The organism is Comamonas sp. UBA7840, assembly GCF_002501455.1.
Taxonomy (GTDB): Bacteria; Pseudomonadota; Gammaproteobacteria; order Burkholderiales; family Burkholderiaceae_C; genus Comamonas; species Comamonas jiangduensis.
Genome location: NZ_DLTI01000015.1, coordinates 1 through 56665, shown reverse-complemented (window position 1 = coordinate 56665; position 56665 = coordinate 1). Strand labels below are relative to the sequence as shown.

At 60.9% G+C, this 56665-nt stretch carries 53 protein-coding genes; 21 read left to right on the top strand and 32 right to left on the bottom strand.

Annotated elements, in window-relative coordinates; genetic code table 11:
• Positions 1-9: 9 nt before the first annotated feature.
• The 5 genes from rpsN to B3R00_RS04020 all read right to left on the bottom strand — a co-directional run bounded on the left by rpsN (position 10) and on the right by B3R00_RS04020 (position 3559).
• Positions 10-315 (bottom strand): 30S ribosomal protein S14, encoded by a 306-nt coding sequence (gene rpsN, locus B3R00_RS04040; RefSeq protein WP_042417459.1) that lies wholly within the window; start codon positions 313-315, stop codon positions 10-12.
• 8 nt (positions 316-323) lie between these two features.
• Complete coding sequence (rplE, locus tag B3R00_RS04035; protein ID WP_003050507.1) at positions 324-863, bottom strand: 50S ribosomal protein L5; 540 nt, start codon at positions 861-863, stop codon at positions 324-326.
• 10 nt (positions 864-873) lie between these two features.
• Complete coding sequence (gene rplX / locus B3R00_RS04030; RefSeq protein ID WP_174862324.1) at positions 874-1191, bottom strand: 50S ribosomal protein L24; 318 nt, start codon at positions 1189-1191, stop codon at positions 874-876.
• A gap of 9 nt (positions 1192-1200) precedes the next feature.
• Positions 1201-1569 carry a 50S ribosomal protein L14 gene (gene rplN, locus B3R00_RS04025; RefSeq protein ID WP_042417471.1) on the bottom strand — a complete coding sequence of 123 codons (369 nt, stop codon included), beginning with the start codon at positions 1567-1569 and terminating at the stop codon, positions 1201-1203.
• A gap of 391 nt (positions 1570-1960) precedes the next feature.
• A complete protein-coding gene (locus B3R00_RS04020) occupies positions 1961-3559 on the bottom strand; it encodes a glycerol-3-phosphate dehydrogenase/oxidase (protein ID WP_286997595.1) in 1599 nt (532 codons plus the stop codon).
• Between the two features lie 213 nt (positions 3560-3772).
• Between B3R00_RS04020 and B3R00_RS04015 the strand changes: the two genes are divergently transcribed.
• The 3 genes from B3R00_RS04015 to proC all read left to right on the top strand — a co-directional run bounded on the left by B3R00_RS04015 (position 3773) and on the right by proC (position 7050).
• The gene (locus B3R00_RS04015) at positions 3773-4543 is read left to right on the top strand and encodes a DeoR/GlpR family DNA-binding transcription regulator (protein WP_219163038.1); all 771 of its coding nucleotides are present in this window, start codon (positions 3773-3775) and stop codon (positions 4541-4543) included.
• 65 nt (positions 4544-4608) lie between these two features.
• Positions 4609-6105 (top strand): glycerol kinase GlpK, encoded by a 1497-nt coding sequence (glpK, locus tag B3R00_RS04010; RefSeq protein WP_286997594.1) that lies wholly within the window; start codon positions 4609-4611, stop codon positions 6103-6105.
• Between the two features lie 120 nt (positions 6106-6225).
• Complete coding sequence (gene proC, locus B3R00_RS04005) at positions 6226-7050, top strand: pyrroline-5-carboxylate reductase (RefSeq protein ID WP_286997593.1); 825 nt, start codon at positions 6226-6228, stop codon at positions 7048-7050.
• A 96-nt stretch (positions 7051-7146) separates the two neighbouring features.
• Here proC and ygiD read toward each other — a convergent pair whose 3' ends face one another.
• The 5 genes from ygiD to recG all read right to left on the bottom strand — a co-directional run bounded on the left by ygiD (position 7147) and on the right by recG (position 13009).
• On the bottom strand, positions 7147-8022 hold the full coding sequence (gene ygiD, locus B3R00_RS04000; RefSeq protein WP_286997708.1) for a 4,5-DOPA dioxygenase extradiol: 876 nt from the start codon (positions 8020-8022) through the stop codon (positions 7147-7149).
• 122 nt (positions 8023-8144) lie between these two features.
• Complete coding sequence (gene ubiA, locus B3R00_RS03995; protein WP_286997592.1) at positions 8145-9041, bottom strand: 4-hydroxybenzoate octaprenyltransferase; 897 nt, start codon at positions 9039-9041, stop codon at positions 8145-8147.
• 104 nt (positions 9042-9145) lie between these two features.
• Positions 9146-9673, bottom strand: a complete 528-nt coding sequence (locus tag B3R00_RS03990) for a Dps family protein (RefSeq protein WP_286997591.1) — start codon at positions 9671-9673, stop codon at positions 9146-9148.
• Between the two features lie 137 nt (positions 9674-9810).
• Positions 9811-10773 (bottom strand): LysR substrate-binding domain-containing protein, encoded by a 963-nt coding sequence (locus tag B3R00_RS03985; protein ID WP_219163042.1) that lies wholly within the window; start codon positions 10771-10773, stop codon positions 9811-9813.
• A gap of 112 nt (positions 10774-10885) precedes the next feature.
• Positions 10886-13009 carry an ATP-dependent DNA helicase RecG gene (recG, locus tag B3R00_RS03980; protein WP_286997589.1) on the bottom strand — a complete coding sequence of 708 codons (2124 nt, stop codon included), beginning with the start codon at positions 13007-13009 and terminating at the stop codon, positions 10886-10888.
• A gap of 95 nt (positions 13010-13104) precedes the next feature.
• Between recG and B3R00_RS03975 the strand changes: the two genes are divergently transcribed.
• Positions 13105-14301 carry an HD-GYP domain-containing protein gene (locus B3R00_RS03975; RefSeq protein WP_286997587.1) on the top strand — a complete coding sequence of 399 codons (1197 nt, stop codon included), beginning with the start codon at positions 13105-13107 and terminating at the stop codon, positions 14299-14301.
• 51 nt (positions 14302-14352) lie between these two features.
• On the opposite strand, the gene B3R00_RS03970 is transcribed toward B3R00_RS03975, so the two are convergent.
• Positions 14353-15498 carry a sensor domain-containing diguanylate cyclase gene (locus B3R00_RS03970; RefSeq protein ID WP_286997586.1) on the bottom strand — a complete coding sequence of 382 codons (1146 nt, stop codon included), beginning with the start codon at positions 15496-15498 and terminating at the stop codon, positions 14353-14355.
• 236 nt (positions 15499-15734) lie between these two features.
• Between B3R00_RS03970 and queA the strand changes: the two genes are divergently transcribed.
• Positions 15735-16823, top strand: coding sequence for a tRNA preQ1(34) S-adenosylmethionine ribosyltransferase-isomerase QueA (queA, locus tag B3R00_RS03965; protein ID WP_286997585.1), 1089 nt, complete (start codon positions 15735-15737; stop codon positions 16821-16823).
• A gap of 139 nt (positions 16824-16962) precedes the next feature.
• On the opposite strand, the gene B3R00_RS03960 is transcribed toward queA, so the two are convergent.
• Genes B3R00_RS03960 through B3R00_RS03945 form a run of 4 tightly spaced genes read right to left on the bottom strand, consistent with a single transcriptional unit; the run spans position 16963 to position 20646 of the window.
• A complete protein-coding gene (locus B3R00_RS03960; protein WP_286997584.1) occupies positions 16963-17721 on the bottom strand; it encodes an ABC transporter ATP-binding protein in 759 nt (252 codons plus the stop codon).
• Positions 17718-18704, bottom strand: a complete 987-nt coding sequence (locus tag B3R00_RS03955) for an iron chelate uptake ABC transporter family permease subunit (protein WP_286997583.1) — start codon at positions 18702-18704, stop codon at positions 17718-17720. Before B3R00_RS03955 ends, B3R00_RS03960 begins: the two co-directional genes overlap by 4 nt.
• 27 nt (positions 18705-18731) lie before the next feature.
• Complete coding sequence (locus B3R00_RS03950; protein ID WP_286997582.1) at positions 18732-19733, bottom strand: ABC transporter permease; 1002 nt, start codon at positions 19731-19733, stop codon at positions 18732-18734.
• Positions 19717-20646: a siderophore ABC transporter substrate-binding protein gene (locus tag B3R00_RS03945; protein ID WP_286997581.1), complete on the bottom strand. Its 930-nt coding sequence runs from the start codon at positions 20644-20646 to the stop codon at positions 19717-19719. The genes B3R00_RS03950 and B3R00_RS03945 overlap by 17 nt, the downstream gene beginning before the upstream one ends.
• Positions 20647-20947: 301 nt before the next feature.
• On the opposite strand from B3R00_RS03945, the gene B3R00_RS03940 reads away from it, so the two are divergent.
• Positions 20948-21853 carry a DMT family transporter gene (locus B3R00_RS03940; RefSeq protein ID WP_286997580.1) on the top strand — a complete coding sequence of 302 codons (906 nt, stop codon included), beginning with the start codon at positions 20948-20950 and terminating at the stop codon, positions 21851-21853.
• A 31-nt stretch (positions 21854-21884) separates the two neighbouring features.
• A complete protein-coding gene (locus B3R00_RS03935) occupies positions 21885-22760 on the top strand; it encodes a hypothetical protein (protein ID WP_286997578.1) in 876 nt (291 codons plus the stop codon).
• A 343-nt stretch (positions 22761-23103) separates the two neighbouring features.
• Here B3R00_RS03935 and B3R00_RS03930 read toward each other — a convergent pair whose 3' ends face one another.
• From B3R00_RS03930 to trpE, 8 genes are all read right to left on the bottom strand, one after another.
• On the bottom strand, positions 23104-23373 hold the full coding sequence (locus B3R00_RS03930) for a DUF2798 domain-containing protein (RefSeq protein WP_286997577.1): 270 nt from the start codon (positions 23371-23373) through the stop codon (positions 23104-23106).
• 14 nt (positions 23374-23387) lie between these two features.
• Positions 23388-24107, bottom strand: coding sequence for a uracil-DNA glycosylase (locus B3R00_RS03925; RefSeq protein ID WP_286997575.1), 720 nt, complete (start codon positions 24105-24107; stop codon positions 23388-23390).
• A 127-nt stretch (positions 24108-24234) separates the two neighbouring features.
• A complete protein-coding gene (gene trpC / locus B3R00_RS03920) occupies positions 24235-25035 on the bottom strand; it encodes an indole-3-glycerol phosphate synthase TrpC (protein ID WP_286997573.1) in 801 nt (266 codons plus the stop codon).
• A complete protein-coding gene (locus B3R00_RS03915) occupies positions 25028-25189 on the bottom strand; it encodes a hypothetical protein (RefSeq protein WP_286997571.1) in 162 nt (53 codons plus the stop codon). The genes trpC and B3R00_RS03915 overlap by 8 nt, the downstream gene beginning before the upstream one ends.
• Positions 25186-26226 (bottom strand): anthranilate phosphoribosyltransferase, encoded by a 1041-nt coding sequence (gene trpD, locus B3R00_RS03910; RefSeq protein ID WP_286997570.1) that lies wholly within the window; start codon positions 26224-26226, stop codon positions 25186-25188. Before trpD ends, B3R00_RS03915 begins: the two co-directional genes overlap by 4 nt.
• A gap of 148 nt (positions 26227-26374) precedes the next feature.
• On the bottom strand, positions 26375-26956 hold the full coding sequence (locus tag B3R00_RS03905) for an anthranilate synthase component II (RefSeq protein WP_286997568.1): 582 nt from the start codon (positions 26954-26956) through the stop codon (positions 26375-26377).
• The gene (locus tag B3R00_RS03900; RefSeq protein ID WP_286997567.1) at positions 26953-27303 is read right to left on the bottom strand and encodes a chorismate mutase; all 351 of its coding nucleotides are present in this window, start codon (positions 27301-27303) and stop codon (positions 26953-26955) included. The genes B3R00_RS03905 and B3R00_RS03900 overlap by 4 nt, the downstream gene beginning before the upstream one ends.
• A complete protein-coding gene (trpE, locus tag B3R00_RS03895; protein ID WP_286997565.1) occupies positions 27300-28799 on the bottom strand; it encodes an anthranilate synthase component I in 1500 nt (499 codons plus the stop codon). The genes B3R00_RS03900 and trpE overlap by 4 nt, the downstream gene beginning before the upstream one ends.
• A gap of 411 nt (positions 28800-29210) precedes the next feature.
• On the opposite strand from trpE, the gene B3R00_RS03890 reads away from it, so the two are divergent.
• Both B3R00_RS03890 and B3R00_RS03885 read left to right on the top strand, forming a co-directional pair.
• Positions 29211-29837: a chalcone isomerase family protein gene (locus B3R00_RS03890; RefSeq protein ID WP_286997563.1), complete on the top strand. Its 627-nt coding sequence runs from the start codon at positions 29211-29213 to the stop codon at positions 29835-29837.
• A 185-nt stretch (positions 29838-30022) separates the two neighbouring features.
• Positions 30023-31720, top strand: a complete 1698-nt coding sequence (locus B3R00_RS03885) for a methyl-accepting chemotaxis protein (protein WP_286997562.1) — start codon at positions 30023-30025, stop codon at positions 31718-31720.
• Between the two features lie 69 nt (positions 31721-31789).
• Here the strand turns inward: B3R00_RS03885 and speE are convergent, their stop codons facing one another.
• The 3 genes from speE to rpe form a co-directional block, all read right to left on the bottom strand.
• Entirely contained in the window at positions 31790-33031 is a 1242-nt protein-coding gene (gene speE / locus B3R00_RS03880; protein WP_286997561.1) for a polyamine aminopropyltransferase, read from the bottom strand.
• Between the two features lie 259 nt (positions 33032-33290).
• Positions 33291-34019 carry a phosphoglycolate phosphatase gene (locus tag B3R00_RS03875; RefSeq protein ID WP_286997559.1) on the bottom strand — a complete coding sequence of 243 codons (729 nt, stop codon included), beginning with the start codon at positions 34017-34019 and terminating at the stop codon, positions 33291-33293.
• 268 nt (positions 34020-34287) lie between these two features.
• Positions 34288-34971, bottom strand: a complete 684-nt coding sequence (gene rpe, locus B3R00_RS03870; protein WP_286997558.1) for a ribulose-phosphate 3-epimerase — start codon at positions 34969-34971, stop codon at positions 34288-34290.
• Positions 34972-35002: 31 nt separating this feature from the next.
• Here rpe and apaG point away from each other — a divergent pair, with 31 nt between their 5' ends.
• The 9 genes from apaG (at position 35003) to B3R00_RS03825 (ending at position 44836) form a co-directional block, all read left to right on the top strand.
• Entirely contained in the window at positions 35003-35419 is a 417-nt protein-coding gene (gene apaG, locus B3R00_RS03865) for a Co2+/Mg2+ efflux protein ApaG (RefSeq protein WP_219163066.1), read from the top strand.
• Positions 35420-37384 carry a site-specific recombinase gene (locus B3R00_RS03860; RefSeq protein ID WP_284213802.1) on the top strand — a complete coding sequence of 655 codons (1965 nt, stop codon included), beginning with the start codon at positions 35420-35422 and terminating at the stop codon, positions 37382-37384.
• A 69-nt stretch (positions 37385-37453) separates the two neighbouring features.
• Positions 37454-38704 carry a cation:proton antiporter gene (locus B3R00_RS03855; RefSeq protein WP_286997556.1) on the top strand — a complete coding sequence of 417 codons (1251 nt, stop codon included), beginning with the start codon at positions 37454-37456 and terminating at the stop codon, positions 38702-38704.
• A 2-nt stretch (positions 38705-38706) separates the two neighbouring features.
• Entirely contained in the window at positions 38707-39831 is a 1125-nt protein-coding gene (locus B3R00_RS03850) for a YbdK family carboxylate-amine ligase (RefSeq protein WP_284213803.1), read from the top strand.
• A 104-nt stretch (positions 39832-39935) separates the two neighbouring features.
• On the top strand, positions 39936-40904 hold the full coding sequence (thiL, locus tag B3R00_RS03845) for a thiamine-phosphate kinase (protein ID WP_286997554.1): 969 nt from the start codon (positions 39936-39938) through the stop codon (positions 40902-40904).
• 170 nt (positions 40905-41074) lie between these two features.
• Positions 41075-41551 carry a phosphatidylglycerophosphatase A family protein gene (locus B3R00_RS03840; RefSeq protein WP_286997706.1) on the top strand — a complete coding sequence of 159 codons (477 nt, stop codon included), beginning with the start codon at positions 41075-41077 and terminating at the stop codon, positions 41549-41551.
• A 16-nt stretch (positions 41552-41567) separates the two neighbouring features.
• Positions 41568-42068: a CinA family protein gene (locus B3R00_RS03835; RefSeq protein ID WP_286997704.1), complete on the top strand. Its 501-nt coding sequence runs from the start codon at positions 41568-41570 to the stop codon at positions 42066-42068.
• A 429-nt stretch (positions 42069-42497) separates the two neighbouring features.
• Positions 42498-43604: a YybH family protein gene (locus B3R00_RS03830; RefSeq protein ID WP_286997553.1), complete on the top strand. Its 1107-nt coding sequence runs from the start codon at positions 42498-42500 to the stop codon at positions 43602-43604.
• Positions 43604-44836 carry a L,D-transpeptidase family protein gene (locus B3R00_RS03825; RefSeq protein ID WP_286997552.1) on the top strand — a complete coding sequence of 411 codons (1233 nt, stop codon included), beginning with the start codon at positions 43604-43606 and terminating at the stop codon, positions 44834-44836. The genes B3R00_RS03830 and B3R00_RS03825 overlap by 1 nt, the downstream gene beginning before the upstream one ends.
• A 115-nt stretch (positions 44837-44951) precedes the next feature.
• Here the strand turns inward: B3R00_RS03825 and B3R00_RS03820 are convergent, their stop codons facing one another.
• Both B3R00_RS03820 and B3R00_RS03815 read right to left on the bottom strand, forming a co-directional pair.
• The gene (locus tag B3R00_RS03820; protein ID WP_286997550.1) at positions 44952-46430 is read right to left on the bottom strand and encodes a SulP family inorganic anion transporter; all 1479 of its coding nucleotides are present in this window, start codon (positions 46428-46430) and stop codon (positions 44952-44954) included.
• 238 nt (positions 46431-46668) lie between these two features.
• Positions 46669-47493 (bottom strand): UPF0149 family protein, encoded by an 825-nt coding sequence (locus B3R00_RS03815; protein ID WP_286997549.1) that lies wholly within the window; start codon positions 47491-47493, stop codon positions 46669-46671.
• Positions 47494-47952: 459 nt separating this feature from the next.
• Here B3R00_RS03815 and B3R00_RS03810 point away from each other — a divergent pair, with 459 nt between their 5' ends.
• Entirely contained in the window at positions 47953-48765 is an 813-nt protein-coding gene (locus B3R00_RS03810) for a hypothetical protein (RefSeq protein WP_286997548.1), read from the top strand.
• A 145-nt stretch (positions 48766-48910) separates the two neighbouring features.
• Here the strand turns inward: B3R00_RS03810 and B3R00_RS03805 are convergent, their stop codons facing one another.
• Positions 48911-50227, bottom strand: coding sequence for a dicarboxylate/amino acid:cation symporter (locus tag B3R00_RS03805; protein ID WP_286997547.1), 1317 nt, complete (start codon positions 50225-50227; stop codon positions 48911-48913).
• A 218-nt stretch (positions 50228-50445) separates the two neighbouring features.
• Between B3R00_RS03805 and B3R00_RS03800 the strand changes: the two genes are divergently transcribed.
• Positions 50446-53094, top strand: coding sequence for a hybrid sensor histidine kinase/response regulator (locus tag B3R00_RS03800; protein ID WP_286997546.1), 2649 nt, complete (start codon positions 50446-50448; stop codon positions 53092-53094).
• Between the two features lie 411 nt (positions 53095-53505).
• Positions 53506-54612, top strand: a complete 1107-nt coding sequence (locus B3R00_RS03795) for an acyltransferase family protein (protein WP_286997545.1) — start codon at positions 53506-53508, stop codon at positions 54610-54612.
• A gap of 240 nt (positions 54613-54852) precedes the next feature.
• Here the strand turns inward: B3R00_RS03795 and B3R00_RS03790 are convergent, their stop codons facing one another.
• The 3 genes from B3R00_RS03790 to B3R00_RS03780 form a co-directional block, all read right to left on the bottom strand.
• Complete coding sequence (locus B3R00_RS03790) at positions 54853-55491, bottom strand: response regulator (protein ID WP_284213811.1); 639 nt, start codon at positions 55489-55491, stop codon at positions 54853-54855.
• Positions 55492-55642: 151 nt separating this feature from the next.
• Entirely contained in the window at positions 55643-55771 is a 129-nt protein-coding gene (locus tag B3R00_RS03785; RefSeq protein WP_257469127.1) for a hypothetical protein, read from the bottom strand.
• Positions 55772-55885: 114 nt separating this feature from the next.
• Positions 55886-56251, bottom strand: coding sequence for a hypothetical protein (locus tag B3R00_RS03780; protein WP_286997542.1), 366 nt, complete (start codon positions 56249-56251; stop codon positions 55886-55888).
• Positions 56252-56665: the final 414 nt, after the last annotated feature.

Below are 56665 nucleotides of genomic sequence, written 5' to 3'. Positions count from 1 at the left end.
CCTGCTTGCTTACCAGCTAGCCTTGGTAACACCGGGGATGTCACCAGCAAAGGCCAATTCACGGATCTTTGCGCGACCCAGACCGAATTGACGGAATGTGCCACGTGGACGACCTGTGATTTCGCAACGGTTACGTTGGCGAGTGGGGTTGGCATTACGGGGCAGCTTTTGCAGACCCAGACGGGCTGCATCACGCTCTTCGTCGGAACGCTTAGCGTCACCGGCGATTGCCTTCAATTCAGCGTACTTGGCAGCGTACTTCGCGGCCAGTTTTTCGCGCTTCAGTTCGCGCTCGATCAAAGCTTTCTTAGCCATGCGCTACCTCAGTTCTTGAAGGGGAATTTGAACGCTGCGAGCAGTGCCTTGCACTCTTCGTCGTTCTTCGCCGTTGTCGTGATGCTGATGTTCAGACCACGCAGAGCATCCACTTTGTCGTATTCGATTTCAGGGAAGATGATCTGTTCTTTAACGCCAACGTTGTAGTTGCCGCGGCCGTCGAACGAACGACCCGAAATACCACGGAAGTCACGCACGCGGGGCAGAGCCACGGTGACGAAACGATCCAGGAATTCGTACATTTGAACGCCACGCAGGGTCACCATGCAGCCAATTGCTTGACCTTCACGGATCTTGAAACCAGCGATAGCCTTCTTGGCCTTGGTCACCACGGGCTTTTGACCAGCAATCTTGGTCAGGTCAGCCACAGCGTTGTCCATCACCTTCTTGTCAGCCACGGCTTCGCTCACACCCATATTCAGGGTGATCTTGGTCAGACGGGGCACTTCCATAGCGGAGGTGTAGCCGAACTTTTCTTTCAGTTCTGCCGCGATTTTTTCGCGATACAGTTTTTGCAAACGTGCCATGTGTTACTCCTTAGGCGGTGATTTCAGCGCCATTGGACTTGAACACGCGAACACGTGTACCGTCGGCGTTCACCTTGATGCCCACGCGATCAGCCTTGCCAGTCGCTGCATTGAAGATAGCCACGTTGGATTGATGGATAGGCATAGCCTTTTCCACGATACCGCCGGTGGTGCCCTTCATGGGGTTTGGCTTGACGTGCTTCTTCACCAGGTTCACGCCTTCGATCACCAGGTGCGAATCGTCCTTGCGCGAAGCAACTACGCCTTGCTTACCCTTGTCACGGCCGGTCAGCACGATGACTTTGTCGCCCTTGCGAATCTTGTTCATAGTGCTTCCTTAGAGAACTTCAGGTGCCAGGGACACGATCTTCATGAACTTTTCAGTACGCAGTTCACGTGTCACAGGGCCAAAAATACGAGTGCCGATAGGCTCCAGCTTGGCGTTCAGCAGAACGGCAGCGTTGCCATCGAACTTCACCAAAGAACCGTCGCCACGGCGGATGCCCTTGGCTGTACGAACTACCACTGCGCTGTAAACCTCGCCTTTTTTGACGCGGCCACGGGGAGCGGCTTCTTTGATGCTCACTTTGATGATGTCGCCAACGCTCGCGTAGCGACGATGAGAACCGCCCAGCACCTTAATGCACTGAACAGACTTCGCGCCCGTGTTATCGGCAACCTCTAAACGAGATTCTGTTTGGATCATTTCAATATTCCCAACTTGCTCCAGCAGACCCAGACAGCCCCAGAGAACTTCTCAAGGGCCGAACAAGCAGCCGGTCAGTCTTGGGCCCGTCGTCCACCTTCTGGACCATTCCAAAAGGCTTCCCGCTGGGCAGATAGTTCCACGCTTTTACACGTGAAGAGGGAGATTATCGCAATAATTTCCTTGCGCGTCAACTGCTTAGCCCACAAAAACCACCACACCTCGCAAGGGATGCGTCAAAGCCTTCACGGACATCTAAAAGGATAGCTACTTACGCAGGCTACACCTTGATTTCAAACAATTTTTTATTTAAATGCACTATTAAACAAGCGCTGACAGCTTCTTTTTTCGAAGTGTCTAGCGCTTGTTCGCTGCACCCATGCCCTCGAATTTAGGCGGGAGTCAGCAGATATTGCTGCGCCAGCGCCAAGAAGTCGGGCAGTTTGACATCGACGCCGGGCAGCTCTTGCGCCAGGATTTCTGCCACACGAGGTGCCACGCTGGCGGCCAAGCGCGCATCCAAAAATAGCAGGCGGCTGCGGCGTGCCAGCACATCTTCTACCGTGCGTGCATATTCATAGCGCGCTGCAAAGCGCACCATGGCCTCGCTCAAGCCTTCGGCCAACAGCTTGTCGGACCCGGGCAGGCTGTGCACCGCCGCAGCTTCGGTGCCGTAGATGTGCTCGCCCTGCACGGCGTTCAGGCGGTGCTTGACCTGCGCAGGCTTGGGCGCCCCCACCAGCGGCATGTGCACGGTCACGCCCCCTGCGCGCGCGGGCAGCAGACGCTGCTCAAAGCACTCTTGCAGCACATCTTCGGCCATGGCGCGGTAAGTGGTCCACTTGCCGCCCGTGACGGTGACGAGGCCAGACTTGCTGGTCATCACCGTGTGTTCACGGCTGATTTTCTTGGTGTTCTCGCCATCATCGTCTTGGGGCTTGACCAGGGGGCGCATGCCCACCCAGATGCTGCGCACATCGGCGCGTGTGGGGCGGCGGCACAGGTAGTTGCCCGCTTCCTTGAGAATGAATTCAATCTCTTCCTCAAACGCCTGGGGTTCGCGCGCCAGGTCGTGACGGGGGGTGTCTGTGGTGCCGAGAATGACTTTACCCAGCCATGGCACAGCAAACAGCACGCGGCCATCGGCTGTCTTGGGCACCAGCAGCGCATGGTCAGTGGGCAGAAACTCACGATCCACCACCACGTGCACACCCTGACTGGGCGCCACCATGGGCTTGACGGGCTTGCCCAGCAATTGCGCGTCTTGCTGGCGGAACAAGTCCACCCAAGGGCCCGTAGCGTTGACGACACACTTGGCATGGACTTCGTAGCGGGTGCCGGTTTCTGCGTCTTCGCAGACCACGCCAGAGACTTTGCCATCGGTATGCAGCAACTGCTTGGCAGGGCAGTAGTTGACCAGCAGCGCGCCCTTGGCCGCTGCGGTGCGCGCCAGCACCAAGGCCAAACGGGCATCGTCAAACTGTCCGTCCCAGTACTTCACGCCACCCTTGAGGTGGTCGGTACGCACCGTCGGCAGCAGGCGCAAAGTCTTGTCCTTGCTCAGAAATTCGGTGCGTCCCAGGCCATCTTTACCGGCCAGCGCGTCGTACATCTTCAGGCCCGCGCCATAAAAAGGCGTGTCCAGCAGTTTGTACGACGGCATCACAAAAGCCAGCGGCTGCGCCAGGTGCGGCGCGTTGTTCAGCAGCGTGGTGCGCTCATGCAGCGCTTCGCGCACCAACGCGACGTTGCCCTGCGCCAGATAACGCACACCACCGTGCACCAGTTTGGTGGCGCGCGAGGAAGTGCCCTTGGCAAAGTCATGCGACTCCAGCACGCACACCTTGAAGCCGCGTGCGACTGCATCCACTGCGGTGCCCAAACCGGTGGCTCCACCGCCGATAATGAGCAGGTCGTAAGTTTCAGACTGGGACAAACGGGCCAACAACTCGGCGCGGTCTGTGGTCAAAGGCGTAGTGGCAATCGTCATAGTGCTTCAGGACAGGGCAAGTGTCTGAGGGTAGTCAATAGTTGGCACAGTGCGCGTCAGCGCAAGGCTATGCCGTGTTGCCAGCAAGCGAGTGCCAGCACTAGCATATATTGTCACCTTTTTTGTTCGTTTGTGATTGGTTTTTTTCGATTTCCATTGTTTTGATTTCGGTTTTACGATCATTCACCTTCTCTTTTTCACTCTGGGCACTCTGTGAATAGCAACAACAACCCCCGCCAGCTGCAATTACTGGAAGAAGTACGCAATTTGCAATCGGCCACTGTGGAGCAACTGGCAGACACCTTGGGGGTGACGCTGCAAACCGTGCGCCGCGATGTACAAAAGCTCGCCGCAGCGGGCTTGCTGGTGCGTTTTCATGGCGGCGTGCGCGTCCCCAGTGCCACGGTAGAGAATCTCGCGCACACACGCCGCGAAACGCTCAACGCTGACGGCAAAGCGCGCATTGCCAAAGCCGTGGCCCAAGCCATTCCGAATGGCTGCTCGCTAATTTTGAACATTGGCACCACCACCGAGGCCATCGCCAAAGCCCTGTTGCACCACCGTGGCCTGCGCGTTATCACCAACAACCTGAACGTGGCTGCGATTTTGAGCAGCAATGCCGACTGCGAAGTCATTGTGGCGGGCGGCGTGGTGCGCACGCGCGACCGCGGCATCATCGGCGAAGCGGCCGTGGACTTTATGCGCCAGTTCAAGGTCGACATTGCCATCATTGGCATCTCGGCGATTGAGTCCGATGGCACCTTGCGCGACTACGACCTGCGCGAAGTGAAAGTGGCTCAAACCATCATTCAGCAGTCCCGTGAAGTCTGGCTGGCCGCTGACCACAGCAAATTCAGCCGCCAAGCCATGGTGGAGCTGGCCAGTCTTGCGCAGATTGACCGCCTGTTTACGGACACACCCCCTCCCGAGCCTTTTGCCCATCTGCTGCAAGAGGCCGAAGTGCAGTGCGTGGTGGCCGAGTAAACCCCTGCTGCGCGCCAAGCCACCGACACGCTTTGTCTTGAATTTGTGATTGCACAAGACCTCCTATGACCACCTACCTGCTTGCCTTGGACCAAGGCACCTCCAGTTCCCGTGCCATCGTGTTTGACACGCAGGGCCGCATCGTCGCTTCCGCCCAGCAGGAGCTGCCCCAGATCTACCCTCGCCCCGGCTGGGTAGAGCACGACCCCCACGAAATCTGGCGCACGCAGCTGGGCACGGCGCGCGACGCACTGGCCAAGGCTGGGCTCAAGGCGAGCGACATCCGCAGCGTGGGCATCACCAACCAGCGCGAAACCACCATCGTCTGGAACCGCAAGACGGGCCAGCCCATCCACCACGGCATCGTCTGGCAAGACCGCCGCGCCGAACCCACCTGCCAGCAGCTGCGCGAAGCCGGCCACAGCGATGCCATCCTGCAAAAAACCGGCTTGCGCATTGACGCCTACTTCTCGGGCACGAAGTTGCAATGGCTGCTGGACCACGTGCCCGGCGCGCGTGAAGCCGCCGAGCGCGGCGAGCTAGCCTTTGGCACGGTGGACAGCTGGCTGATCTGGCAGCTCACCGGCGGCCAGCGCCACGTCACCGACGTCAGCAACGCCAGCCGCACCATGCTGTTCAACGTGCACACCAACCAGTGGGATGCCGACCTGCTGGCCCTGCTGCACATACCCGCCAGCCTAATGCCCGAGGTGCTGCCTTCGGCCGCCAACTTTGGCCGCACGGCTGAAGACGTGCTGGGCGGCCCCATCACCATCGGCGGCGTGGCGGGCGACCAGCAAAGCGCGCTGTTTGGTCAGGCCTGCTTCAAAGCCGGCATGGCCAAGAACACCTACGGCACCGGCTGCTTTATGCTGATGCACACCGGCGGCCAATTCCAGACCTCGGCCAACGGTCTGCTGACCACCAGCGCCGCCCAGCCCAGCGCCACGCCCCAGTTTGCGCTGGAAGGCAGCGTGTTCGTCGGCGGCGCCGTGGTGCAGTGGCTGCGCGACGGCCTGCAGGCGATTGAACACAGCGGCCAGGTGCAGCAACTGGCCGAGAGCGTGCCTGACAGCGGTGGCGTCATGCTGGTGCCAGCCTTCACCGGTCTGGGCGCGCCGTATTGGGAGCCCGATGCACGGGGTTCCATCACCGGCCTGACGCGCGGCACCACCCTGGCGCACATTGCACGTGCGGCGCTGGAGTCGATCGCCTACCAGAGCGCTGCCCTGCTGCTGGCCATGAGCCGCGATGCGGTCGCCAACGGCGGTGCCGCCGTGAGCGAGCTGCGCGTGGACGGCGGCGCCTGCGTGAACAACCTGCTGATGCAGTTCCAGGCCGATTTGCTGGGCATCCCCGTGGTGCGTCCGGCCTGCGTGGAGACCACCGCTCTGGGCGCAGCCTACCTGGCCGGCTTGTCCAGCGGCGTCTACCAGAGCACGGAAGAACTGTCGTCGCTGTGGAAGGCTGAGCGCCGCTTTGTGCCCACCATGGACAAAGCCCGCGCCGATGAGTTGATGGCGCGCTGGGAGCGTGCCGTGCGCCAGACCACCGCGCCATAAGCCCAACCACTCCCCTAAAAAGAGCTGCCAGCGCTAGATCTCAAAGCGTTTCAGATAGAAAACACGTTGAAATTCTTACCAATTAAGCGCTAGCAGCTCTTATTTTTAGAAAGCATTTGTATGAGCCAAGCACCTTCACCCCGCATCGCTTTCATTGGCGGCGGCAATATGGCCAGCGCCATCATCGGCGGCCTGATTGCCAGCAGCCTGCCCACCGACCGCATCACCGTGGTCGAACCATTTGACGCCGCGCGCGATGCCCTCAAGGCCAAGTTCGGCATTAACGCCCTGCCCGCCGCCAGCGCCGCACTGGCGGGTCACGATCTGGTGGTCTGGGCCGTCAAACCCCAGATCTTCAAAGAAGCGGCCGCTGCTGCAGCGCCCCACACCGCCAGCGCCTTGCACCTGAGCGTGGCCGCCGGCATCACCACCGACAGCATTGCCCAGTGGTTGGGCACGGGCCGCATCGTGCGTGCCATGCCCAACACGCCAGCGCTCGTGGGCAAAGGCATGACGGGGCTGTTTGCCCGCTCTGAGGTTGACGCTGCAGGCCAAGCCCTGATCGAGCGCGTGATTGGCACCACGGGCCAGATGGTGTGGGTGGACGCCGAAGACAAACTAGACGCGGTGACCGCGCTGTCCGGCTCTGGCCCGGCCTATGTGTTTTTGTTCCTGGAAGCCATGACGCAAGCCGGTGTCGACATGGGGCTGACCGCTGCGCAGTCCTACCAGTTGGCGATTGCCACTTTCCAGGGCGCCTCGGAGCTGGCGGCACGCTCGGACGAACCTGCCAGCGTGCTGCGCGAGCGCGTCACCAGCAAGGGCGGCACCACCTACGCCGCCATCACCCACATGCAGCAGGCCGGGCTGCCCCAGCACTTCATCGCCGCGCTGCGCAAGGCCGAAACCCGCGCCAAGGAACTGGCCGCAGAGTTTGGCAAGTAAGCCATCTGCCGCATCACAAAAGCCCCGCCAGCAAACGCTGCGGGGCTTTTTCATGACCGTGGCCAGCACCTTGGTACAGGCCTGCGGGGAATGGGCTCAAGCGCCCCAGAGCATCGAACGCATCGAAATGGCCGCCATCTGAAAGTCAGCGTTGAAATGCTGCGCGCGCTCATCCTTGCCCACCGCGCCTGCGGCATACAGCAGCGGCAAATAATGGTCGTACGTGGGATGGGCCATTTGCGCCACCGCCCCCATCTGCTGAAAGTCACTCAGCCCCGCCAAGTTCCCCTGGTCCACATGTGCCGCCACCATCTGGTCAAACTCGATGGCCCAGTCATACGCCTGCAACGGTGACTGGGTGCGCTGCAAGGCGCGCAGGTTATGGACCACGTTGCCACTGCCCACAATCAACACGCCACGCTCGCGCAGCGTGTGCAGCTGCTGCCCCAGCGCGAAGTGTTCGGCAGGCGGGCGGCTGTAGTCGATACTCAGTTGCACCACGGGGATGCTGGCATCGGGAAACATGGGCTTGAGCACGCTCCAAGTGCCATGATCCAGCCCCCACTCGTCTGTGTCCACTCCCAGTGGCTGCTGGTTATGCGGGTGGCGCAGCTCGGCCGCCAGTTGCCGGGCCACGGCGGGCGCGCCCGGTGCAGGGTATTGCTGGTCGAACAGCGCTTGCGGAAAACCGCCAAAGTCATGGATGGTTCTGGGCTGCGCCATCCCGGTCAGCCATGCGCCCTTGCCTTGCGTGATCCAGTGCGCAGAAATGCACAGCACCAGCTGCGGACGCTCCACCTGGGTCAGCAACTTCTGGCCCAACTGCTGCCAGCTTTGACGGTAAGCGTTGTCCTCTATCGCATTCATGGGGCTGCCATGCCCCACAAACAGCACCGGCATGCGGCTCGAAGGCCTGAGCTCCGTAATACCCGCTTGCACGGCCGCGCTATCCCATGTCTGACTGATGGTCATGCTGGCTCCTGTGGCCGCCAACGCTGTGGCCCCTGCCGCTGCGCCCAGCCAATGTCTGCGTTGCATCGTCCTGCGTTCCTAAAAAATGCACCACTGCACTAAGGCACCATCGCTGCAGCGCCTCAGCGCAGAGCAAAACCCAGGGCGATTCCGGAAAAAATCGTCATACCAATGTAGTGACTTTTGCTGAAGGCCACAAAGCAGCCTTCGCGGGTACGCGCCTTGATCAACGTGAAGTGCCACACCACCTGCGCCGCCGCCAGGGCCATGCCCAGCCAAAAAGGCCAGCCCAGGCCATAGGGCAAGACGGCCAAAATGGTCAGCCCCAGACACAGCACAAAAAAGGCCATGATGCCCAGCACATCAAAACGGCCCAGCGTGATGGCGGAAGTTTTCATGCCAATTTTCAAATCGTCATCGCGGTCTACCATCGCGTATTCGGTGTCATATGCCAGCACCAAGAACATATTGGCCAGCCACAGCACCCACGCCGTAACCCCCACATCGCCCGTCACTGCGGCAAAAGCAATCACGATGCCAAAGTTAAACGCAATGCCCAAAAAGGCCTGCGGCATGGCAAAAAACCGCTTGGTAAACGGGTAGAGGATGGTGAACAGCACTGCAGGCACCGACCAGGCCACGGCCTCCCAACGCGTGGTCAGCACCAGCACAAACGCCACCAAGGTCAGCACCAGCCCCACCAGTGCAGCTTCTTTCACGCTGATTTGCCCGCTGGTGATGGGCCGCTGCGTGGTGCGCTTGACATGTTTGTCAAACTCACGGTCTGCAATGTCGTTGATGGTGCAGCCCGCACTGCGCATCAGCACCGTGCCCGCCACAAACACCAGCAGCAAATGCCAGCCCGGAAAACCTTCAGCCGCCACCCACAGCGCCGCCAGCGTTGGCCACACCAACACCAGCCAGCCAGCAGGACGATTCCAGCGGATGAGGTCCAGGTAGAGCGCGAGCTTGGAGCGAGGTGCAGCGCTGGCTGCGGAATGGGTGGTCGAAGTGGTCATGGGTAAATTGTCGCGCGAAATGCACAACGCCCGCTGGCGGCGGGCGTTGTGGTGGGTGGCTAAGCTGCCCGCGCCTTCACAGAGCGCGCGGCACAGTCGGCTGCTTATTCTTCCAGCAGGGAGCGCAGCATCCAGGCGTTTTGCTCGTGCACGGTCAGGCGCTGGGTCAACAGGTCGGCCGTAGGCTGGTCGTTGGCCTTGTCGGCCAGCGGGAACAGCTCACGCGCCGTGCGTGCCACGGCTTCGTTACCTTCGACCAAGATGCGGATCATCTCGTTGGCCTTGGGCGGCGTTGCGGGCACATCGGGCAGGCTGGTCAGCTTGCCGAACTGGCCGTACGAGCCGGGCGCGAAGTGGCCCAGCGAGCGAATACGCTCGGCCACAGGATCGACGGCGTTCCACAGTTCGGTGTACTGCCCCATGAACATGGTGTGCAGCGTGTTGAACATCGGGCCAGTCACGTTCCAGTGGAAGTTGTGCGTGGTCAGATAGAGCGTGTACGTGTCTGCCAGCAGATGCGACAGACCTTCCGCAATCAGCTCTCGGTCTTTGGCGCTGATGCCAATTTTGATAGGCATGGCCGCTGCTGCGGGTGCAATTTTGACCGTTTGCTTTTTCGCTTCTTTCGCCATAGTACTTCTCCTCAGTCATACAAACCGATGCAGCCACACAAGTTGGCGCACCACACGGTTAAGCCGTAATAACTAATGTAGCGCATGCCCCCTGCGTGCAACCTGCTGCCGGCCTGAGGCAACCAAAGTGCGCTGAATCAGGTGAGCAGTTGCACCCCAGTCAGCTCGCAGGCATAAACGGCATTGCGCAATGCAGCAATCGCTTCATAGCGCGTAAAACTGCGACGCCAGGCCAGCACCACGCGACGGCTGGGTGTGGGCACGCCATCTTCGCTGCGAATTGGCAAATAACGGATGTGCGGGTCATCCGAGGTGCGGCGGCGCTGGGTGGTCAATGCATCCGCAGGCACCGACAGGCGCGGCACCAACGTCACACCCATGCCCGCTGCCACCATGTGTTTGATGGTTTCCAGCGACGAGCCTTCAAATGTGCGACGAATGCCTTCGGCGTTGCTCGCGTAGCGGGCGAACTCGGGACAGACTTCCAGCACATGGTCGCGAAAGCAGTGCCCTGCACCCAGCAGCAGCATGGTTTCGTTTTTCAGCTCAGTGGTTGTCACCGACTCCTGCTGCGCCAGAGGATGGGTGTTGGGCACCGCCGCCATGAAGGGCTCGTCGTACAGCGGTGCCATCGCCAATCCCGTATCAGGGAATGGCTCAGCCAGGATGGCGCAGTCAATTTCACCGGTGCGCAGCATTTCGAGCAGTTTGACCGTGAAGTTCTCTTGCAACATCAGCGGCATTTGGGGCGTCATCTTGATAGAGTGGCGCACCAGCTCGGGCAGCAAATAGGGGCCAATCGTGTAGATCACACCCAAGGTCAGCACGCCGGACAATGGGTCCTTGCCGCGCTTGGCAATTTCTTTGATTTCCGCAGCCTGCTCCAGCACGCTTTGCGCCTGACGCACGATGGATTCGCCCAAAGGCGTCACCGACACCTCCCCGGCACTGCGCTCAAAAATCTTGACGTCCAGTTCCTCTTCGAGCTTCTTGATGGCCACCGACAGCGTGGGTTGCGAGACATAACAAGCCTCTGCGGCACGCCCAAAGTGCTTTTCGCGCGCGACGGCGACAATGTATTTCAGTTCAGTGAGCGTCATGGATTTTGAATATGTCTACCGGTGAACAACAAGCTATTTTGCATCGGTGTAATCGAATGTACAGAATCCGCGGCATGCACATGCGGGGCCATGGGTCATTTCCGCGCTTGTCCTACGCTTTGAGGAACTCTGCTTTGGTCCCCATCCAGCGCTGGATGTGCTGCTGGGCCAAATGGGGATAGCGCTGGAGCATGTGGGGCGCCAGCGCTTTGGCCCATTCCAGCAGAGCAATGTCTTTGTCCAAATCCGCAAATCGCAGCAAAGCGTCGCCCGATTGACGCGCCCCCAAAAACTCTCCGGGGCCACGGATTTCCAGGTCACGCCGCGCGATTTCAAAGCCATCGTTGGTCTCGGCCATGGCGCGCAGGCGCTCCTTGCCGGTATCCGACAAGCGCCCGTTGTCGTTGACGGAATACAGCAGCACGCAGGCCGATGCGGCAGCCCCACGCCCTACCCGCCCACGCAGCTGGTGCAACTGGCTCAGGCCAAAGCGCTCGGCGTGCTCAATCACCATGAGTGAAGCATTGGGCACATCCACACCCACCTCAATCACCGTGGTTGACACCAGCACGCCCATGATGCCGGCCGTGAACAGTTCCATCACGGCCTTTTTCTCAGCCTGTGGCATGCGTGAGTGCAGCAGGCCCACCGTCACACCGGGCAGTGCTTCGCTCAGATCGGTGTGCGTGGCCGTGGCATTCGACAAGTCCAGCGTCTCGCTCTCTTCGATCAGCGGACACACCCAGTACACCTGCCGCCCGGCGGCCACCTGCGCACCGATGCGGGCAATAACTTCGTCTTTGCGGCTGTCGGAGATCACCTTGGTGACGATGGGCGTGCGGCCCGGCGGCAGCTCGTCGATCACCGAGACATCCAAATCAGCGTAATAGCTCATGGCCAGCGTGCGGGGAATGGGCGTGGCGCTCATCATCAGCAAATGCGGCTCCAGCCCCTGATGCGCCAGCTTCTGGCGCAAGGCCAGGCGCTGCGCCACACCAAAGCGGTGCTGCTCATCAATCACGGCCAGCGCCAGGTTGTGAAACCGCACCTGCTCCTGGATGACGGCGTGCGTGCCCACCACCAAGGCGGCTTCACCACAGGCCACCAGCTCCAGCATGGCCGCACGCTCTTTCTTTTTTTGTGCCCCCGACAGCCACGCCACTTTTTTGCCCAAAGGCTCCAGCAGCGGCTCCAGCCAGCCCACCAGTTTGGCGAAGTGCTGCTCCGCCAGAATTTCGGTGGGCGCCATCAAGGCACACTGCCAGCCCGAGGCAATGCACACCATGGCCGACATGGCCGCCACCACGGTTTTGCCCGAGCCCACATCGCCTTGCAGCAAGCGGTGCATGGGCATGGGGCGTGCCATGTCCAGAGCAATTTCCCGGCACACACGCTGCTGCGCGCCCGTCAATCCAAACGGCAGTTGCTGCAAAAACTGCTCCACCAGTGTCGAATGGCCCGCCTCTGCCACAGGCACCTGCAACACGGGAGCCCGCAATGCCGCGCGCTCTTGCCGGGCCTGATATTGCGACAACTGCTGTGCCAGCAGCTCCTCGGCCTTGAGCCGCTGCCACGCGGGGTGGGAATGGTCTTCCAGGGTCGCCAAAGCCACATCGGGTGTTGGATGATGCAAGAAAGCGAGCGCCTGGCGCAATCCCATCAAGGGCTGGAGCCCATTTTCACCCCAATAATTCATCACCGGCGGCGGGGTATCAGGTGGCAAGGTTTCTGGCAGTTGCAGACGCTGCATGGCGCTGGCAATAGCACGGCGCAAGTACGGCTGCGGCAACCCTGCCGCTGTGGGGTAGACCGGCGTCAAGGCCTGGGGCAGTTCGCCACCCGCCACTTTGAAGGCCGGGTGCATCATCTGCCGCCCCCAGAAGCCGCCTTTGATTTCGCCACGAATGCGCAGCTGCGTCCCCACCGCCATGGTCTTTTGCTGCGACGGGTAAAAGCTGAAGAACGTCAGCACACAGGTGCCTGTGCCATCGTCCACCGTCACCTTCAGCATGCGGCGTGGGCGCAACTGCACCTCACACTGCGTCACCGTGGCTTCGATTTGCACCGTGTCGCCATCGCGGGCATTGCGCAGCAGGGTGATCTTGGTTTCGTCCTCATAGCGCAGCGGCAAATGCAGCACCAAGTCGATGTCCCGCACCAGCCCCAGCTTGTGAATGGCTTGCTGAGCCGCACTGGGCGCTGTTTTTTTGACGGAAGGGGTCGACGCAGAGGACATGAATCGGTAACAGTGGAGAATCTGAGAAAGACAGTGAAAAGGCTAACATGCCTGCTGTCGCTTCGACATGTTGCACATCCTGTTCAACCCCGTTCATGCTCAAAAAGATTCGTATCGAACAGCTGCAAGCTGGAATGTATGTGCACACCTTGTGTGGACCATGGCTGGCGCATGATTTTTGGCGCACTGCTTTTTTGGTGGACACCCCCGAAGTGCTGGCCAAGCTGCGTGCCAGCCCCGTTGAAGAACTGTGGATTGATACCCGCAAGGGGTTGGACACACAGGATGCACTGCCAGACTCTGTCCTGACCGCGTTTGCCGCCGATACTGCCCCCTCGTCGCTGAGCCAAGAGATGGCGCGGGCATCTGCCATATGCGACGAAGCCGGCGATACCGTCATGCGCATGTTCAGCGAAGCACGCATGGGGCATGCGCTGGACTTGTCGACAGCCAGCACCTTGGTACAAGCCGTCTACAGCTCCGTAGAACGCCACCCTGACGCACTGATCAGCATGGCGCGCCTCAAGACCTCGGACAACTACACCTATCTGCATTCGGTCGCGGTGTGCGGCCTGATGGTGGCGCTGGCACGGAAAATGAACCTCAGCGCCGAACAAACCGTGCAAGCGGGCATGGCAGGCCTGCTGCACGACATGGGCAAAGCCCACTCTGACCCGCGCATCTTGAACAAACCCGGGGCCTTGACCGACGAAGAGTTCAAGCACATGCAGCGCCACCCGGTCAAAGGCTTTCTCATGCTGCAGGCAACAGTGCAGGATGAGGATGTGCTGGATGCCTGTTTGCACCACCACGAACGCATGGACGGCAAAGGCTACCCCCATGGGCTTGCCGCTAGCGATATACGCTTGCTGACGCGTATGACCGCCATTTGTGATGTGTATGACGCCATCACCTCCGACCGCCCTTACAAAAAGGGCTGGGCACCGGGCGTTGCCCTGCAGCGCATGGCCCAGTGGTGCAACACCCACTTGGATGCGCAGATTTTTGAAGTCTTTGTGAAGGCGATCGGCTTGTACCCGGTGGGCAGCTTGGTACGGCTGCAGTCTGGCTTGTTGGGCGTGGTGTGCGCGCCGGCACAAAACAGCATGTCCACGCCGCAGGTGGCGGCCTTCTACCACATCGGCCTGCAGCGCATGCTGCGCCCTGCCAAGCTGCTGGATTTGGAAAAATTGCCCAACGAGCGCATTGTGGCTGGCGAAGACCCGAGCAAGTGGCCTTTCACCAATTTAGAGCAACTGTGGCAAAAAGCAGCGGCCACCGCCACCGCCTAAAGCGCCCTTCCACCTTGCGGCTGCGCAGACTGCCGGTCTTGCTGACACCGCCTAAGCCTGGGCGTGCACTGGCAGCTGCTGCGCGGAACCCACGACACCGTTGCGTCCGGCACTTTTGGCGCGGTACAGGGCCTCGTCGGCCTCACGCACCAGCAATTTAGCGCCGGCACCCGTGGGCACCTGGCTGAACACCCCCGCGCTGATGGTTACCACCTTCGCGATGGGCGAGCTCTCATGCTCCAACTCCAGCGCTTGCACCGCATCGACCATACGCTGTGCGACGGCCATCGCGCCTTCCATGGTGGTGTCCGGCAAAATCACGGCAAACTCTTCCCCACCATACCGAGCCACCAGATCGGTCTCGCGGTGGGCGCCGCTTTGAATGGCCTTGGCCACGGCCTGCAAGCAAGCATCACCTTGCAGGTGCCCATAGCGGTCGTTGTAGCGCTTGAAGTAATCCACATCAATCAGCACCATGCCCACCGGCCGGCCACTGCGCCGCGCCATGGCGCAGGTTTGCTCCAGCCGCTCATTGAAGTGCGCGCGGTTGGCAATCCCCAACAAAGCATCGGTATTGGACAGCGCTTTCAGGCGTGTGTTGGCTTCTTCCAGCTCTTTGGTGCGGCGCGCCACGCGCGCTTCCAGCGTTTGGTTGGCCAGCGCCAGTTGGGCGTTTTGTGATGTCAGCGCCGTGTACAGCTTGCCAATCATCTTCAGCAAGGCCTGCGTGCCGTTGTCGTGGTTGCCACGCTCTTTGTCGTAGGCATCTGCGGGCAGCATCCCGTCCTGGATGGACTTGATTTGCCGCGCCATGGACTGATCGATGCCCAAGATATGCAGCCCCAGCCAAGAAGTCAAAAAACCCACCAAGGTGGTGGCGGGGTCGGACATGGTGGTGCGCTGCGCCCACAGCATGATGACCTGCTCCACAAACTGCTGGTGCATGCAGCGGTGGCTTTCGACATGGCGCGGATCCACGCCAAATGTCTGCATCAACGCTTCTTCTTCCTGGAAGTGATGCTCGGTGTAGGCCAGCAAGCGGGCATAGGTATCGGCCAGCACCACTTCACGATCGCTGCGCTTGGAGAACAGGCCCCGGCTGAGCTCATTGAACAAATCCACCAGCGCATGGTGCTGCTCATCCACGGAATCCAGGTCCGTGACGAAATGCTGATCCCATACAAATGCGGTGTCCATGATCAATGCCTTGGATAAATAAAAAAAACGACAGGCCGTGGTATGTAATCAAGTGTAAGAACCCCGATTACCCTTGATCGTGATGCGCATCAAAGGTTGTCGGCACAGACACTAGGGTTACCCAGTACCAGCAGGGACATTCGCTGCGACTTGCTGCAGCCACAGCTGCAGATTTGCGAGAATCCTTGCCTTTGGTTTTACCTTGGAACGGGCTTGTCAGGCCCTCAAGAACACGCATGTCTCTCAGCCCCCGCGCTCATACCCTCAGTGATTTTGACTTTGTGCTCCCCGAGCACCTGATTGCCCAACACCCGGCTGCCGAACGCAGCGCCTCCCGCCTGCTGGATGCGCGGGCGCCGGAGTTGGTCGACCGCATTTTCAAAGACTTGCCCGATCTGCTGCATGAAGGCGACCTGCTGGTGTTCAACGACACCAAGGTGGTCAAGGCCCGTGTGTTTGGCGAGAAAGCCAGCGGCGGCAAACTGGAGCTGCTGATTGAGCGTGTGCTGCAAGGCAACGAAGTCGTGGCGCACATGAAGGTCAGCAAAAAACCGCTGCCCGGTGCCAAGGTGCACATGCACGGCGGTTTGGGCAAGGGTGGTTTTGATGCCACCTTACTGGGCCGCTGGCCAGATGAAAATGGCCCGCTGTTTCGCTTTGCGCTGCACGGGGCCAACGGTGCAACGCCTTGGGAGCTGATGGACCAGTTTGGCCACCTGCCGCTGCCACCCTACATCGAGCGCAACCAGAACGCCGAGGTGGACCCCGACGAAGCCGAAGACACCGAACGCTACCAGACGGTGTTTGCCAGCCACCCCGGTGCGGTGGCTGCACCCACGGCCGCGCTGCACTTTGACGACAAGGTGCTGGCCGCGCTGAAAGACAAAGGTGTGGAGACCGCCGCCGTGACGCTGCACGTGGGCGCAGGCACCTTCCAGCCGGTGAAGACCGAGAACCTGGCCGAGCACCAGATGCACAGCGAGTGGTACAACATTCCCCTCGAAACCCTGGCCGCGCTAGAGCGCTGCCGCCAGCGCCGTGGCCGCATCATTGCTGTGGGCACGACCAGCGTGCGCACCCTGGAGTCCTGGGCGCGCACCGGCCAGATTTCGGGCGACACCAACATCTTCATCACCCCCGGTTTTGAGTTCCGCGTGGTGGACTGCTTGATCACCAACTTCCACCTGCCCAAGAGCACGCTGATGATGTTGGTGAGTGCGTTTGCGGGCTACAAGCACATCATGGATGTGTACCAGCACGCCATTGCCAACGAGTACCGCTTCTTCAGCTATGGTGACTCCATGCTGCTGGAGCGCCGCCGCTAAGCACTGCAGGCCTCAGCAGGCTTGCTAAAAAACATAGCTGCCAGCGCTTAATAATTAAGGACTTCAAAGTGTTTTCACATTGAAGTCCTTTTTACATGCGCGCTAGGCGCTCCTTTTTCAAACGCACACCCACTCAGCATCACGCAAAGTAGTGGCACAAGCGCTGGCCCCTGACCTCGTGCACGCTCACATCAATCTCGTACAGGCCACTGAGCACATCGTCCTGCACCACCTGGGCCGGCGGGCCTTCGTGGGCCACACGCCCCTCTTTCATGGCGATGATGTGGTCGGCGTAGCAACTGGCAAAGTTGATGTCGTGCAGCACCACCACCACGGTTTTGCCGCGCTCGTCCACCATGCGGCGCAGCAGCTGCATCATGCGCACGGCATGCGCCATATCGAGGTTGTTGAGCGGCTCATCCAGCAGGATGTAGGGCGTGTCCTGGCACAGCACCATGGCAATGTAGGCACGCTGGCGCTGCCCCCCCGAGAGCTCGTCCAGATAACGATCCGCCAGTGCCTGCAGCTGCAGAAACGCCAGCGCCTCATCCACATGGCGCACATCCTGCGCCGTCATGCGGCCTTGGCTGTGCGGAAACCGGCCAAACCCCACCAGATCGCGCACCGTCAGGCGCAGGGCAGACTGGTTGTCCTGCCGCAAGATGGCCATGACCTTGGCCAGTGCATCACTCGCCGTTTTGGCCACATCCAGACCCGCCACGTGTGCGCTGCCGGAGGTGATTGCATCCAAACGGCTGACCATTGACAGCAGCGTGCTTTTGCCCGCGCCGTTGGGGCCGATGATGGCCGTGAACTGCCCCTGCGGAATCTGCACCGATACCCCGTGCAACACCGTATGGCGACCGTGGCGCTTGACCACTTGGCGTGTCTCAATCATTGCTTACCCTTGCGCACCAGCAGGTAGATGAACACCAACCCGCCGACAAATTCCACCACCACCGACAGGGCGGAGTTAAAGCCCAGCACCCGCTCCAGCACCACCTGCCCGGCCAGCAGCAGCACACAACCCCACAGCACGGCCGCAGGCAGCACCCACTGGTGGCGGCGCGTACCCATCCACTGGTAAGCCATATTGGCCACCAGCAGCCCAAAGAAAGTCACCGGCCCCACCAGCGCGGTAGAGACGGCCACCATGGCGCACATCACCACCAGCAGGCGCAGCACTTGGCGCTGGTAGTCCAAGCCCAAATTCACCGCCGCATCGCGCCCCAGCGCCAGCACATCCAGCACATGGCGGCGCTGCCAGAAATACGCAGCGCCAACAGCCAGCAGCAGCAACGCAGGCCACAGCAGCTGGCTATGGATGGTGTTGAAGTTGGCAAACATGCGGTCTTGCAGCGTGGCGAACTCATTGGGGTCAATCATGCGCATGACAAAGCTGGTCATGCTGCGAAACAAAATACCCATGACCATGCCCACCAGCAGCATCAGGTGCAGGCTGCGGCTGTTGCCCGTGAACAGCCAGCGCATCAGCGCCACGCTGAGCGCCACCATGAGCACAATCTCCAGCCCAAACTTGGGGTACACGCCCAAGCCCACCACCCCGACCGAGCCCAGCACCAACACCAGCACCGCCTGCAAAAACAGGTACAGCGCATCCAGCCCCATCACCGCCGGCGTGAGGATGGTGTTGTGCGTCACCGTCTGGAACACCACGGTGGACATGCCCAGCGCACAGGCCACCACCAGCATGGTCAGCGCCTTGGTGCCCCGGTGCTGCAGCACGAAGGCCCAGTCGGCCTCCACGCCCAGCGTCATGAACGCCACCACGGACAAGACGGCCAGCACCACCAGCACCCCAAGGCGCATGCTGCTGCGTGACCACCATGCGCACGTCTGCACTGGCTGCGCAGACAGCATGGGCAAAGCATTGTCTTGCGCCATCACCTACCCCTGCCGCGCACGGCGGCGCAGCAAAATTACCAAGAACAAGGCGCTGCCCACCACGCCCATCACCGTACCCACGGGAATTTCGTAGGGCGCAATGATCAGGCGCCCCAGCAGATCGCACAGCAGCGTCATGGCCGCCCCGGCTGCAGCCACCCACAGCACGCTGCGCCGGACGTTGTCACCCAGCACCAGGCGCACCACATTCGGCACAATCAAGCCCACAAAGGGGATGGCACCTACGGTCACCACAATGCAGGCCGTCACCACCGACACCACCACCAGCCCTTGCAGCACTAGCTGCTTGTAGTTCAAGCCCAGGTTGGTGGCGAACGTTTCACCCAAGCCTGCGACCGTAAAGCGGTCAGCAGCCAGCATGGCCAGGGCCGTCACGCCCAGCGACAGCCAGAGCATTTCATAGCGGCCTTCCACAATGACGGAAAAATCTCCGTTAGAGAACGCGCGCAACGACTGGATCATGTCGTACTGGTAGGCAAAGAAGGTGGTAGCGGCCTCGATCACGCCCGCCAAAATCAAGCCCACCAGCGGCACAATCCAGGCCGAGCGCAAACGGATGCGCGAGAGCACCGCCATAAACAGCGCCGTGCCCGCGATGGCGGTGGTGGCCGAGATACCCATCTTGGCAAACACGGGCAAATCGGGGGCGAACAACATGCACACCAGCATGCCCAGCGTGGCCGACTCCACCGTCCCCATGGTGGACGGCTCGACAAAATGGTTGCGTGCCAGCATTTGCATGAGCAAGCCTGCCACCGCCATGGCACTGCCAGCCAGCATCAGCGCCAGGGTGCGTGGCACGCGGGAATACATCAGCACCTGGGCCACCATGGCGTCATCGCTGTCGCTCCACCAGGTGTTCCACGCCACATCGCTCACGCCCACCGACAGACTCCACAGCGCCAATGCAAAAAGGGCCACCAGGGCTCCTGTCCACGCCAGCGCAGTGCGCCCGGCGGGCGTGTGATTACTGGGAGAACGCATCGGACAACTGCTTCAAGTTCTCCTTGAGCGCGGTGGGCCCGGAGTTGGACAGCGTGTACCAGTTGGCGGCATTCAAATACACCACCTGCTGATTGCGCCAAGCCTTGGTGGCATGCACCAGCTTGTTGTCCAGCAACCTCTTGGCCGCATCGCCTTCTTTGCCGATGGCAGCATCGCGGTCCAGCACCAGCAGCCAGTCGGGGTTGGCCTTGAGCAGGTATTCGAAGGACACAGCCTGCCCGTGCTTGGACACTTCAATCTTGTTCTTGGTGGCTGGCACACCAAATACCGAATACAGCATGTCAAAACGCGAACCCGGGCCATAGACGCTGAGCTTGCCGCCATTGGTCATCAGGAACAGTGCACCACCTTTGCCCGCTGCCTTGGCCTTCACCCCGGCAATGGCTGCATCAATCGACTGGATCTGCTGCTCACCCTTGTCAGGTACGCCATAGATGGCAGCGATGCTGCGAATGTTGCGGTACACATGGGCCATCTGGTTTTGGTTGTCGATGGTCACATCCAACACCGGGGCAAACTTCTTGAGTTCTTCAATTTTGGGCAGGGTGCGGTTGCCTGCAATGATGAGATCGGGTTTCATGGCCTTGACCTTCTCGTAGTCAGGCTCAAACAAGCTGCCAATTGGCGGGTACTTGGCCGTATCACGGTACTTGGCCAGCGATGCGGGAATGGCTTGGTTGGGCACCCCCTGCACATCACCGCCAATCGACTGGATGATGTCCAGCGCACCCAGGTCATACACCAGCACCGTCTTCGGCCGGAGGGGCACTTGCACATCGCCCGTGTTGTCCTGCACCTTGATCGTGCTGGCCGCATGGGCCGCCGCAAAAGGCAGTGTCACAGCAAGCACCAGTGCGCCCCATGTTTGGCGGCGCGTCCATACAGCAGTCATATTCCCTTTCCTTGGCCGCCCCTGCAGTCAGAGGTTCGGCACAGCACAACGTCAAAAGATGGTTGCATTGTATGAGAATCATTCTCAATACTTGACGTATGGTCATGTACCGTTGCACAAACTCCGAAGACAGACTTGTCGTTTTGCTCCGGCAAGCGGCCGTGCCACTGCCTACAATCCATCGCGCACGGCTTGCATGGTGCAAGCGGGTGCCGGACACCGCGGGGCGCCAACCCCTTGCCGCTTCGACTGAGCCGCCAGTGCAGCGGCATGTGTTGGTTGCAGAAAGTGGGTGGACCGCATGTCCAGCGCCACCGGGCTTGTGCCCCAAACCTCTCCCGCGCGCGCCGCGCTCACTGGCATTGCACTGACCATCGGCGCCTGCGCACTGTTTGCCCTGCTGGACAGCGGGACCAAATTTGCCGGGCAGTTTTTGCCCATGCTGATGGTGGTATGGCTGCGTTTTGTGGCCCAGGCCCTGGTCACCACCGCACTGGTGCTGCCCCGCCACGGCCTGCGCGCCTTGCGTACCGAATACCCCAAGTTCCAGATTGGACGTGCCCTGAGCGGCGTGCTCACCACCGTCTTTGCCTTCTATTGCATCCAGAGCATGCCACTGGCCAACTTCACGGCCGTCTGGTCTGCAGGGCCGCTGCTCATCGTCGTCGCATCCGCCCTGCTGTTTGGTGAAAAAGTGAGCACAGCACGCTGGACACTGCTAGTCATCGGGCTGTTTGCTGTCATCGCCATTGTGCGCCCTGAGCGAGACGGCATGCCCTTGGGCTGGATGGCCTTGGCGCCCATAGGAGTGCTGCTGTGCGGCACCACCTACCAGCTGCTAGGCAGTCGCTTGGCCCGCCTGGACCCACCCACCACCACGCAGATCTACACCACCTGGCTGCCCGTGCTGGCCAGCGCCCCGCTGGTTCCCTGGGTCTGGCAAAGCGTGCCCCACACGCAGGTGTGGCTGGCAGTGGCCCTCATGGGCACATGCAGCGGCGTGGGGCACCTGCTGCTGCTACAGGCCTACACCCATGCCACACCCTCGGTGGTATCACCGTTTCTGTACAGCCAGATTGGTTTTGCAATGCTGATGGGCTGGCTGTTTTTTGGACAAGTGCCCGACACGCTGTCGCTGGCCGGCATTGCCGTGATTTTTGCGTGCGGCATGGTCAGCATTGGGTTGAGCGTGTACACGAAGTCATAATCCGTTTTTAGAAAATAACTAGATACGCTCCATGACGAACGACACTTCTACTACAACAGCGGCTTCGCTAGATGATGAAATTGACTTGATGGATCTTTTGCTCATTCTGTCTGAGCATTTGAAAATACTTATTCTTTTACCTGTGCTTGGTCTACTTCTCGGTGGTGGCTTTGTTTTTTGGCAGTCCACCAAACAACCTACCTACGCGAGTTACTCTTCAGTTTTTGCAGAAACACCAACCAGCCAACTTGAAAAGCCAAAGCTTCGCGCAGAAGTGCTGATCGGCATGATCAACACCGGGGATCCATTTAAAAACCTGGCGATTGATGGCACAGCCATCCAAGCCAACCTTGGGCGATCGGATCGACTGGTAAATATCAGCGTAACCGCACCTTCTGCTGAAATGGCACAGACTGTTAATCAAGCAGTCTTGGACAAAATTTTTGAAATTTCCAAGCCGTCCGGTGAAGCGGCACAACGCCTGCAAATGCTTCTAAAAAATGAACAACAGCGTCTGTCTGAGGTTCAAAAGCTGATTACAGACACCCCCCCAACATCCCAAAGCAGCCCTGAATCCATTCAGGCGTATGGAGAACTGCTTGAATTAGCCAGCAAACGGGAGTTTGCGATTGACAAAATTCAAGCGCAACTTTCAGGATTGAGTCCACAAGACGTGATCAATACACCCACAGTCGGCGCCCCTGTGACTTCAAACAAAAAAGGAACGCTGCTGCTGATTGCGGGTTTCATGGGAGGGGGCTTGCTGGCGTTGATGTGGATTTTTATGCGGCACGCTCTGTCCACCATGCGCAAAGATCCGCAACAAAACAAAAAATGGGCGCAAATCAAATCCAACCTTAGTTTTAAAAAACCTGGTACCTATGCGTCTAGCGAAAAAATTGGCTAGCCACGAAAAGCCAATTACGCATAAAGGGCACACGCGGGTGCAGTGCAGGTAGCAGCGGCGGCTCCCATCAGTACCGTATGACTGCCAGGGCCATAGGGAATCTTTAAACCCTTGTACTGCGTTTAGTAGTGCCAGAGATGTATACACATCAACCAGATGTGTATGGTGCAGCATCAACTACCAATTGTTGTTGGTCATTGTTTGCTCCGGCTAGGCCTAGCTCACAGCGCAGCTGTACGCCGCATAGCGGAAACAAAGACTATGAAGCATGCAAAGCATGTGTGTAGCATTTTTCGCTGCTACACACATGCAATGACGTGTCTCGCTATTTCGCTAGTCATGGTCAAGACAACCGCACCAACTTCTGCGTGATGCGCTTGACCACAGGCATCACCAGCATCACGGTCGGAAAGGCCACTGCCCACGCCAGCAGCCATGTGCCGGGCCATGCGTGCAGTGCTTGCTGACTCAAGCCCAGGCTGCGCACCAAGTTCACCATGCTGATGATGCCGGACATCATGCCCGACATCAGCCATGGCATCACGATGAGCGCAAACTTGGGGGGCAACTTGGGGATGCGGCCCACGATGTAAGCAGATTGCGGTTCAGACATGTTGCACCTCGCACTCAATAGCCGTGCTGTGCACGAAACGCCTTGGCCTGCCCAAAGTGTCCATTGCCGATAAAGGGCACCGGCGGGCGCAGGGCGGACAGCGGGGAAGGATGGTTGCTCATCAGCACCAGATGGCCGCGGTCGGCGGGAATCAGCACGCGCTTGGATTGTGCGTGGCTGCCCCACAACATGAACACCGTGGGGCGGCCCTGTTCTGCCACTTGGCGAATGATGGCATCCGTAAGCACTTCCCAGCCTTGTTTGCTGTGGCTCGCAGCCTGCCCCTCTTCCACCGTCAGGCAGGTGTTGAGCAAAAGCACACCGTTCTGCGCCCACTTCACCAGGGAGCCACCAGGCTGCGGGAAAGGTGGAAACGGCACACCCAGGTCACGCAGCATTTCCTTGAAGATGTTCTGCAGCGAAGGCGGCAGCCGCACACCGGGCGCGACGGAAAACGCCAGCCCTTCCGCCTGCCCACGGCCGTGGTACGGGTCTTGGCCCAAGATGACAACGCGCACATCTTCCAGCGCGGTCAGCTCCAGCGCACGCAGCGGCTGTGGGGGAAAAATCACCGCCCCCGCATCCAAGCGCTGCTGCAAATAACCCAGCAATTGCGCGCCCGTGGCGGAGGCAAAAAAACTGTCGACCGTGGCTTGCCAGCTGGGGGCCACCGGCCAGTCGCTGGGGTTGGCACTCATCAATTGCGTAGTACTTAGCGCTGATGAAACGGTCATTTCAAAACACTTTCTCTCTCAAGACCATAAAAGGCGAGCGCCAGGCGCTTCCTTATTGGAAGCACCGCACCCGCCTTGATCGTACGGCGGCTGCCGATGGCGCACCCCAGCTGGGATTTTGCAAGCTTTACGCAAACAGCTGCGCAAGTGCCTCACCAGGCTCTGGCGCGCGCATAAACGCTTCGCCCACCAAGAATGCGTTGATGCCCGCATCGCGCAGGGTCTTCACATCGCCCTGGGTCAAGATGCCGGACTCGGTCACCAGCAGACGATCGGCCGGCACCTCTTTCTTGAGCTGAATCGACGTCTGGATATCCACCTCAAACGTGCGCAGATTGCGGTTGTTGATGCCCACCAACGGCGTCTTCAACTTCAGCGCGCGCTGCAGCTCTTCGCCGTCGTGCACTTCCACCAGCACGGCCATATCCAGGCTGTGGGCGATGTGCTCCATCTCGGCCATCTGCGCATCGTCCAGGCACGCGGCGATGAGCAGCACGCAGTCTGCGCCCATCACGCGCGATTCGTAGATCTGGTACGGATCAATCATGAAGTCCTTGCGCAGCACGGGCAGCAAGGTGCTGGCACGGGCTTGCTTCAGAAAATCAGGCTCGCCCTGGAAGAACTGGCGGTCCGTCAGCACCGACAGACAGGCTGCACTGATCTTGCCGTTGCCCACCATGTAGCTTTGGGCGATGTCCACGGGGTCAAAGGCGGCGCGGATCACGCCCTTGCTGGGGCTGGCTTTTTTCACCTCAGCAATCACGCCCGCCTGCCCTTTGGCGATCTTGGCGCGGATGGCGCCCACAAAGTCGCGCGTAGAGATGCGGCTTTCCGCATCGCGGCGCACGTCGGCCAGCGCTGTGGTCTTTTTGGCGGCGGCCACTTCCTGCACTTTGACGTCGCAGATTTTTTTCAGAATGTCAGACATGGGGTTCCTTCTCGTTGGCGCCATTCTGCGGCGCACGCAATACCTTGACGATGGCGCGGTGCATCCCTATGCCCACGCCGATAAACAGCAGCGAAATGCCCAGCACGATCCATGTGCCCGGATCGTTCCAAATGGGGGCATCCAGCAAACTCATGCGGCGCCACCCAGCTTGCTGCTGTAAGCCACCAGTTCAGCCAACTTCTTCAGGGCAGCACCGCTGTCAATCGCCGCCTGCGCACGCTGCAAACCGTCTTCAATGCTGTTCGCCACATTCGCCGCGTACAGCGCTGCACCGGCGTTCAGGCAGACGATGTCGCGTGCCGGGCCCTGCTCGCCCTGCAGTACGCGCATCAGCATGGCTTTGGATTCGTCGGGGTTTTCCACTTTCAGCCCCCGTGTGCCCGCCATGCGCAGGCCAAAATCTTCGGGGTGGATTTCATACTCGCGCACCACGCCGTCCTTCAGTTCGCCCACCAGCGTGCCCGCGCCCAGGCTGATTTCATCCAGGCCATCGCGGCCGTACACCACCAGCGCGTGCTCCGCGCCCAGGCGCTGCAGCGCACGCACCTGAATGCCCACCAAGTCTTCGTGGAAAACGCCCATCAGGATGTTGGGTGCGCCCGCCGGGTTGGTCAGTGGCCCCAGGATATTGAAGATGGTGCGCACACCCAGCTCTTTGCGCACGGGTGCGACGTTCTTCATGGCCGGGTGGTGGTTGGGGGCAAACATAAAGCCAATGCCCACATCGCGGATGCAATCAGCGATGTGTTCGGGCTTGAGATTGATGTTCACACCCAGCGCCTCCATCGCATCTGCGCTGCCGCTCTTGCTGCTCACGCTGCGCCCACCGTGCTTGCTGACCTTGCCACCGGCCGCCGCAATCACAAAGGTGGCGCAGGTGGAGATGTTGAAGGTGTTGGCGCCATCGCCGCCGGTGCCGACGATGTCCACCAGATGGGTCTTGTCGTGCACATGCACCTTGTTGGAAAACTCGCGCATCACCTCGGCGGCGGCGGAGATTTCACCAATGGTTTCCTTCTTCACGCGCAGGCCGGTGAGGATGGCGGCAGTCATCACGGGCGAGAGCTCGCCGCGCATGATCTGGCGCATCAGCTCCAGCATTTCGTCGTGGAAGATTTCGCGGTGCTCGATGGTGCGCTGCAGCGCTTCTTGGGCGGTGAGTTGGGTCATGACAAATCCTTTGCTACTTTTTCAGAAGCTGCTTGCGCTTGGCAATTAATGGTTTTGGATGTTTATTGCTTAGAAAACCAATAACTGCGAGCGCTTACAGCTATCAAAAACAAGGCCGCCTGCTTGAAAAGCAGCGCGGCCTGATCGCTTATTTCTGCTCCAGAAAGTTTTGGAGCATGGCGTGACCGTGCTCGGTCAAGATGCTTTCTGGGTGAAACTGCACCCCCTCCACCGCCAGCGTTTTGTGGCGCACACCTTGGATCTCGCCGTCTTCGCTGGTCGCGGTGATTTCCAAGCAATCTGGCAGCGTGTTCTTATCGATCACCAGCGAGTGGTAACGGTTCACCGTGAACTGCTGGGGCAAGTCTGCAAACACGCCTTTTTGGTCGGTCGTAATCACACTGGTCTTGCCATGCATTTGCTGGCCCGCACGGATGATGTCGCCACCAAACGCCGCGCCAATGCTCTGGTGCCCCAGGCACACACCCAGCACTGGCAGCTTGCCCGCAAAGTACTCAATCGCCGCCACCGAAATGCCCGCCTCTTTGGGAGAGCTGGGGCCGGGCGAAATCACGATGCGCTCAATACCTTTTTCAGCCACCAAGGCGATGACTTCATCGAGCGTGATTTCATCGTTGCGCACCACGGTCACCTCGGCGCCCAGCTCGCCAAAGTACTGAACGATGTTGTAGGTAAAGCTGTCGTAGTTGTCGATCATCAAAAGCTTCATGCCTGCTCTCCTTCGCGGCGCTGGGGCTGCAGACCTTCGGCACGCAAACGCGCCAGCTCTTGGTGTTCGTAGTCGATGTAGCACTCCATCATGGCGCGGTAGATGCGCTCGATCAGATCGGGGTTGCCGCCCTGTGCCTGCGCCATAGGGCGCACGCGGTCAATGATGGTCTGGATGCGGGCTTCATCGCGCACCAGGTTTTCGTCGTTCTTCACCCGGGCAGCCTGGGTCATGTAGCCGCTGCGCTCCACCAGCAGGGGCACCAAAATATCGTCCAGCGCATTCACGCCATCACGCACTTGTTGCATGTTCTGGCAGTGGTTCACTTTGTCTATCGCTCGCATCACTCCAACCCTTCTTCCACCAGTTCTGCCGCGCGCAGCACGGCGCGGGCTTTGTGCTCCGTCTCTCTCCACTCCATCTCGGGAATAGAGTCCGCAACGACCCCCGCCGCAGCTTGCACATACAAATTGCCATCTTTGATGACGCCGGTGCGAATGGCAATCGCCATGTCCATATGCCCGGCAAAACTCAGGTACCCCACCGCGCCGCCGTAGATACCGCGCTTGGTGGGTTCGAGCTGGTCAATCAGCTCCATGGCATGCACCTTGGGCGCGCCCGAGAGCGTGCCCGCCGGGAAGGTGGCTTTGAGCACATCCATGCTGGTCATGCCGTCCTGCAAGATGCCTTCCACGTTGCTCACAATGTGCATGACGTGGCTGTAGCGTTCCACCACAAAGGCTTCGGTCACTTTGACGCTGCCCGTCTTGGCAATGCGGCCAATATCGTTGCGCGCCAGATCAATCAGCATCACGTGCTCGGCACGCTCCTTGGGGTCGGCGATCAGCTCCAGCTCGGTGGCCTTGTCTTTCTCCGGCGTTGCACCACGCGGGCGCGTGCCGGCCAAGGGGCGAATCGTGATCTTCTGCCCTTCTTCCACCTGCTCCTGGCGCACCAGAATTTCCGGGCTGGAGCCCACCACCTGGAAGTCGCCAAAGTTGTAGAAATACATGTAGGGCGAGGGGTTCAATGAACGCAGCGCACGGTACAGGCTCAACGGTGATTCGGTATAGCGTTTCTGGATGCGCTGGCCCACCTGCACCTGCATGAATTCGCCCGCGGCAATCAGCTCTTTGGCATGCTCTACGGCCTTGAGGTAGTCGTCCTTGGCAAAGCTGCGCTCGGCGGGGTGGCTGTCGCCGCCCTTGATCTGCGGCACGCTGACCGAGTAGCGCAGCTGCTCTTTGAGCTGGCGCATGCGTTTTTTGCCCTTGCTGTAAGCCTCGGCTTCCGCAGGGTTTGCATAGACGATGAAGTACAGCTTGCCCGAGAGGTTGTCGATGACAGCCACCTCTTCGCACAGCAGCAGCAGAATGTCGGGCGTGCCCAGCGTATCGGCCGGGCAGGTGGCTTCGAGCTTTTTCTCGACATAGCGCACCGCGTCATAGCCAAAGTACCCGGCCAGCCCGCCGCAAAAACGTGGCAAGCCCGGCACCAGCGCCACTTGAAAGCGCTTTTGGTAATCGGCAATAAAGTCCAGCGGATTGCCTGCATGGGTTTCCACCACCGTGCCATTCGTCACGATCTCGGTTTTGGCTTGCGCACCAAAACCACTGGCGCGCAAGAAGGTGCGCGCAGGCAGGCCAATAAAGCTGTAGCGGCCAAAGCGCTCACCGCCCACCACCGACTCCAGCAAAAAACTGTGCTTGCCATCGCCTTGGGCGTGGGCCAGTTTCAGATAGAGCGAGAGTGGGGTTTCGAGGTCGGCAAACGCCTCGGTGACCAAAGGAATGCGGTTGTAGCCTTGGCTGGCCAGGCTTTTGAATTCAAGTTCTGTAATCACAGAGCAGGGTTCCCGGTTGGGGCAACGCACTGCGCAGGCATCGTGTGTGGCAGGCGCTGCGATTCATTCAAACCGTCCGCAGCAGTGGCGGACAAGGGTGCACCCCATCTTGGCGGGCGCGATCAAACGGTCATGGCAATAGGCTTACGCCAGGGCCAGGCTCCCCGGTCTGCGCAACCTGTGATGAACACGTAGTGAATGAACATAGCGCCCAAGTGTAGCGCATGCTTTTGGCACCCCCAACCAGCCGCCACCAAGGCTGGCGATGGCGCCCTTCGTCGCTCGGTGTAAGCCCTAGAGTGGTTTTCCCGCGAAAGCGGGGCGCGGCGGTTGAACTGCACCGGCATAGCTACCACAATGCCCTCACAAAAAGCACGTCCGTGCGCATTACAACCACCCACGAAGACACTCATGCAGACTGCCACCACAGCCCCCGCATTGCGCTGGTTTCGCTTAGGAATTGCAAGCGCGTTCACTGCCGTGTTCGCTTGGGGCAACCTTGCCTGGGCACAAGCTACAGAGCCCGCCGAACTGGCGGTACACCCCAAAACGGTAGAAATTCAGGGCCACGCCCTACAACGCAATGGCGCGGGCATTCGCACCAAAGCCATTTTCAAGGTGTATTCCGCTGCGCTCTATCTGGAAAAACCAGCCTCCACGCTAGAAGAAATTGCCGCGCTCCCGGGCGCCAAGCGCGTCAGTGTCAGCATGCTGCGCAACATCAACGCCAGCGAACTCGGCAAGCTGTTTGCCCACGGCATGGAAGACAACATGGACAAGCAGCAGTTCTCCAAGCTCATACCCGGTGTGATGCGCATGAGCGATGTCTTCAGCCGACATAAGGAGCTCAAAACCGGCGACAAATTTACGCTGGACTGGATTCCTGGCAAAGGCATGCTTTTGAGCGTGAACGGCACACCAGAGCCTTCCGAATTCACCGAGCCCGCGTTCTACCAAGCGATGCTGGGCATTTGGCTGGGCCCCAAGCCTGCGGACACCAAGCTCAAGCAAGCCCTGCTGGGCGAAGACCGCAACTAGGGCCGCCCCCACCTCTCACCACCACCCACAACGGTGCTGTGGCTGTTGACTTTTAGAAACGCTCGCCCCGCGTTTTGCGTCTGCGCAAACACAAGGGCACAGAAAAAATACATAGTGCACCCGCACTTTCACCACAAGCTGCCCACAATGCCAAGCAGCGTTGACACACATTGTTCGGAGATTTCATGTCGCTGCTGCATCGCATCACCGTATCCCGCCGGCTGGGAGGGCTGGTTGGATTGGCTGTTTTACTCATTTTGAGCATCTCACTGGGATTGAGCTACTCCGAACGCAACATGCTGACCCAGGAGCGTCAAAGTGCCGTACGCCAAACCGTGGAAGTCGCCCACGGCATCTTGGCCAACTACCACGACCAGGCCGTCAAAGGCGCAATCAGCCAAGAGCAAGCACAGCGCAGCGCGCTGCAGGCCATCTCCAAGCTGCGTTACAGCGGCAGCGAATACTTCTGGATCAACGACATGCACCCGCGCATGGTGATGCACGCCGTACGCCCCCAACTGGATGGGCAAGACGTCACCAGCAATCGCGATCCTTCTGGACGCCAGCTGTTTGTCGACTTTGTGAATATTGTCAAAAAAGACGGCGCTGGCTTCCACCGCTACCTGTGGCCCAAACCCGGCAGTGACGAGCCTGTCGAAAAAGTCTCTTATGTCATGGGCTTTGAGCCCTGGGGCTGGGTCATCGGCTCCGGGGTGTATATCGACACCGTACATGCCGCATTCGCCAGCCGCCTGAAATGGGTGCTGGGTGGCACGATCTTGGCCACCCTCGTGCTCTTGGGCGCCGGGTGGGTCATTGCTCGCGGCATCCTGCAGCAACTGGGGGCCGAGCCATCTGCGCTGCTGGCCATCACGCACAAAATGGCGCAAGGTGACCTCAGCACCGCGCTGACGGCCACCAGCCACACCCACAGCGTGCTATGGGGCCTGGAGGAGATGCGCACCAACGTGGCCCACATCGTCCAAGGCGTGCGCAGCGGCGCAGAGCGCGTGGCCATGGCCAGCCAAGAAATTGCGCAAGGCAATCACGACCTGTCACTGCGCACGGAAGAGCAAGCCAGCGCGCTGGAGCAGACTGCGGCGTCCATGGAGCAATTTGGCAGCTCTGTGCGCCAAAACGCGGACAGCGCCCGCCAAGCCAATCAGCTGGCCGTCAATGCCAGCCAGGTGGCCCAGCAAGGCGGCCATGTGGTGCAAGAAGTGGTCAGCACCATGCGCGGCATCAACGAAGCCAGCCAGCGCATTGCCGACATCATTGGCGTGATTGATGGCATCGCTTTCCAGACCAACATCTTGGCACTCAATGCCGCCGTAGAAGCGGCCCGTGCTGGCGAACAAGGCCGTGGGTTTGCCGTTGTGGCCAGCGAAGTGCGCAGCCTGGCGCAGCGCAGCGCCGAAGCCGCCAAGGAGATTAAAACGCTGATCTCCACCAGCGTGGAGCGCGTGGCACAAGGCTCCACCTTGGTGGATCGCGCAGGCGCCACCATGGCAGAGGTCGTGACCTCCATTCGCCACGTCAACGATATCGTGGGAGAAATCAGCGCCGCCAGTGCCGAGCAAAGTGCAGGCGTTCACCAAATGGGTGAGGCCATGACGCAGATGGACCAAAACACCCAACAAAACGCCGCCTTGGTCGAGCAAAGTGCGGCGGCAGCCTCCAGCCTGCAGACCCAGGCTGAGCAGTTGGTACAGGCCGTCTCGGTGTTCCGCCTGGCACATTACGCAGCATCGTCTTTGGCGTTGCCCGCAGCGGCGGCGCAAGCACCATCACCGATGTCCGCCTCTGCCCTGCAGCGACAAGCACTTGCAGCCCCCGCCAGCAAGGGGCTTGCGCAGCACGCCGACAACTGGGAAAACTTCTAACCAGCCGCCACTGCATGGCCCCCTGGCGCAAGGGGGCCATGCGACACCTACCAAGCCGCCAGCGGCCTTTTACGCCGCACTCACCAACTGGGCGTAATACGTGGGCAGCGCAAACAGCGCGCCATGTACGGCAGGGTTGTAGTACTGCAAGTCTGCCACCGCGCGCGCTTGCAAACGCTGCTGCACCACCTGCGTGGAAATAGCCTGTGCATCCAAGGTATCGGAGCACACCGCCATCCCCCAGTACGCGCCGTACAAGGGAACATAAACGCCATAACAACGCACATGCTGGAACAGCCCGTGCAGGCGCTGGCTCAAGGTCTGCACTTGCTGGGGGTGAAAGACCGGGCTGCCCAGGTGCAGCACCAAGGCACCACCAGGCGCCAATACCCGCTGCATGCGCTGCAAGGCTGCGGTCTCGTACAAAGAGCCGGCCGGTGTATCGGGGTCAGTCAAATCCAGCATCAGCAAATCAAACTGCTCTGTCGTGTGGTCGATGAAGGCCATGCCATCGCCAATCTCCACATGCAGGCGGGGGTCCTCCCACACATTGCGGTGCACCGCTTCCAGCCCTGCTTTGCTGGCGGCAATCACCGCCTCATCCAACTCCGCCAGCACCACCCGCTCCAGGGTGCGGTGTTTGAGCAACTCCTCGGCCAGGCCGCCATCGCCGCCGCCAATGATCAACGCCTGCTTGGGGTGCGGGTGCGCAATCGCGGCGGGGTGCGCCATGCACTCATGGTAGAAAAACTCATCGCGCTCACTGGTCATGAAGCAGTTGTCCAGGCGCATCACGCGGCCAAAGCTGGGGGTGTCCATCATCTCCAGGGTTTGGTAGCGCGTTTGCTGGCGCTGCACATGGGTGGCCCGAAAACCGAAGGCGGCATCGGGCGTGAGTTGCTCCATCACCCACGGATATTGCCCCACGCCATCGGTCGCAATATCGCCGCGCCACAACTGCTGGCGCACCGCATGCCGGGGGGCATAAGCGGCAATCACCCCATCCAGCAACGCCTGCGCCTTGGGCGCGTTGTCGTCCGAGAAGTTGCACACATACACATCCAGGGTGACGTTGCCCGTCTCTGGCCAGGTGTGAATTGCCAGGTGCGACTCCGCCAGCAAGATCGTGCCCGTTACACCACCTGGGTGGCCCTGCCAGTCCGGGAATTTCACCCACTTGTCCCCCACCGAAGTGAGCCCCGCAAGCTCGGTGTGGTGTTGGCACAGTGACGCAATCGCATCGGCATCCAGCATCAATGCGCTATCGCCTGCGCATTGGTACAAATCGGCTGTCAGGTGCAAGCCTTGCATGGTGTTTTCCTCCCGGTAAGGCATGCGCCGGGGCGAAAAGCTTCCCCCACTGGCGCTGTTGTTTGATTAAGTTCCGCTTCATTGAAGAAAGGCAGACATCCTAATCAAAATACCGGACAACACCCACGAAACCGCATCGTTCCAGCGGTATATACACCGCATCTGCATCGAAATTCGCTATAGCATCAATAGCACCTACCAGCCACCACCCGAGAGTGACGTGGCTTGAAGCACCCTGCTGACACGGTGCGCGCAACCGCTACTGCGCAGCCACCTGCAATTGCACCAGGCTGTCGACCCAGCCATCGGCATCCACCGCCTGCACCGACTGCCCATGGTTATAGCCATAGGTCACCAGCACCACCGGGCACGCTGCTGCGCGGGCGGCCTGCGCATCATTGCTGGAGTCACCCACCATCAACGTGCGGGCGGGCGCGACGCCCAGCACCTCGCAGGTTTTCAGCAACGGCATAGGGTCGGGTTTTTTGCGAGGAAAAGAATCGCCGCCAAACACCTGCACGAACAAGCCGTCCAGCCCTTTGGCTGCCAGCAAGGGGCGCGTAAAAGACATGGGCTTGTTGGTCACGCAGGCCAAACGCAGCCCTGCATCTTTGAGCGCCTGCAAGCCCTCTTTCACGCCCACATACACGGCAGAGTGCGCGCCATTGATCGCGATGTAATGGTGCTCGTAGCGCGCCAGTGCCGTCGCAAACAGCGCCTGCACGGCCTCTTCCAAACCCTGCGCAGGGTGGCCCGACTGCGTCAACACATGGGCCAGCACACTGCGCAACAAATGCTCCGTGCCTTTGCCCACCATGTGTTCAACCTTGTTGGCGGGCAAGTTGGGCAGTTGCAGGTCAGCCAACATGCGGGTGATGGCTTCTGCGAAATCACCAATGGTGTCCACCATGGTGCCATCCAGGTCCACGATGGCTGCATCCACTTCGACGAATTTGCAGGTGGACCCTGCGGGAAATTGCACGCGCATAAACTTCAAATTCCATAGCTTCTAGCGCATAACTGGCAAGCGCTAGAGGCCAAAAACACTCAAAACCCACCGTGCTCTACGGCGGCCTATGGGGGCAGCTTGCCCTTGCCCGGCATTATCTCTACCGATAGCGGGCGGCCCCACCAACGGCAGGCGTAAAAAAAGCCTTCCCACACGCGGAGGGAAGGCTTGGCGGCTGGTGCTTGGAAGAAGGGCCTAGGCAGCGCCAGCGCTACTCACGCCCCGGCTCCCGCCACCGGCTGGTCTGTCATGCCGCCAAATTGGCACGCATCTGGTCTATCACGGCCTTGTAGTCCGGCTTGCCAAAAATCGCGCTACCGGCCACAAACGTGTCGGCACCGGCATTCGCCACCGCGCGGATATTGCCTTCCTTGATGCCGCCATCCACCTCCAACCGGATGTCTTTGCCGCAGGCATCAATACGCTTGCGAACGGCTTCGATCTTGCGCAAGGTGCTATCAATAAAGCTTTGCCCGCCAAAGCCGGGGTTCACGCTCATCAGCAAAATCAGATCCAGATCTTCAATCACCCAGTCCAGCACATCCAGCGGCATGGCAGGGTTGAAGGTCAAACCGGCTTTGACGCCGTGCGACTTGATGTTCTGGATGCTGCGGTGCACATGGGCCGAGGCATCGGGGTGAAAGCTGATGTAGTCAGCGCCGGCCTTGGCAAACGCGCTGGCCAGTTCGTCCACGGGCTGCACCATCAGGTGTACGTCGATGGGCACGGGGCGGCCGTCGGGGGTGACAGCATGGGGTTTGAGCGCCTGACACACCATGGGGCCAAAGGTCAAATTTGGCACGTAATGGTTGTCCATCACGTCAAAGTGAATCCAGTCTGCGCCAGCAGCAACAACGTTGCGAACTTCTTCGCCCAAACGGGCAAAGTCAGCTGACAAGATAGAGGGAGCGATGCGGTAGGTGGGGTTCATGAGGGGTAATTGTCGCAGTTACCATAGCCATATGCCGATGTATGAGTTTCTGATCCAAGCGCAAGCGCACTACGACGCCGAGCAATCCATGCCCCACCAGGGGCTGTATCGCTTCGCCTATACGATCACGATCACCAACAGCGGGCGCATGGCTGCCCAAATCATCGCGCGCCATTGGCTCATCACCGATGGCAACCAGACGCAGCAGGAAGTCCATGGCCTGGGCGTGGTGGGCCGTCAGCCTCTGCTGCAGCCCGGCGAGAGTTTTACCTATAGCAGTGCCTGCGAATTGCGTACCCCCCGAGGCCATATGCAAGGGCGCTATGTGTGCGTTAGCGAAGAGGGCGAAACTTTTGATGCACCCATCGCGCTGTTTGTGCTCGATGCCGACCACACTGGCGATAGCGCCGACGCCATTCCCCAGCCCTCCTCCCCCACATTGCACTGAATGCCAAGAAAAGCTCATGACCTGCCGCGCCTGCTCGCGGAATTGAATCCTGAGGCAGAGCTGGCAGAGCGCCATCTCTGGCTGATCCATGTGCTGGAGTGGATCGGCGCTGCAGAACCCTCTGTCGAGGTGGCTGTAGGCCGTGTCGACGCCTTGGTGCAAGCGATTGAGAGCAACAGCGAACTGCGCCAGCGCTTGCACGCGTGGTGGCTGGTTTTTATTGACCGCGTGGACATCACCACGCTGCTGGCCGATTTTGGGTTTGCCCCGCGCACGGCCATGATTACCGAGCTGTCAGAGCGCCTGCGCCACAAATTGCTGCCCGGTACGCCAGAGACCATCGACGCCTCAGAGCTGTTTTCCATTTCCATGCCGCGCGAGTTTGATGCGCGCTGGCTGGTGGCGTTGCCCGATGCTTTGCTGCAGCGCCTGGCCGCACTACTGGCGCCTGCCGACAGCCAAGGCGCCAGCTTCTGGCAACATGCCTTGCTCAATGCCATCACCTATTGCGCAGGACAAATTCTGGCCAATGGTTTTGCACCCGAGTTGCGCCTGCGCATGAGTGATGAAGCCCGCGACCAGCGCGCGTTTCATGACCTGATCCGCGATGTGGAAAGCCTGCGCGTGGAAGTGCTGCACGGCCTGCGCACCACCGAGCGCCTGGACGCCGCCGAAAAGCGCCTGCGCGAGCGCCTGGACGCCTGCCGCGCCGCCATTGGCACCGTGTACAACCACTTTGGCGATGACGGCATCTCCGTGGGACTGGTCTTCCGTGTGCGCCAGCTGCGCACGCGGATTGTGCGCATCCGCCAGCTGCTCGACTGCTTAACCTCCACGCACCCCGAGCAAGATGCCATGCGATTGCTGGCAGGCTTTGTCAGCGTCGGGCGTGAGCGGCGCAGCCTGCGCTCCTTGATTGCCAACAACACCTCGCTGCTGGCCGCCAAAGTGACCGAGCGCAGTGCCGAAACCGGTGAGCACTACATCACACGCAACAGCAAGGAATACCTGCAAATGCTGCGCCAAGCTGCGGGCGGTGGCTTGGTGATGTCGGTCACCACCATGGTCAAGTTTGGCCTGGCCGCCTTGGCGTTTTCGGCGTTTTGGGGTGGCTTTTGGGCGGGCATCAACTATGCCATCAGTTTTGTGCTGATTCAGTTGCTGCACTTCACCGTTGCCACCAAGCAGCCGGCCATGACGGCGCCCGCCATGGCCGCCAAGCTCAAAGACATCAACGAGCAAGGGGCTGTAGACAGCTTTGTCGACGAAGTGGCCAACCTGACGCGCACGCAAGTGGCGGCCATCTTGGGCAACGTACTCATCGTCTTTCCTGCCGCGCTGGGTTTGGCCTTGCTCTACCGCTACGCGTTTGGCAGCCCGCCGCTGGACACGGCGCATGCCACCCAAGTGCTGGACGCTTTGAGTTTGCTGGGCCCCTCACTGCTGTTTGCGGCGTTTACGGGCGTCTTGCTTTTCTTGAGCAGCCTGATTGCCGGCGGGGTGGAAAACTGGTTTGTGCTCAACCGCCTGGACTCGGCCATGCGCTACAACCCCGCCATCACGCGCCTGCTTGGCAACCAGCGTGCCAAGCGCTGGAGCATCTTCTGGCGCAACAATATTTCCGGGTTTGCCGCGAATATTTCGCTCGGTTTGATGCTGGGGCTTGCGCCGGCGATTGCAGGGTTTTTCGGCTTGGGCCTGGAGGTGCGACATGTCACACTGTCCTCCGGCCAATTGGGCGTTGCCGGAGCCACCTTCGGCTGGTCCGTCATCCATGACGACGCCTTCTGGTGGGCCGTGGCCATGCTGCCCTTCAACGGCGCCATCAATGTGATGGTGAGCTTTTATCTGGCATTCCGCATGGCATTGCGTGCGCACAATATCAATGGCGTAGAGCGTTCACGCATCTACGCGGCCATTCGCCACCGTCTACGCAAACGTCCTTTGAGCTTCTTCAAGCCTTAAGGCACTCAGGCGGTGCCCATCCAGCGCTTGCGCTGCTCCACCGCAAGGAGAGACCCTAAGGATGAAGGCATGACCGAAGATCCCAACTTCTGGGCCCAATGGCTCAAACCCTCTGCAGGTTTTGACACCTTGCACTGGTCACTGCTGCTGGCCGTGGCCTCGCTGGTCGGCTATTTGCTGCAGCGCCACCTCAACATGCCCAAGGTACTGGGCTATGCCGCCGTAGGCACCCTGGCAGGTTTTCTGGGCTTCAGCGCCACGGCCTGGCCCCTGCAAGGCCCCGCACTTTTTCTGCTGGAGCTGGGGGTTTCCATCGTGCTGTTTGAATGTGGCGGGCGCATTACGCTGCGCTGGTTCCGCCACAACCCGATGGTGCTGGTGCAAAGCCTGGCAGAAGCCGCGCTGACCTATGGCGCGGTGTATTTCACCTTGCGCTGGCTGGACGTGCCCGCCACCACGGCGACCCCGCTGGCGCTGATTGCCATGGCCGCGTCACCCGTGGTGCTGGCACGCGTGATCAATGACACGCGCGCCGTGGGCCCCGTCACCGATCGCGCCATGGTGCTGGCCACCCTTTCCACCCTGTATGCGCTGACCTTGGGCAGCGCCAAAGCCGAGATTTTTGCCCGCCCTGCCGCCTCGCTGTGGCAAGACATCACGCCGGTGCTGGTGGTGCTGGGCGTGTCCGTCGCGGTGGCCGCCTTGCTGTGCCTGGCCATGCGCCTGGCCTTGCAATGGATGAGCCCCACCAGCGAAAACACTTCCATCTTCATGCTGGCCTTGATTGCGGCGGCCACCGTCATTGCCGCACATTTGGGCGGCTCTGCACCGCTGGCGGCTTTGCTGGGCGGCATGCTGCTCAAACAGCTGCACCAGCGCCCCTGGGCTTGGCCGCGCCAGTTGGGCACCGCGTCTTCACTGCTGACCATGCTGATGTTCGTGCTGGTGTCCACCACGGCGGCGCAGGCGTCGTGGAGTGGTGCGATTGCCGTGGCCGTCATCGCTTTGGTCGTGGCGCGCTTGCTAGCCAAGTCTGTGGGTGTGGGACTGGGCAACATCGGCTCCGGTGCCAGCTGGCGACAAGCGGTGTGGGTGGCTTGTGCGATGACGCCGATGTCCGCCGTGGCCCTGCTCATCACGTCACGGTTTGCTCAGTCAGCGCCTGAAGCAGCGCAAGCGATTGCAGGCACGGCGCTGCCGGCCATCTTGCTGCTGGAGTTGCTGGGTGCCGTGCTGGCCACGCTGGCCTTGCGCCGCGCTGGTGAAGGCGCGGTGCATGCGGTCAGCACATCTCCCTCTCAAACCACCCACGGAGACTGAAAATGCCTTTGGAAGCCTTTCAACACTCCGAGCCGTTGACGCTGGGCGTTGAGCTGGAGTTGCAACTCGTCAACACCAACGACTACGACCTCGCCCCCTACGCCACCGACATGCTGCGCCTGATGGACAAATACCAGTTGCCCGGCAGTGTGGTGCCGGAGATGACGAGCAGCATGATCGAAATCTCCACCGGCATCTGCCGCAGCGCGGCCGAAGTGCTGGGCCAGCTCAGCCCCATTCGCGATGCGCTGGTCAAAAGCGCCGACAAGCTCAATATTGCCGTGGTGGGCGGCGGCACCCACCCGTTCCAGCAATGGCACCAACAGCGCATTTATGACAAAGCCCGCTTTCACGAGCTGTCTGCGCTGTACGGCTACCTGACCAAGCAGTTCACCATCTTCGGCCAGCACATCCACATCGGCTGCCCCGACGCCGATGCCGCCTTGCTGATGCTGCACCGCATGAGCCGCTACATCCCGCACTTTATTGCGCTGTCGGCCTCCAGCCCCTATGTGCAGGGGCAGGACACGGCGTTTGACTCGGCCCGGCTGAACTCGGTGTTTGCCTTTCCCCTGTCGGGCCGCGCACCCTGCGTGCTGACGTGGAAAGAATTTGAGGCGTACTTCGACAAAATGACCGCCACCGGCGTGGTCAAAAGCATGAAGGATTTTTACTGGGACATCCGCCCCAAGCCAGAGTTCGGCACCATTGAAATCCGCGTGTGCGACACCCCGCTGACCATCGAGCGCGCCGCCGCCCTGGCCGGTTACGTACAAGCGCTGGCCGCGTGGTTTCTGGACACCCAGCCCTTCACCCCCACCGAAGACGACTACCTGGTCTACACCTACAACCGCTTTCAAGCCTGCCGCTTTGGACTGGATGCGGTGTATGTGGAGCCTGGCAGCGGCCAGCACATGCCGCTGTCCGACCATATTTTGCAAACCATGGAGCACATCACGCCGTACGCCGCACGCTACGGCGCGGCCCCCGCACTGCAAGCGCTTCGCAATGATGTGGCAAACAGTCACAATGACGCACGTTGGCTGCGCGAACGCCAGGCCAAAGAACAGTTGCTGGGCGAAGTCAGCCGCCAGGCCTCACGGCGCTTCCGTGGAGAAGCCATTTAAACCTTACCAAAAGCATAGCTGCTTGCGCTTGTAGAACAATCACTTCAGCATCATTTGCACCTGAAATGCTTTAAACACAAGCGCCAACAGCTACTTTTTTTATCATGGGCGAATTCGAACTCATCCGCAAATTCTTCCAGCGTCCCGTGCACCGCTCGCCCTTGGGCGTGGGCGATGACTGCGCGCTGCTGGCCCCCGCCCCTGGCATGCAACTGGCCGTATCCACCGACATGTTGGTCGAAGGGCGCCACTTTTTTGCGGATGTGACCCCCCAGTTTCTGGGCCACAAGGCCTTGGCCGTCAACCTCAGCGACTTGGCCGCCATCGGCGCCAAGCCCCTGGCATTTACGCTGGCCTTATCGCTGCCGCGCGCAGACGCCAGCTGGTGCCAAGCCTTTGCCGACGGCCTGTTTGCGCTGGCCGGCCAGCACCAGTGCGAACTGGTGGGCGGCGACACCACCCAAGGCCCCCTCACCATCTGCATCACCGTGTTTGGCGAAGTGCCCGCAGGCCAAGCCCTGCTGCGCAGTGGCGCGCAAGTGCATGACGACATCTGGGTCAGCGGCAGCCTGGGTGATGCGCGCATTGCACTGGACGCATTGCTGCGCCAGCACGCGCTGCCGCCTGCCGTGCTGGCCCAGGCACGCCAGCGGCTGGAGCAACCCACCCCCCGTGTGGCTTTAGGGCTGGCGCTGCGCGGCATTGCCACCAGCTGCCTGGACATCAGCGACGGCCTGCTCGGTGATCTGAACCACATTCTGGAAGCCAGCCAGGTCGGCGCACGCATTGATGCCAACATCACCCGAGGCCTGATGCGCGCGCGCCGCCACCCCATGATGGCGGCCTTGGCCATGAGCCGCATCGACGCCTGTACCTTGGCCGGTGGCGATGACTATGAGTTGTGCTTTACCGCCCCCTCCGACGCACAAGCTGCCGTGCGCGAGGCCGCCGCCCAGGCGGGCGTGCCCGTGACCTGCATCGGCCGCATCGAAGCCGAGCGCGGTGTGCGCGTCATGGCGCCCGGCGGCCAGCAACTGCCGCTGCGCTTTGCCGGGTTTGAGCACTTCGCCTGAGGCGCGCAGCACGCACCGCCCCACCCCGCATCTTCTCGACTTCTACAATTCCAGCCATGGAACCCATTACCGATGTGCAGCCCAAGCGCTTCACAGACCGCGCTGCCGCCAGCGACGGCTCCACTGCCTCAGCCACGCCCACCGCGCCCGTGCGCCCCTCCGTGCGCTTCATGCTGCAGCACCCCGCCCACCTCATCGCTTTGGGCTTTGGCTCGGGCCTGGGCCGCGTTGCCCCCGGCACCGTGGGCACGCTATGGGCCTGGCTGGCCTTCTTGGTGCTGCAGCTGTGGCTGACACCTGCACAAATGGGTGGGCTGATTGCCACCAGCCTGTTGGCAGGCTGGTGGGCCTGCACCGTGACGGCCCGCCACCTGCGTGTGGCCGACCCGGGCCACATCGTCTGGGATGAAGTGGTCGCCATGTGGATCGTGCTCTGGCTGACCATGCCGATGGGCTTTTGGGGTCAGCTGGTGGCCTTTGCCCTGTTCCGCTTTTTTGATGCCGTGAAGCCCGAACCCGTGAAATGGGCCGACCGTCTGTTCAAAGGCTTTGGCCCCCGGGGGGGCTGGGGCATCATGTTCGACGACCTGGTCGCCGCGTTTTGCACCCTGATGGTCATGGCGCTGTGGCGCCACTTCTTTGGCTGACTACAACACCGATGCGATGACGGATACCACCGCCTTGTCCCTGCGTGCAATGACCGCACAACTGGCAGCTGAACTCCAGCAACGCGGCTGGACGATGGCTACCGCCGAAAGCTGCACCGGCGGCATGCTGGCCGCCGCCTGCACCGATCTGCCCGGCTCCAGCACCTGGTTTGACCGTGGGTTTGTGACGTACTCGAACGCCGCCAAGACAGAAATGCTGGGCGTGCCTGCCGCATTGATTGCAGCGCATGGCGCGGTCAGCCAAGAGGTGGCGCAAGCGATGGCCGCCGGCGCACTGGCACATTCGCACGCACAGGTGAGCATTGCCACCACAGGCATTGCAGGGCCCGGGGGTGCTACGGCCGGCAAACCGGTGGGAGCGGTGTGGATCGCCTGGAAATACCAGCAGCACTGCCACGCCCAGCTGTTTCATTTCAGCGGTAGCCGCGAGGCAATCCGCGCACAAGCGGTGCACTGTGGGTTGCAAAAAATAACTGCCTTGCTCACCGCGCAATAAACCCACTGGGCCCCTGCGCGCCGCCGCTCTATGACGCAGCGCATACGGGCAGCCACTTGCCCATCCCGCCACGAAGGAAGGCTGTCACAGTCCATCAAAGGTGCTGGCAGTCAGAAAGTCCGCCGCTTAGTAACAAGTTGTTCAGACGCCGTTGCGCCATTCCCATGCTGCGCACCCGCAGCAATCGGGCTTTAACGCACCCCCACACTCGTAAAAAGCCCCCTGACAGCAGGTGTGCGCACTGATTCCGCATAAAATTTTCAACTTTGGCATCTGGCGCTGACAGGCGAAAATGCCTTTTTCGTACACCCTCGACTGTTCGTTGAAAGTACCTACATGTCTCTCGCGTCCGTGCTTTCCATGCTCGTCCATCGAAACAATCCATTACATCTCGCTCGCCCTGTTACAACTGCAGGAATGATTTGTGCGTTGGCGTTCACTGTGGGCAGCGCATGGGCGCAGCCATCGCCGACTACAGAAGTGGCCAAGCTGCTGGAGCAGGGCAAACTCTCCGAAGCCGCCCAACGGGCACAAAACCACCTCAAGCAAAACGCCAACGATGTGCAAATGCGTTTTTTGCAAGGTGTGATTGCCACGGAGCAGCGCAAGTACGACCAAGCCATTCAGATATTCACCGCGCTCACCCAGGACTATCCCGGGCTGCCTGAGCCGTATAACAACCTGGCGGTGGTGTACGCGGCCAAGGGCGAAGAGCGCAAAGCCGCCCAAGTGCTCGAGCAGGCCATTCGCACCAACCCCAGCTATGCCACCGCGCATGAGAATTTGGGCGACTTGTATGCTCGCATGGCCAGCGATGCCTATGCCAAAGCACTGCAGCTGGATGGCAGTGGCAAAGCGATGCAGCCCAAGCTGTCGCTGATCAAACAGATTTTCCCAGCCGCCGCATCAACTGCAACCGCGAAGGCCACGGCGATTGCTTCTGCAGCACCTGCCGAAATTGCCGCTGCACCGGTGGCGGCACCCGCCGCGCCGGCACGGACTCCCGCCGAAAAGCCCGTAGCCGCGCCCACATCGGCCGCATCCGCCCCTGTGGTGGTGACTGCGGCAGCACCGGCGGCAGAGGCCAAACCGGCACCTGTCGCCAAGCCTGCAGAGCCTCCCAAGGACAAAGAAGCGGCCAAACCTGCAGAGCAGCCCGTCAAAGCCAAAGAAACTGCCCAGCCAGACAGCCAGCAACATGCCGTGGCAGCGGTAGAAAAAGCGGTGCTGGCATGGGCCAAAGCATGGGAGCAGCAAAACATGGCGGCTTACTACGCGGCCTACAGCAACCACTTTGACCCCCAAGGCGGCACCCTGGCTGCGTGGAAGGCTGAGCGCAAAGACCGCATCGTGGGCAAGCCCGCCATCACGGTGGAGGTGCGAGACCTGAAGGTCTCCGTGCATGGCGAACGGGCCACTGCCAACTTCCGCCAGTACTACGCGGCAGGCAGCTACAAGGCAACCACCCGCAAAACCCTGCGTCTGCAGCAAGAAGGGGATAAGTGGCGCATCACCCGAGAGGAAACGGGCCGCTAATGTTTCGCACTACCAACCGCTGCGCTACGGCGCTGCTATCGCTGGCGGTATTCACCAGCAGCCTGGCGTGGAGCACGCTCAGCCATGCTGAGACCGAGCAAGCGCGCGCCGAAAAACGTCTGGTGGAAATCCTGGCGCAAATTGAGCGCCGGGAAATCAACGAAGCGTTTCGCGCCGTCACTGAGCTGACCGAAGAAGTCCCCAACTTCCGCGCTGCCCAACTGCTGTATGCCGATATGCTGCGCCTACGCACCGGCGCCACACCAATGGGCGAGCAACTGGCCCACGCTCAGGCCACACCCAGCAAGCGCAACATGGGCGTCGCCGATCAGGACATTGCCCCGCCGGAGTTTTACAAGGGCCTGAAAAACGAGCTACAGCGCCGCCGCCAAGCAGCGATTGATCTGCCGCCCCCGGGCATGGTGCCCAGCAACCTGATGCACCTGGGCAGCTCGGTGCGCCACGTGATTGCGGTGGACACCAGCAAGTCACGCCTGTATGTGTTCTCCAACGGCCCCAAAGGGCTGGAGGTGGTGAGCAATTTCTACGTCACGGTGGGCCGCAACGGCGTCAACAAACGCGTAGAAGGCGACCAGCGCACCCCACTCGGCGTGTATTTTGTTGGCCGTCAGATCCCCAGTGAAAAGCTGCCTGAGCTGTATGGCAAAGGCGCGCTCACAGTGAACTACCCCAATGACTGGGATCGCTTCTTGGGTCGCACCGGCAGCGGTATCTGGCTGCACGGTGTGCCTTCCGACCAGTTCGCCCGGGTGCCGCAAGCCAGCGATGGCTGCGTGGTGCTGTCCAACCCGGACATTGCGTTTTTGATGGCGTCGATTGACCGCCGCACCCCCGTGCTGATTACCGAGAAGCTGCACTGGGTAACGCCGCAGTGGACCATGAAGCAGCACCAGCAAGACAATTTCAAAAAAGAAATTGACCGCTGGCAAACCGCTTGGCGCCAAGGCGATACGCAGAGCCTGAACCAGCTCTACAGCGCCGAGCTGGCGGCTGCAGATGCTTTGGAAAAGCGCCGTGGCCGTTTGGCCAGCGTGGGCCCACTGTCCAAGCTGTCGGTGGAAGACATGTCGGTCTACAACTGGCAAGAAGACGCCGGAGAGATCCGCATCGTGAATTTGCACGTGGCTAAGAATGCATCCACCACGGTGCGCCAGTACTGGCGCAAACAAGGCGGTCACTGGCAAATTTTTGCGGAAGATCTGCTGAGCTAGGCATCGCTCCAGGCAACGCTGCCTGCTCTACTCACCCCACACACAACAAAGCCCGCAACTGCGGGCTTTGTGTTGTACCGGCCTCAGAAAGCCGCACGCTGTGCCGCGCGTTGCCTCAGGTCTTCATGCGCTGCACCAGACGCTGGCTTTGCGCATCCATGCCCACCAGCTCCACGGTGCAGCCATGCTGATGCAGGCGCTGCACCACTTTATCCAGCGCACCAATCGCTGTGATATCCCAAAAGTGTGCGGCACTCACATCGATACGCACGGGCAGCCCCGCAACGGCGCGCACATCAAACTGATCGACCAGGGCATCGGCAGAGGCGAAAAATACCTGGCCGCTGACCCGCCATGTGCGCATGCCCGTCTGCGCATCATCTTCGTAGGTGACGTTCAACATGTGCGCCACCTTGAAGGTAAAGAACACCCCAGACAGCAGCACCCCGGCAATCACCCCCGCCGCCAGGTTGTGCGTGGCCACGGTGATGACCACGGTGGCCAGCATCACGGCGCTGGACAAGCGCGGGTAGCGCACCATATTGCCCAGCGATTTCCAGTCAAAGGTTGATGCCGACACCATCACCATGATGGCCACCAGCGCCATCACCGGCACCTGCGACACCCAATCTTTCAGCGCCACCATCAGCACCAACAAAAACACCCCGGCAAACAGCGTGGACAAGCGCCCGCGCCCGCCGTATTTCACATTGCCCACGGCCTGGCCGATCATGCCGCAGCCAGCAATGCCGCCAAACACGCTGGATGCCATATTGGCCATGCCCAGGCCTGTGCACTCGCGGTTTTTGTCGCTGGGGGTGTTGGTCATCTCATCGACCACGGCCGCCGTCAGCACCGACTCCAGCAAGCCCACCATGGCAATCGCCAAAGCAGGCAACAAAATGATGCGCAGGGTGTCGATGCTGGCTGGCACCTCGGGCAGGCCAAACAGCGGCAAGGCATCGGGCAGCTTGCCCAAATCCGCCACCGTGGCCACGGGCAGGCCCAGCCACGATGCCAGCACGGTCAGCAACACCACACAAATCAGCGGGGATGGGATGGCGGTGAGCGCTTTTAACTGCCAACGCTGCCCCAGCCACGGCAAGCCGTAAATGATGAGCAGCCCCAGCGCCAGCATGCCCCAGGTGGCGCCATTGGCATGGTGCAAATGCGGCAGCTGCGCCGCAAAAATCATGATGGCCAGCGCGTTCACAAACCCGGTGCGCACCGAGCTGGAGACAAAGCGCATCAGCACGCCCATCTTGCAAAGGCCAAAGACAATTTGCATCGCCCCCGCCAGCAAACCAGCCGCAAACAGGTACTGAATGCCGTGCGAGGCTACCAGGGGCGCGGCCACCAGCGCCACCGAGCCCGCAGCCGCCGACACCATGGCCGGGCGCCCGCCAAACACGGCAATCACGATGCTGATGACGAACGAGGCAAACAGTCCCACCGATGGGTCCACGCCCGCCACAAAGGAAAAGGCAATCACTTCCGGAATCAGCGCAAACGTGGCAACGGCACCCGCCAGCAATTCACGTGGAATGCTGGGCGCCCATTCCGCGCGCAGGCGGGTTAACAAAGGCAAAGACATACAGACAGGCGAGGTTCAACGTGCAGGTGCGTGATGGTAGAGCTTTCCTTCACGGCACGCACAACAACAAAAAAGGAGCTGCTTGCGCTGATGAAACAATGTTTTCAGGTCCTTATGGCTCCGAAAACAAAGAAACACCAGCGCTAACAGCTCCTGTTTCTGAACAGGTGCAAGCACCGTTTCAGCAGAACTTCGCCGCGCAACCGCTCAATGCAGCGAAGCCCTTGTCACTTTTCAGTTACGCGCCGCAGCACTTCTTGAACTTCTTGCCGCTGCCGCAGCTGCAAGGGTCATTGCGGCCAGGCTGTTCGCCCTTGACCACGGCCTCCACGCGGGGGCCCATGCTGCGCCACAGCTGGCGCAGGTCGTACACGGCCCACACGGCTTCGCCAAACGCGTCCAAACGCTCTTGGCTGGTGGATGCAGGGCCGTCTTCGTCATACAGGTTCAGCGTGGCTTCACCGTCGTCGTCTTCGGTCAGGTTGACGATGAATTCCATGGCGGCATCCAACCACTGTGCGGCTTCCTTGTCGCGGGGGGCAGCCCATTCTTCGGCCCAGTTTTCCACCACAAACATAAAGCCCAGTGCCCAGACCTGGCCCAGCGAAGGCACTTCTTCGTCTTCCAGTTCAGCGCGCTCGGCTTCGGGCAGCATCAGCAACGCACCGCGGGTGTCCATCACTTCAGGCTGGAATGCGGCCTGGTCTTCCAGCGACTTGATTTCGGTGTCCAGCTGCGCGCGCACTTCGTCCATGCGCAGCGCCACCAACTCCAGGAAGCGCGCTTGCTGGGCTTCGCTGTCAAAGGCTTCCAGCTTGGGCAGCGGCTGGCCTTCGGCCACTTCCAGCGCCTCGCCGTCACCCAGCAGCATGGGCAGCCACTCGGCCGTGGGAATGTCGCGGCGTGTGCAGATCAGTGCGGTCAAAAAGCCGTCACAGAACTCCCACTGGGGGATTTCTTCGGCGCGCTCGCGCATGGCTTCCAGCATGTTGTCCAGCTCTTCCAGCATCTCGGTGCTCAGCGCGGTTTCAACTTCGGGGGCGTCAGTTTGGTGGTTTTCCATAGCGTAGGGGTGTGTAAGTTAGCGGGCTGCCAGCCCATGTACGAATTCGGCGGTCTCCTGCATGGCGGTGCTGCCGTCATTCGCACAATTGGTGCAAAGGGGCGGGACTGCATGCTTGGCGCATGCGTGGCCGATAGCAGGCAGTGTAGCCCGCAGGCCAAGCCCGTGTCTGCTACACAGGAGTTGTCTGCATAACCCGTTCCTGGTACCTTTTCCCCGTGCGCTACAAGGCGCGGACGCTGTATATAGCGGCCTGATTGCCGCGCTGGCCTGGCACCGCCGGATGGGCCGCCCAATGTGTGCAAGATGTACGGGGAGCGTGTCTGTGCGCACAGCGTTCCAATCTCTCCTGCGCCACTCAAGCCTTCCTCAGCCGCAGCCAAGGAACAAGGCACAATCGCCAGATTGCCCGCAACACCCCCAGGTCTTGCGGCCCTGCGTGTATTGACTGATGTGCCTGTGCCTGCTTCCAACGCTTCCATTGACTACGCCGCCTTCCTCCACGCCCATGTGCTGAGCCAACCGCACAGCGTGATGCGCTATGACCAAGCTGGCGAAACCCTGTGGGTCAAGCGCGCCGGGGCACTCAACCCCAGCTGGCGTTATCGCGTACTCGGTGCATTGGCCAAAGCGTTCAAGATGCCCGTGCTCAGTCCCGTGCCCAACCCCGGGGGCAAGGTGGCCGTTGCCACCGAGGTGCGGCGCCTACAAGACTTTGCCGCGCGCGGCCTGCGCGCACCCGAGGTGCTGGCGGTGTCCGAAGATGGCTTTGTGATGCGCCACCTGGGCGCACCCGGCGAGCGCACGCCCAGCCTGAGCGACGAGATGGAAGAGGGCATCGCCCGGGGTGCCAACGCCGTGCTGGCGCACTGGAAGCAAGGCCTGCAGGCGATTAGCAAAGTTCACAAAGCAGGCACCACCCTCAGCCAGGCCTTTGCCCGCAATTTAGTGCGCTGCCCCGACGGGGTGATTGGCTATATCGACTTTGAAGACGACCCCACGGCCCACCTGCCCCTACCCGTGTGCCAGGTGCGCGATGCGCTGTGTTATGCCCATTCCACCGCGTGGATGCTGGAGCGCGCCGGTGCCCTGCCGGAAGCGCGCAAACACTGGAAGGCGTGGGTGCACACCTTGCCGCCCGAAGCACGCCAGGTGCTGCATGCGTCCATCGCCCGCCTGGCATGGGCCCAACGCTTGCCGATGGACCGCAAGCTGGGGCGCGACGGGCAGCGCATCCGCATGGCGTTTGAGTTGCTGCGCGCCGGCCTGTAAGCACCGCATCATTTCATAGCTGGCAGCGCTTGCTGCATCAGCGTTAGCGCCCTAAAACACCATAAAAAATGCCCTGCATTGCAGGGCATTTTGGTCAGCAAGGGCCAGCAGACAGGGCGGCATGCCCCCCAGTCTGCGCCAGCGCTTAGGCTTTCACAGGCTCCAGCGCGGGCAACTCCTGGCCATCCAGCACGGCGTTCAGGCGCTCCATATCCACGCCCTTTTCCCAGCGCGACACGACCACCGTGGCGACGGCATTGCCAATGAAATTGGTCAGCGAGCGGCATTCGGACATAAAGCGGTCCACGCCCAAAATCAGCGCCATACCGGCCACGGGCACTTCCGGCACCACGGCCAGCGTCGCTGCCAGGGTGATAAAGCCGGCACCGGTCACACCGGCCGCGCCCTTAGACGACAGCATGGCCACCAGCAGCAGCGCAATTTGGTGACCCAGTGTCAGCTCGGTATTGGTAGCCTGGGCAATGAACAGCGCCGCCAGCGTCATGTAGATGTTGGTGCCGTCCAGGTTGAACGAATAACCGGTGGGCACCACCAGACCAACCACCGACTTCTTGCAGCCTGCATGCTCCATCTTGTGCATTAGCGAAGGCAGTGCCGACTCGGACGACGAAGTGCCCAGCACCAGCAGCAGCTCTTCCTTGAGGTAGCGGATCAGCTTGATCACCGAGAAACCGCAGGCACGGGCCACAGCGCCCAGCACCACCAGCACGAAGATGGCGGAGGTGATGTAGAAAGTCATCACCAGCTCGACCAGGTTCAGCAGCGAACCCAGACCAAACTTGCCGATGGTGAAAGCCATGGCACCGAAAGCGCCGATGGGGGCAGCCTTCATGACAATGTTCACCAGCTTGAACACGGGCTTTTGCAGTGCTTCAAAGAAGTTCAGGATGGGCTTGCCAGCTTCACCTGTCATGGCCAGCGACACACCAAACAGCACCGCCACCAGCAGCACCTGCAGGATGTTGTCGCCAATGAAGGGGCTGATCAGCGTCTTGGGGATGATGTCCATCACAAAGCCGGTCAGCGTCATGTCGTGCGACTTGGCCACGTAGCCCTTCACGGCCGTCTGGTCCAGATCGGCGGGGTTGATGTTCATGCCAGCGCCAGGCTGGAACACATTGGCCACGATCAGGCCCACGACCAGCGCCAGGGTCGAGAAGGTCAGGAAGTACGCCATGGCCTTGCCGAACACACGGCCCACGGTGCTCAGTTGGGTCATGCCCGCAATACCGGTGACGATGGTCAGGAAAATCACCGGCGCGATGATCATCTTGATCAACTTGATGAACGCATCGCCAAAAGGCTTCATGGCTGCGCCGTATTCGGGCTCAAAGTAGCCCAGCAACACGCCGATGATGATGGCAAACACCACTTGGAAATACAGCTGGCGATAGAACGGCAGCTTGAGCTTGGCAATAGCTTCGGCAGGAACGGCTTGCATACAAAATCTTCCGGAGAAATCCAAAGATGAATGCACCACACAGGTGCGACTGCCGGGTTTGTACTGCGCAGCCACCAAACTGCCGATAACCTATTGGTATTAGATGGCGCCGCTCACTAGGGAAACATGCCGTTCTCTACGTAGAAATACGAATCTGCACACTCTTGGCACAAGCCCGGCTGCAGGCAAATTGCCGCGATCACGGGCACACTGAAGGGATGTTTCCAAACCTTCGCCGCAGCCCCGCCTGGACCGTTGTCATCCTGATTGCAGGCATGCTGCTGAGCATGCTCAGCGTCGGCTGGCTGACGTGGCGCCAGGCACTGCTGAGCGAAAGCGAAGTCTTCCAACGCCAGCTCGCCGTTCGCGCACAGGCGCTGACCCAGCGCGTAGACCGCTACCGCACCCTGCCCGAGGTCCTGTCGCTCGACCCGGAGTTGCGGGCCGCGTTGCAGCGCCCGCTCAACCACTACGACGTGGACTACCTCAACCGCAAGCTGGAGCGCGCCAACGGCGCCAGCCAGTCATCCACCCTCACACTCATCAACCGTTCGGGCATTGCCGTGGCCGCCAGCAACTGGCGCGAGGCGCGCAACAACGTGGGGGAAGACTACAACTACCGCCCCTACGTGCGAGACGCCTTGGCCACCGGCAAGGGGCGCTTTTATGGGATTGGCACCACCACGGGCTTGCCGGGCTACTTTCTTTCACAAGCGATTTACGACGAAAACGGCGCAACCATTGGCCTGATCGCAATCAAGATTGCCTTGCAGGAGCTGGAGCGCCAGTGGCCCCGCACCACCGACATGGTGGTGGTGTCAGACAAGCATGGTGTCATCTTCCTGACCAGCCGCGAGGCCTGGCGCTATCGCCTGCTGTACCCGCTCACCCCGCAGGCCGAAGCCGAGCTGGTGGCCACGCGCCAGTACCAGTCAGAAACGCTGTCGCCGCTCAATTTCAAGGTCAGCAAGACCTTGGATAACGGCAGCCGCCTGGTCAATATTGACGACCCCGAACTCCCCCGCCGCATGCTGCTGCAAAGCATAGACCTGCCCAACAGCAACTGGAGAATGCACTTGCTGCACGACACCAGCTCCAGCGCCACCACCAGTTGGTGGGCAGCGGCGGCGGCGGCGGGGCTGTGGCTGGCCGGCGGCCTGCTGGTGCTGTTTGTGCGCCAGCGCCAGCGCATTGCACGCTTGCGCCTGCGCAGCCGCCAAGAGCTGGAGACGGTACTCAAGCAGCATGCGCAAGAGCTGCGCACGGCCCAAGACGGCATCGTGCAAGCCGCGCAGCAGGCCGACACTGGCCTGTCACGCAGTCTGGAGCACCTGCCCCAAGGCGTAGTCATCATCGATGCCAACCTGAATCTGGTGGCGTGGAACTCCCGCTACCTGCAGCTGTTTCGCTACCCTTCGGAGCTGATCTATGTGGGCGCCCCGATTGAGGCCCTGCTGCGCCACAACGCCAAGCGCGGCCTGCTCGGCGATGCGCCCATGGAAGTGGCCATTCAACGCCGCCTGGGCCATTTGCGCAGCGGCAAACCGCATCTGCACGAAAGCGAAAAAGGCGACGGCACGGTGCTGGAAATTCGCGGCAACCCCTTGCCTGATGGCGGCTTTGTCACCAGCTACGCCGACATCACCAGCTACAAAAATGCCGCGCGCGAGCTGCGTTCGCTGGCCGATGCGCTGGAGCAGCGCGTGGCCGAGCGCACCCGCGATCTGGAAGCCGCGCGCCAAGAGGCCGAGCAAGCCAACCGCTACAAAACCCGGTTTGTGAACGCGGCCGTGCACGACTTGCTGCAACCGCTGAATGCCGCACGCATGTACACCAGCTTGCTGCCCAGCCACGTGCACGACGAGGCCGGGCGCCACGTGGCCGAGAGCATTGACGCGGCGCTGGCCTCGCAAGACGCCATCCTCACCAGCATGCTGGACATTGCGCGCATGGAGTCGGGCCAGCTGGAGGTGCATGTGCGTGACTTCGCACTGGATTCTCTGCTGCACGTGGTGCACAACAACTTCTCCATGCTGGCAGACAGCGAAGGCTTGCAGCTGCGCACCCGCTCCAGCCGCTATGTGGTGCGCAGTGACGAGGCTTTGCTCCGCCGCATCCTGCAAAACTTTGTCTCCAACGCCATTCGCTACAGCCGCAAGGGCCGCATCGTGGTGGGCTGCCGCCGCGTGGGGGCACAGGTACGCATTGAGGTGCATGACCAAGGCCCGGGCATTGCGCCCAGCCTGCAGCGCGAAATCTTTGAGGAGTTTCGCCGCCTGGATGAAGGCCATGCCGATGACCGCGGCACCGGCCTGGGGCTGGCGATTGTGGAGCGGCTGGGTAAGTTGCTGGGCCACGAGATTGGCCTGCGCTCCACGCTGGGCAAAGGCAGCGTGTTTTGGGTGACTGTGCCGCTGGGCGATGCCGCTGCGCTGCAGCCCGCCGTGCGCCCCAGCGCCCCAACGCGGCAGGACGATGCGCCGCTGCAAGGCGGCGTGGCGTGGTACATCGAAGATGACCCGCAAACCTGCGCCGCTACGCGCGCGCTGCTGGAGCGCTGGGGCTGCGCCGTGCCCTTTGCAGGTGGCCCGCATGAGGCCCTGCAGCGCGCCCACCCCGGCAACGCGCCCCAGCTGGTGCTACTGGATGTGCACCTGGGCAAACAGCTGTATGGCCCCGACATCTACGCCCAGTTGTGCGAACGCTGGGGGCAGACACCACCGGTGATCTTGCTCACCGCCGAGCGCGATGCCTCGCTGCGCCGCCAGGCGGCCGAACGGGGTTGGGGCTTTTTGGCCAAACCGGTGCGCCCGCCAGCACTGCGCGCCTTGCTGAGCCAGACCTTGCTGCGCATTCGCGAAGGCTAGGCTTTGCATCCGCTTGGCCTGATGTGTGAAGCCCCGGTCATACGACCCAGCCCAGCAAAACTGAAGGCAGCGTGGCGGCTGAAGGCCTGAAAGCTTTGGCGCAGGGACTGTAAGCACGGCGAAAAACGACGTCTCAGGGGCCGTGTGATCAGCGCCTACTGATACAAGCCAAATTGGCAGCCAGCGCTTATGCAGCAAGCGCTAGCTGCTATCTTTTCAGAATCACCCCACCCCACGGGCCGCTGGCACGATCGTGCGGGCCGCAACCGCTTCGCACAGCAGCATCCACCCAGCGCACAAACCCGGTTGAATGCACCCGCGCTAGCGGCCACCCCCAGTCCAATTCACCGCCCGTGTCAGCGCCGCAGCACTCTCATCCGTTAAATCATCTAGTTTGTCCCTACGTTGTTCATGACCTCCCGAAACACTGCCCTTGACCAGATCAAGGCCGTGGCATGCCTGCTGATTGTGTGCCACCACCTCGCGTTCTATGGCCCCATGTCCGATGCCCTGCACCCCGCTTTTGGGGGGCTGCTGGCGTGGCTGGATGAATACGCCCGCATGGCGGTGCAGGTGTTTCTGGTGCTGGGCGGCTACTTTGCAGCAGCTGCGCTGGCGCCCCAGGGCGTGGGCAGACACCCGCAGTTCTGGCCTGTGCTGAGCAAGCGCTTTGTGCGCTTGAGCCTGCCCTACAGCGCTGCGCTGGTGGTGGCGATTGTGGTGAACGAAACCGTGCGTGGCATGGGGTTTGAGCACGACTCTGTCTCTGCCACGCCCACCTGGGCCAGCGTGATCGCCCACTTGCTGCTGCTGCACAGCGTGGCAGATTTTGAGTCGATTTCTGCGGGCGTTTGGTATGTGGCCATCGACTTTCAGCTGTATGCGCTGTGCCTGCTGTGGCTGTGGCTGTGCAAGCAGGGCAGCCGCTGGGCAGGCTGGGGGCAAGCAGGCATCACCGCCGGCACGGCCGCATCGCTGTGGGTGTGGAACCTGAACCCCGATCTGGACATCTGGGCCGTGTACTTCATGGGTGCCTACGGGCTGGGCATGATGGCCTGGTGGGCCACGCACAGCGAACAGCGCGCGCAGCGCATGCTGTGGGTGGCTCTGATCGCCGCCCTCACGCTGGCCGCACTGGGCATGGAATGGCGTGACCGTATTGCGCTGGCAGGCGGCAGCGCCCTGCTGCTGGCCATTGGCGGCAATGTGCACTGGCGCGAAGCGGTGCGCACGTGGCAGCTCCCACCCCTGGTATGGATGGGCCAGCGCTCGTACTCCATCTTCTTGATTCATTTCCCCATGTGTTTGCTGGTGAGTGCCGAAGTCCACACCCATTGGCCCGACAGCATGGCCGCCAACAGCCTGGGCATGGTGGCCGCCGTGCTGCTGTCAATCAGCGCCGGGGCCGTGCTGTATGCGTGGACGGAACGCAGCACCGCAACCTGGCAACGCCTGCGCCACTGGCATGTCGGCGTGCTCTCCACCGGCTTGATGGCCACCCTGTTGCAGTGGATGTAGGGCATTTTTCCATTCCCAAATAGCTAGCTCCCTGCGCTTGCTGGATCAGCGTTAGCCAGCTATTTGACACACAATCTGGGGAAACGCCACGGCCTGCCGCGCAGGCTGCAAAAGCCTTTTCAGTCCCTCCGGCGGCACCGCCGCAACCCCTGCGCGCCTGCCGTGGAAAGTGCTTTCTGGCGCCCTGGCAATCGCTGCAACGCAAAGAGGTTTTCAACCGGCCAGCGCCACGCGGGGGGGTCAGAGATCGCTGTCGTTTTCCAGGCTTTTAACCAGCACCGCCGCCTGCGTGCGTGAATAGCACTCCAGCTTTTTCAAAATCGCCGTCACATGCACTTTGACGGTGTTCTCGGCCAGCCCCAGCTCGTGCGCAATTTGCTTGTTCAGCAAACCATCGGCCAGGCACAGCAGCACGCGAAACTGCTGCGGCGTGAGCTGCGCCAGCCGCGCAGCCAAGTCGGCATCGGCCTCGGAGCGCTCCGCCGCCATCGGCGGAAACCAGCTGCCCCCTTCCAGCACCGCCTCAATCGCCCCGGCAATATCTTCTGCCGGCGCAGATTTGGGGATAAAACCTGCAGCACCAAATTGCTGGGCACGGCGAATCACGCGGGGGTGGTCATTGGAAGAGATGATGACCACGGGAATTTCTGGATATTCCCCGCGCACATGCAGCAAGGTGGAAAAGCCCCGCGCACCGGGCATGGTCAGGTCCAGCAGTACCAACTCCACCTCCGGGTGCTCTTGCAAAGTGCTGCTGACCGTAGCAGCACTGGCCGCCTCCAGCGTGTGAAACTGTGCAAACCGCTCACGCAGCACGTGCAGCACCGCAGCACGGAACAAGGGGTGGTCGTCGGCAACAAGCAAGGTAGGAGGAGGCATGGTGGGCAAGTCTGCCACGCCACCGCGCCGAGCGCTTTGCACCCTGGCAAAGTCAATGCGCACCCACCAACAAAAATGCCCTACAGCCATTGCTGGAGGGCACTTCCTACTGCGATTTTTGACAGCCCGCAGGGGCTGCGATCAGCACCAATTACTGGTTGGCGATTTCCAAATGGGCAGCGCGTGCTTCTTGGATGAATTCGATCAGGGAGTTGATGGCTTGACGCATGACAGTGCTTTCTGTGTACGAGATGCCTAGCAAGGTGTTGCAGGCAGGCATCTCAACTGCACCGCAACTACGCGTTAACCTCTAAGTGATAACCCGTAGACGTAAGTATAAACCACATGATTATTTTTTGCACAGCCATTCTTTGCCGACGCTGTGGTTTATGCGTCAATGCCATCCGCTGGGTATGAAACGCTGCCCCAAAGCTTGGCGCTGCACGCCTTGCTGGGATATCTCGCGCGCCACCAAGGCATGCAAATGGATGCTGCGGTCTTGCACCAACTCCGCCAGCGGCAGCACATATGCCGTCTGCTCCGGCGCAAAAGCCACGGCGCGCAAAAAGCCGATGGGCACAAAACTGCGTTGCGTCCCGTTGCTCAGCAGCAGGTAGGGCTGCAACACGCCATCGGGCTTCCAGAAGTCCAGCACGCGATAGGCCATATCAGGGGCAAAACGCTGCAACAAGCTTGCAGTGCCGGGAACGACACCGATGGCTTGTACGCAGACATACAGGGCAGATTCGATATTGAGCATGCCATCCACTCCTTGGCGCCAGTCACAGACAGAGCAACGAGTGTGCGACAGGGCGCCAGCGCTGTGTTGGGAGGCTTCACCAAATGCGCCACGGTCTGACACAGCCGCCTACAAAACGCCGATCAGCGGTATCGATCTGCGCGCTGAGGCAACCGGTCAGCCGCTGGACTGCGGCGGATGCCCATCGGGCGGCAAAGGCTGGGGGCCTTTGTCTGGCTCCACGGGTTGGGGGCGTGTCACGTGGCAAAACATCGCATTTCCTCCAGACTCAAGCACAGGCATACAGTGTCGCGCGTTCTTTGCGCAACGGGAGTGGCAGGCACTGCATTCCAGCCCCGCTCCTACACACAGGCTGATGCTCCCCACCACTCTTTCTGCCCAGATGGCGTGAACTGAACCGCCCCGGGTTTTGAG

Bases quoted from the DNA above. Each gene is read 5' to 3' on its own strand.
- rpsN (WP_042417459.1), bottom strand. From the start codon at position 315: ATGGCTAAGAAAGCTTTGATCGAGCGCGAACTGAAGCGCGAAAAACTG.
- rplE (WP_003050507.1), bottom strand. From the start codon at position 863: ATGGCACGTTTGCAAAAACTGTATCGCGAAAAAATCGCGGCAGAACTG.
- rplX (WP_174862324.1), bottom strand. From the start codon at position 1,191: ATGAACAAGATTCGCAAGGGCGACAAAGTCATCGTGCTGACCGGCCGT.
- rplN (WP_042417471.1), bottom strand. From the start codon at position 1,569: ATGATCCAAACAGAATCTCGTTTAGAGGTTGCCGATAACACGGGCGCG.
- B3R00_RS04020 (WP_286997595.1), bottom strand. From the start codon at position 3,559: ATGACGATTGCCACTACGCCTTTGACCACAGACCGCGCCGAGTTGTTG.
- glpK (WP_286997594.1), top strand. From the start codon at position 4,609: ATGACCACCTACCTGCTTGCCTTGGACCAAGGCACCTCCAGTTCCCGT.
- proC (WP_286997593.1), top strand. From the start codon at position 6,226: ATGAGCCAAGCACCTTCACCCCGCATCGCTTTCATTGGCGGCGGCAAT.
- ygiD (WP_286997708.1), bottom strand. From the start codon at position 8,022: ATGACCATCAGTCAGACATGGGATAGCGCGGCCGTGCAAGCGGGTATT.
- ubiA (WP_286997592.1), bottom strand. From the start codon at position 9,041: ATGACCACTTCGACCACCCATTCCGCAGCCAGCGCTGCACCTCGCTCC.
- B3R00_RS03990 (WP_286997591.1), bottom strand. From the start codon at position 9,673: ATGGCGAAAGAAGCGAAAAAGCAAACGGTCAAAATTGCACCCGCAGCA.
- B3R00_RS03985 (WP_219163042.1), bottom strand. From the start codon at position 10,773: ATGACGCTCACTGAACTGAAATACATTGTCGCCGTCGCGCGCGAAAAG.
- recG (WP_286997589.1), bottom strand. From the start codon at position 13,009: ATGTCCTCTGCGTCGACCCCTTCCGTCAAAAAAACAGCGCCCAGTGCG.
- B3R00_RS03975 (WP_286997587.1), top strand. From the start codon at position 13,105: ATGCTCAAAAAGATTCGTATCGAACAGCTGCAAGCTGGAATGTATGTG.
- B3R00_RS03970 (WP_286997586.1), bottom strand. From the start codon at position 15,498: ATGGACACCGCATTTGTATGGGATCAGCATTTCGTCACGGACCTGGAT.
- queA (WP_286997585.1), top strand. From the start codon at position 15,735: ATGTCTCTCAGCCCCCGCGCTCATACCCTCAGTGATTTTGACTTTGTG.
- B3R00_RS03960 (WP_286997584.1), bottom strand. From the start codon at position 17,721: ATGATTGAGACACGCCAAGTGGTCAAGCGCCACGGTCGCCATACGGTG.
- B3R00_RS03955 (WP_286997583.1), bottom strand. From the start codon at position 18,704: ATGCTGTCTGCGCAGCCAGTGCAGACGTGCGCATGGTGGTCACGCAGC.
- B3R00_RS03950 (WP_286997582.1), bottom strand. From the start codon at position 19,733: ATGCGTTCTCCCAGTAATCACACGCCCGCCGGGCGCACTGCGCTGGCG.
- B3R00_RS03945 (WP_286997581.1), bottom strand. From the start codon at position 20,646: ATGACTGCTGTATGGACGCGCCGCCAAACATGGGGCGCACTGGTGCTT.
- B3R00_RS03940 (WP_286997580.1), top strand. From the start codon at position 20,948: ATGTCCAGCGCCACCGGGCTTGTGCCCCAAACCTCTCCCGCGCGCGCC.
- B3R00_RS03935 (WP_286997578.1), top strand. From the start codon at position 21,885: ATGACGAACGACACTTCTACTACAACAGCGGCTTCGCTAGATGATGAA.
- B3R00_RS03930 (WP_286997577.1), bottom strand. From the start codon at position 23,373: ATGTCTGAACCGCAATCTGCTTACATCGTGGGCCGCATCCCCAAGTTG.
- B3R00_RS03925 (WP_286997575.1), bottom strand. From the start codon at position 24,107: ATGACCGTTTCATCAGCGCTAAGTACTACGCAATTGATGAGTGCCAAC.
- trpC (WP_286997573.1), bottom strand. From the start codon at position 25,035: ATGTCTGACATTCTGAAAAAAATCTGCGACGTCAAAGTGCAGGAAGTG.
- B3R00_RS03915 (WP_286997571.1), bottom strand. From the start codon at position 25,189: ATGAGTTTGCTGGATGCCCCCATTTGGAACGATCCGGGCACATGGATC.
- trpD (WP_286997570.1), bottom strand. From the start codon at position 26,226: ATGACCCAACTCACCGCCCAAGAAGCGCTGCAGCGCACCATCGAGCAC.
- B3R00_RS03905 (WP_286997568.1), bottom strand. From the start codon at position 26,956: ATGAAGCTTTTGATGATCGACAACTACGACAGCTTTACCTACAACATC.
- B3R00_RS03890 (WP_286997563.1), top strand. From the start codon at position 29,211: ATGCAGACTGCCACCACAGCCCCCGCATTGCGCTGGTTTCGCTTAGGA.
- B3R00_RS03885 (WP_286997562.1), top strand. From the start codon at position 30,023: ATGTCGCTGCTGCATCGCATCACCGTATCCCGCCGGCTGGGAGGGCTG.
- speE (WP_286997561.1), bottom strand. From the start codon at position 33,031: ATGCAAGGCTTGCACCTGACAGCCGATTTGTACCAATGCGCAGGCGAT.
- B3R00_RS03875 (WP_286997559.1), bottom strand. From the start codon at position 34,019: ATGCGCGTGCAATTTCCCGCAGGGTCCACCTGCAAATTCGTCGAAGTG.
- rpe (WP_286997558.1), bottom strand. From the start codon at position 34,971: ATGAACCCCACCTACCGCATCGCTCCCTCTATCTTGTCAGCTGACTTT.
- apaG (WP_219163066.1), top strand. From the start codon at position 35,003: ATGCCGATGTATGAGTTTCTGATCCAAGCGCAAGCGCACTACGACGCC.
- B3R00_RS03860 (WP_284213802.1), top strand. From the start codon at position 35,420: ATGCCAAGAAAAGCTCATGACCTGCCGCGCCTGCTCGCGGAATTGAAT.
- B3R00_RS03855 (WP_286997556.1), top strand. From the start codon at position 37,454: ATGACCGAAGATCCCAACTTCTGGGCCCAATGGCTCAAACCCTCTGCA.
- B3R00_RS03850 (WP_284213803.1), top strand. From the start codon at position 38,707: ATGCCTTTGGAAGCCTTTCAACACTCCGAGCCGTTGACGCTGGGCGTT.
- thiL (WP_286997554.1), top strand. From the start codon at position 39,936: ATGGGCGAATTCGAACTCATCCGCAAATTCTTCCAGCGTCCCGTGCAC.
- B3R00_RS03840 (WP_286997706.1), top strand. From the start codon at position 41,075: ATGCTGCAGCACCCCGCCCACCTCATCGCTTTGGGCTTTGGCTCGGGC.
- B3R00_RS03835 (WP_286997704.1), top strand. From the start codon at position 41,568: ATGACGGATACCACCGCCTTGTCCCTGCGTGCAATGACCGCACAACTG.
- B3R00_RS03825 (WP_286997552.1), top strand. From the start codon at position 43,604: ATGTTTCGCACTACCAACCGCTGCGCTACGGCGCTGCTATCGCTGGCG.
- B3R00_RS03820 (WP_286997550.1), bottom strand. From the start codon at position 46,430: ATGTCTTTGCCTTTGTTAACCCGCCTGCGCGCGGAATGGGCGCCCAGC.
- B3R00_RS03815 (WP_286997549.1), bottom strand. From the start codon at position 47,493: ATGGAAAACCACCAAACTGACGCCCCCGAAGTTGAAACCGCGCTGAGC.
- B3R00_RS03805 (WP_286997547.1), bottom strand. From the start codon at position 50,227: ATGCAAGCCGTTCCTGCCGAAGCTATTGCCAAGCTCAAGCTGCCGTTC.
- B3R00_RS03800 (WP_286997546.1), top strand. From the start codon at position 50,446: ATGTTTCCAAACCTTCGCCGCAGCCCCGCCTGGACCGTTGTCATCCTG.
- B3R00_RS03795 (WP_286997545.1), top strand. From the start codon at position 53,506: ATGACCTCCCGAAACACTGCCCTTGACCAGATCAAGGCCGTGGCATGC.
- B3R00_RS03790 (WP_284213811.1), bottom strand. From the start codon at position 55,491: ATGCCTCCTCCTACCTTGCTTGTTGCCGACGACCACCCCTTGTTCCGT.
- B3R00_RS03785 (WP_257469127.1), bottom strand. From the start codon at position 55,771: ATGCCTGCCTGCAACACCTTGCTAGGCATCTCGTACACAGAAAGCACT.
- B3R00_RS03780 (WP_286997542.1), bottom strand. From the start codon at position 56,251: ATGCTCAATATCGAATCTGCCCTGTATGTCTGCGTACAAGCCATCGGT.